Here is a 53977-nt window from a genome sequence, read left to right on the forward strand (position 1 = left end):
GAATGCCCGGCACTGCTGACGATCTGGCACGGCAATCAGGCCGTGCGCTATGTGCATGCCGCTGGGCAGCGCCGCGCTGGCCGGCACCACCTACCCGATCGACCGCGAACTGACCTGCCAGCTGCTGGGCTTCGACGCCGTCGGCGGCAACTCGTTGGACAACGTGTCCGATCGCGATTTCGCCATCGAGTTCTGCGCCGCCGCCAGTGTGGCCATGATGCACCTGTCGCGCTTCTCCGAAGAGCTGGTGCTGTGGACCAGCGCGCAGTTCCAGTTCATCGATCTGCCCGACCGCTTCTGCACTGGCAGCTCGATCATGCCGCAAAAGAAGAACCCGGACGTTCCGGAGCTGGTTCGCGGCAAGAGCGGCCGTGTGTTCGGCGCCCTGATGGGCCTGCTGACCCTGATGAAGGGCCAGCCCCTGGCCTACAACAAGGACAACCAGGAAGACAAGGAACCGCTGTTCGACGCCGCCGACACCCTGCGCGACTCGCTGCGCGCCTTCGCCGACATGATCCCGGCGATCAAGCCCAAGCACGCGATGATGCGCGAAGCGGCGCTGCGCGGTTTCTCCACCGCCACCGACCTGGCGGACTACCTGGTGCGCCGCGGCCTGCCATTCCGCGATTGCCACGAGATCGTCGGGCATGCCGTGAAGTACGGCGTGGAAACCGGCAAGGACCTGGCGGAAATGAGCCTGGAAGAACTGCGCAAGTTCAGCGACCAGATCGATCAGGACGTGTTTGCCGTGCTGACCCTGGAAGGCTCGGTCAACGCCCGCAACCACATCGGTGGTACGGCGCCAGCCCAGGTCAGGGCTGCGGTGGTTCGCGGCCAGGCGTTGTTGGCCAGCCGCTAACAGCTATCGCGGGCCAGCCTCGATCCCGCAGGAGCGAGGCTGGCCCGCGATCAGCGATCCGGAACCTTCCTACTTCTTGCTGGCGATCATCGCCAGGAATTGCGGCATCGCCGCATCCTTGTCCGCCGCGACCCGCTGCACATGGGGCATCTGCTCCAGGCGCGCCATCAAGGCCTTGGCCGCCGGCATCTCGGCCAGGTAGTCCACCCCGAACAGCTTCTGTCCCACCACGCGGGCCAGGCTGACGCTGTAGAAGAAATACAGATCCGCCACGCTCAGACTGCTGCCCGCCACATAGGGGGCGAACTTGCCGTGCCTGGCCAGCGAGGCGAACCCCAGCACCAGCTCGTTGCGGGACTTTTCCTTGATTGCCTCGGGTACTGTCGAGCCAAAGAATGCCTCGCCGTAACAGGCCCGCGCCGGAAGCTCGATGTATAGCTCGATCTCCTTGGCCAGTGCCAGCACCTGGGCACGCTCGAACGGATCGCTCGGCAGCAGCGCAGGCCCAGGCTGGGTTTCCAGGTATTCGAGAATCACGCTGGTTTCGTTGATGAAGCCCTGCTCCACCTCCAGCACCGGGATCTTGCCACGCGGGCTGACAGCCAGTGCTTCAGGGCTTTGCCCGGCGTAGAACGGCACCTCTTCGAAGGGCAGCCCTTTTTCCAGCAACGCCAGTTTCACCATGTTGTAGTAATTGCTGACGGGGAATCCATAAAGCTTGAGCATCATGCAGCCTCCAGGCCGGGTACGGGGTTGGCAGCCATTCTTATAGATCCTCTACCGCCCACTGGCCAGCAGCATCGGATAGCTGAATACGGGTAAACTGGCGACCTTTCCTTGAGGAACCTGCCATGAGCGAGCCAATCTCCAACACCGAAAAAGACGATAACGACGAAGAAGCGTTCGCCGAAAACACCTTGATCGAAGCGATCGAAAACCAGATCGAAAGCAACAACCCGCCTGCGGCCAAGGCCACGTTCAACAAGCTGACCCTGGTCGGCTATGAACGCGAAGAAATCCTCAATCTCATGGCCCATGTGCTGGCGGTGGAAATCGACGCGATCCTCGAAGAAGACCGCGCGTTCGACACCCAATGGTACGAAGCCGCGCTGCGTGCGCTGCCCGAGCTGCCACCCGAGAAGCAATGAGCCCGCCACGCCTCGCGCCGGCTGGCCGGCGCGACAGCGACCCTTGACTACACTGGTACGCGCCCTGCGGCTAAATACCGCCGCCCGGGGGCGTAAAAGTCCGCAGCGGACACTGGACAGGCTGCCCAACTGCAGTCACCTTAAGGACGCTGTCGTCTAATTCCTAGAAAGTCTGGAGTCCTTATGTCGTACACCCCTGAGTTGGTTGCCGAACTGGAAATCCTTGCACTCTTCAACCTGGACAACTCCCAGGAAGGTCTGAAAATCCATCAGACCGCTGCCCCCCAAGCCATCGCCGCCGCACGACGCCTGTTCGAAAAAGACCTCATTACCCAGCCAGACGGTGGTTACCTGACCAGCCTGGGCCGGGATGCCGCCGAGCACGCCCAGGGCCTGCTGATCATCCTGACGGTCAAAGAAGCCGCCTGAAGGCTTCCCCCCACGGTCCGCGGAATCCCCGCCCGTCGGATTCCGCGGGCAAGCCCCCACCGGACGTTGGAAATCTGACGTCAAGAATAAAAATCCGCTTAAAGCCCGCCCTCGACTGGCTGTAAACTCTCCCCACTTCAGACCTCCCACGTTCAAGCTTCGCGAGCCTGTTTGAATGACCCGCACCCATGAAATCCGCCCAGACCTGGACGAGGGAATCGACCGCAAGGTTCTCAACCAACTGCGCACACGTTTCCTGAAGCTCAACGAGGGGCGCCTGGGCCGGGCCATGGAAGGGCTGTCGCCACGCCAACAGCTGGTGCTTACCCTTCTGCCGCTGTTCTTTCACGTCAACCACCCGCTGTTGCCCGGCTATGTGTCAGGCGGAACCCCTGCCGGGGTGTCGAACTACGAGCCGGATACGCCGACGCTCAACGAAGCCCAGCGCCTGACCCGTTCGTTTTCCTACAAACCCCGCCCCAGCAGTGCCCCACGCCCGATCCATGGCCTGTTCCTGATGGGCAGCCTGGGCACCCTGGCCCAGGCCGACCAGAGCGACATGGACGTGTGGGTCTGCCACGCCCCAGACCTTGGGGAAAACGAACTCGCCGAACTGCGCAAGAAATGCCTGCTGCTCGAAGCCTGGGCCGCCAGCCAGGGCGCCGAGGCGCATTTCTTCCTGATCGACCCCAGCCGCTTTATCCGTGGCGATCGTGACACCCAGCTGAGCTCCGACGATTGCGGCACCACCCAGCATTACCTGCTGCTGGATGAGTTCTATCGCACCGCCATCTGGCTGGCCGGGCGCACACCCTTGTGGTGGCTGGTGCCGGTGTACGAGGAAGCCCGCTACCACCAGTACACCCACACGCTGCTGTCCAAGCGCTTCATCCCCGCCGACGAAAACCTCGACCTGGGCCACCTGGCCCATATCCCGCCGGGCGAATTCATCGGCGCCGGGCTCTGGCAGCTGTTCAAGGGCATCGAGTCGCCGTACAAGTCCGTGCTCAAGCTGCTGCTGACCGAGGTCTATGCCAGCGAACACCCACGGGTGGAGTGCTTGAGCCTGCGCTTCAAGCAGGCGGTGTTCGCCAATCGCCTGGACCTCGACGAGCTCGATCCCTACGTCGTGGTCTACCGGCGCATCGAGGAATACCTCAAGGCCCGGGGCGAGCCGGAGCGCCTGGAACTGGTACGCCGCAGCCTGTACCTGAAGGTCAACCGTAAGCTCACCAGCAACAACGGCGCGCGCAACCCAAGCTGGCAACGTTCGCTGCTCGAACGGCTGGCCCAGGAATGGGGCTGGGATCAGCGCCAACTGGCGCTGCTCGACAGCCGCAGCCAATGGAAAGTCCGCCAGGTCAGCACCGAACGCCGGGCGCTGGTCAACGAACTGAATTACAGCTACCGCTTCCTGACCCAGTTCGCCCGTACCGAGCAGACCCTCGGCCTGGCCAACAAGCGCGACCTGAATGTCCTCGGCCGCCGCCTGTACGCGGCCTTCGAGCGCAAGGCGGGCAAGATCGAATTCATTAACCCCGGCATCGCCCCGGACCTGGCCGAAGACACCCTGACCCTGGTGCAGTCACCCAACAAGAAGGAGCTGGGGCAAACCCACTGGGGCCTGTACAACGGCAACCTGAATGCCCTGGAGTGGGAACACTTCGCGCCGATCAAGCGCAGCCGCGAACTGCTGGAGCTGCTGACCTGGTGCCATCGCAATGGCGTGATCGACAGCAGCACGCGCCTGGCGCTGCATCCAGGCAGCAGCGACCTGAGCGAATTCGAGCTGTTCAATCTGCTGGGCAGCCTGCAACAGACCATCGCCCTGCCCCTGGGCTCCGTCAGCGAAGAACGCCTGCTGCATCCCAGCGCACCCAGCGAAGTACTGATCCTGGTGAATGTCGGCCGCGACCCGCTCAAGCATCACCGCGACCTGAACATCCTGATGACCACCGAGCGCACCGACTCCCTGAGTTACGCCGGAGTGCGGGAAAACCTGGTGCTGACCCTCGACCAGGTCACCCTCAACAGCTGGAACGAGGTGCTGGTGGGGCGTTACGACGGCACCCATGCGCTGCTCGACTGCCTGCGCGACTACCTCAACAACCTGCCGCAAGGCCCCGAGCAGCCACGGCTGCGGGTGCGCTGCTTCTGCCACAACCGCGCGCAGTTCATCGCCCAGCGGGTCGAAGAGCTGTTCGACACGGCGCAGAACCTGTTGCTCAGCCAGCTCAATCACCGCTACCTGATCCAGGTGCAGCAGCACTATCACGTGCTGGAACTGGTGCCGGGCCAGGTCAATCACGTGGCGCTGGCGAGCCTGCCGGCGCTGATCGATTACCTGGGCGAAGAACAAGCGAGCTACAGCCCGCTGCACCTGGACCCGATGGCCCTGGAAGATCAGGACCTGGCGCTGATCCTGCCGATGGGCCAACCCGAGTGCATCCAGGTGTTCTACCGCATAGTCGAAGACCAGGCCGAGCTGTACGTGCTGGATGAGTTCGACGCGCTCTGGCAGCAACGCCTGCCCTACCACGACGAACAGAGCCTGCTGGTGCCCCTGCAGCGCTTCCTGCAGTCGATCCTCTACCGGCGCGATACCCAGTTGCCGATGGACGCCTCCCAGGCCCTGGTTCCACTGGACATTTTGTATTACCAGGTATTGCCTTCAGGCAGCACCCGGGCCCGCCGGGTCGAATCGCGCCCGGCGCCGCAGACGCCGGCGGACAAACCTTTCTATGACGTACAGGGCATCATCGGCAAAGCCGCACCGGGGCAGGTGCAGGTCACCCTGTATTGCAATCAACGGGAGTTTTCCGAGCTGGAGCATGGCGACCAGCTGTTCGCCGCGGTGGCTCAAGAGATTGTCGGCCAGCGTCGCGACGCCGAACGCTATCGCTGCTATATCACCGACCTGGACCTGTCCGGCCTGCTCGGCGATCACCACGGCTCAAGCCACCTCTACCTGCGCTACAAGGCCGAACTGGAGCGCGCCTTGAACGACGCGCTCGAACAGGTCTAGCCGGTCAGGGACGCCGGCCAGTCAGAGGTGAAAGTCGCCCGCCGCTTCCGGCTGGTATTCCACTTCCAGCAGCGTCAGCTTCAGGGTCTTGCCGCCTGGCGCCGGCCAGTCGATGTACTGCCCGACCTGCAGGCCGAGCAAGGCGCTGCCCACCGGCGCCAGGATGGAGATCCGGCCTTCGTCGGCGTTGGCATCCTGCGGGTACACCAGGGTCAGGTGGTAGTCCTTGCCGCTGCCCTCTTCGCGGCAATGCACCCGCGAGTTCATGGTCACGACACCGGCCGGGACTTCATCGTGGCCCACCAGGGTTTCGGCGCGATCCAGCTCGGTCTGCAACGCGATGACGCCAGGCAGCGTGTCGTCCAGGCTGTCGATCAGGCGCTCCAGACGTTGCACGTCGAGCCGGGTGAGAATGATGGAAGGTGCGGTGCTCATGATCCAGGCAGACTCCTTTTTTCGGCACAAAAAAGCAAAACCCCGTCCAGATCAGACGGGGTTTTCACGGGCCTCGATAGGGCGAGGCATGGCTGGACACTATCACAGCATCCTGAATAAACAAACCGTACAAGTACGAACCTAGAGCCCCCCTGCCGCTACGGCCTGCTTGCGCTGCAGCGCCTGGGCGCAGATCGCACGCCGTCGCTCATCGTCTGCCGAGCGCCATTCGCGAATGTCTTCGACATGCCGGAAGCAGCCCTTGCAGAACTTTTCCTCGTCCAGCCGGCACAGGCTGATGCAGGGCGAAGCCACGGCCGGGCTGACATTGCTGTACAGCGGCTTGGGCGGCCGTGCGGGAGCCGTTGGCGTCACGACCTCAGAGCCCTTCGAATTCGAGCTTGATGTCGGCCTGTTCGAGGACGATGCGCTCGAGCATCTCGCCCAGCTGTTCTTCGCTCTTGTCGCACATCCAGCGCTCGCTTTCTTCGTCGTAGTCGAAGTGGAAGCCACCGGAACGCGCGGCCAGCCACAGCTGGCGCAGGGGCTCCTGGCGGCTGAAGATCACCTGGCTGCCGTTTTCGAACTTGACGGTGAGCACACCGCCGGAGCTCTCCAGATCGATATCCAGGTCACTCTCATCGAAAATGTCCTCCAGCATCTGCTGGGTGGCATCGACCAGGTCGTGGAAACGGGCTTCAGTCAAACTCATTGCGGGAACCTCGGAAAGTGTCAACTCACGCTCAAGCGCCGCAAGATACGGGCGCGTCCGGGCGAATGCAAAGGATACCGATCAAGGGCGCGAGCCACAGAGAAAATATCCCCGCGGCCGCCGCGCCCGGCGCCGAAGCCCGGGGCAAAGGCCCGCCAGGCGGGTATTCCGGCGCATAGGCAAGCTGCCGGGTGGCCGGTATACTCGGGCGCAATTAACGCATTCTCAAGGATTTCGCCATGAAGCGCCTGATCTCTTCCCTTGCTGCGCTCGTCGCGGTTGCCTGCCTTGTCACTGCCTGCGGTCAAAAAGGCCCGCTGTATCTTCCCGATGACAGCAAATCCGAAGACCAAGGTCATTCGCAGTCGCACAAGCACGACACCAACTAAGGGAACTCCATGGACGCTTTTAACTACCGCGACGGTCAGCTGTTCGCGGAAGGTGTAGCGTTGTCCGCCATTGCCGAGCGTTTTGGCACGCCGACCTACGTCTATTCCCGAGCCCATATCGAAGCGCAGTACCACGCGTACGCCGATGCCCTCGCCGGCATGCCGCACCTGGTCTGCTTCGCGGTAAAAGCCAACTCCAACCTGGGCGTGCTGAATGTCCTGGCGCGTCTGGGCGCCGGTTTCGACATCGTCTCCCGGGGCGAGCTGGAACGCGTCCTGGCAGCTGGCGGCGCGGCGGACAAGATCGTGTTCTCCGGTGTCGGCAAGACCCGCGACGACATGCGTCGCGCCCTTGAAGTCGGCGTGCACTGCTTCAACGTCGAGTCCAGCGACGAGCTGGAGCGCCTGCAGCAGGTTGCCGCCGAGCTGGGCGTTCGCGCGCCGGTCTCGCTGCGGGTCAACCCGGATGTCGACGCCGGTACCCACCCGTACATTTCCACCGGTCTGAAAGAAAACAAGTTCGGTATCGCCATCGCCGAGGCCGAAGATGTGTACATCCGCGCCGCGCAGTTGCCGAACCTGGAAGTGGTCGGCGTCGATTGCCATATCGGCTCGCAACTGACCACCCTGGCCCCCTTCATCGATGCCCTCGACCGCCTGCTGGACCTGGTCGACCGCCTGGGCGAGTGCGGGATCTACCTGCGCCACATCGACCTCGGTGGCGGCCTGGGCGTGCGTTATCGCGATGAAGAGCCGCCACTGGCCGCCGATTACGTCAAGGCCGTACGCGAACGCCTCGACGGCCGCGACCTGGCGCTGGTGTTCGAGCCCGGACGCTTCATCGTCGCCAATGCCGGGGTACTGCTGACCCAGGTCGAGTACCTCAAGCACACCGAACACAAGGACTTCGCCATCGTCGACGCGGCAATGAACGACCTGATCCGCCCGGCCCTGTACCAGGCCTGGATGGACATCAGCCCCGTACGCCCGCGCGACGGCGAAGCCCGTACCTACGACATCGTCGGCCCGATCTGCGAAACCGGCGACTTCCTGGCCAAGGAACGTCAGCTGGCGCTGGAAGAAGGTGACCTGCTGGCCATGCATTCGGCCGGCGCCTACGGTTTCGTCATGAGCTCCAACTACAACACCCGCGGTCGCGCTGCCGAAGTGCTGGTCGATGGTGAACAGGCCGTTGAAGTGCGTCGCCGCGAGACGGTAGCCGAGTTGTTCGCTGGCGAAAGCCTGTTGCCGGAGTAAGACCATGCTGCTGCGTTTTACCAAGATGCACGGCCTGGGTAACGACTTCATGGTCCTCGACCTGGTCAGCCAGCACGCGCACATCCTGCCCAAACATGCCAAGCAATGGGGCGACCGCAATACCGGCATCGGTTTCGACCAGTTGCTGATCGTCGAGGCCCCAAGCAATCCGGACGTGGATTTCCGCTATCGGATCTTCAATGCCGACGGTTCCGAAGTGGAGCAATGCGGCAACGGTGCCCGCTGCTTCGCCCGTTTCGTGCTGGACAAGCGCCTGACCACCAAGCGCCAGATCCGCGTCGAGACCAAGAGCGGCATCATCGAGCTGGATGTACGCAACGACGGTCAGATCGGTGTCGATATGGGCGCCCCGCGCCTGGTGCCCGAGCAGATTCCGTTCGTGGCGCCGGCCCAGGCCCTGAGTTATCAGGTCGAAGTCGACGGCCAGACCGTCGAGCTGGCCGCCGTGTCCATGGGCAACCCCCATGCCGTGCTGCGGGTCGGCGATATCAATAGCGCGCCGGTGCATGAGCTGGGGCCGAAGATCGAACATCACCCGCGCTTCCCGGCCCGGGTCAATGTCGGCTTTATCCAGGTCATCGACCGTCAGCGCGCGCAGCTGCGGGTCTGGGAACGTGGCGCCGGGGAAACCCAGGCCTGCGGTACCGGGGCCTGCGCCGCCGCAGTGGCCGCGATCAGCCAGGGGTGGATGGATTCACCGCTATTGATCGACCTGCCGGGCGGGCGCCTGTCCATCGAGTGGGCGGGCCCTGGCCAACCGGTGAAGATGACCGGCCCGGCAGTGCGCGTATACGAAGGACAGGTGCGTCTTTGAATGAGCGAAAACCATGACTGATCAGCCTCAGGTTCCAGCCGAAAAGCCCGACGACTCTCCTGCCGAAAGCCTGGAGGCCGCGGCGATCGCCGCGTACCTGGAGGCTCATCCGGACTTCTTCGTCGAGCATGAAGAACTGCTCCCGGCGTTGCGCATTCCCCATCAGCGCGGTGACACCATCTCGCTGGTGGAGCGACAGATGAAGATCCTGCGCGAGCGCAACATCGAGATGCGCCACCGGCTTTCGCAGCTGATGGACGTGGCCCGCGACAACGACCGGTTGTTCGAGAAGACCCGCCGCCTGATTCTCGCACTGATGGATGCCACCAGCCTGGAAGACGTGGTGATGAGCGTCGAAGACAGCCTGCGCCAGGATTTCCAGGTGCCTTTCGTCAGCCTGATCCTGTTCAACGACAGCGCCATGCCGGTCGGCCGCTGGGTCACCCCCGCCGAGGCCCAGACCGCCATCGGCGGCTTGCTGACCGAAGGCAAGAGCGTCAGCGGCAGCCTGCGCGAGCATGAGCTGGACTTCCTGTTCGGCGAAGAACAGCGCCGGCAGATCGGCTCGAGCGCCGTGGTCGCCATCGCTCATCAGGGCATCCACGGCGTGCTGGCCATCGCCAGTCGCGACCCGCAGCACTATAAGAGCTCGGTGGGGACCCTGTTCCTCAGCTATATCGCCGAAGTCATGGGCCGCGTGGTGCCGCGCTTCACTCACTCGCTACGCTCGGTTCGCTGACCATGGAACGACAACTGGACGCCTACTGCGCGCACCTGCGCAGTGAGCGCCAAGTGTCGCCCCATACCCTGCTGGCCTACCGCCGGGACCTCGACAAGGTCCTGGCCTTCTGCGCCAAGCAGCAGGTAGCCAGCTGGTCCGACCTGGACATTCAAGGCCTGCGCAGCATGATTGCCCGCCTGCACCAGCAGGGCCAATCCTCCCGCAGCCTGGCGCGCCTGCTCTCCGCCGTGCGTGGCCTGTATCACTACCTGAACCGCGAAGGCCTGTGCGACCACGACCCGGCCAACGGCCTGGCGCCGCCCAAGGGCGAACGCCGCCTGCCCAAGACCCTGGACACCGACCGCGCCCTGCAATTGCTCGACGGCGCGGTGGAGGACGATTTCCTGGCGCACCGCGATCAGGCGATCCTGGAGCTGTTCTACTCTTCCGGGCTGCGCCTGTCGGAGCTGACCAGCCTCAACCTCGAACAACTGGACCTGGCCGACGGCCTAGTCCAGGTCCACGGCAAAGGCAGCAAGACCCGGGTCCTGCCGATCGGCAAGAAGGCCCGCGAGGCGCTGCAGCTCTGGCTGCCGCTGCGGGCCCTGAGCAATCCGCCGGACGACGCGGTGTTCGTCAGCCAGCAGGGCCGACGCCTGGGGCCCCGGGCGATCCAGCTGCGGGTCAAGGCCGCCGGCGAGCGCGAGCTGGGACAGAACCTGCATCCGCACATGCTGCGTCACTCTTTCGCCAGCCACCTGCTGGAATCCTCCCAGGACCTGCGCGCCGTCCAGGAACTGCTGGGGCACTCGGACATCAAGACCACCCAGATCTATACCCACCTGGACTTCCAGCATCTGGCGGCGGTCTACGACAGCGCCCACCCACGGGCCAAACGCAACAAAGGCGGTGAGTAATGACGATCAAGCTGATCACCTTCGACCTCGACGACACGCTGTGGGATACCGCGCCCGTGATCGTCAGCGCCGAAGCCGTGCTGCGCCAGTGGCTGACCGACCACGCCCCGCGCCTGGGCGGCGTCCCGGTGGAGCATCTGTGGACCATCCGCGAGCGCGTGCTGAACGCCGAGCCGGGGCTCAAATACCGCATCAGCGCCCTGCGCCGCCGGGTGCTGTTTCATGCGCTGGAAGAGGCCGGCTACGACCAGGGCCAGGCCAATATGCTGGCCGACCAGAGTTTCGAAGTGTTCCTGCATGCGCGGCATCAACTGAAGATCTTTCCCGAGGTGCAACCGACCCTGGAAGCGCTGGCCAACCACTTCGCGCTGGGGGTGGTCACCAACGGCAACGCCGATGTGCGCCGCCTGGGGCTGGCGGACTACTTCAAGTTCGCCCTGTGCGCCGAGGACATCGGGATCGCCAAGCCCGATTCACGGTTGTTCCACGAAGCCCTGCAACGGGGCGAAGCCACGCCGGACACCGCCGTGCACATCGGCGATCACCCGGGCGACGACATCGCCGGGGCGCAGCAGGCGGGCCTGCGGGCCGTCTGGTACAACCCGGCCGGCAAGGCCTGGGAAGCCGAGCGACGGCCGGATGCGGAAATCCGCAGCCTGACCGAACTGCCGAAGTTGCTGGCGCGCTGGCACGGCGGCGCCTGAACTGACGCTATCGCGGGCAAGCTCGCTCCTGCAGGGCGGCAGCCCAGCGCCCTCCACTAACGAGCGCCCATGAAAAAGCCCGCAGCGACGGCGGGCTTTTTCAGCAAGCAAGTGACCCAGGCTCAGATAGGCCGGCTACCGTACTTGTTATCCGGCTTCTTGGGCGGATCGGCGACCACATTGGCCTCGACTTCCTGCACTTTACCGCCACGGGCCAGGAACTCCTCCATGGCGCGCGCCAGTGCATCACGCTCTTTGTTCTTGGCTTCGACGCTCGGCAGCTCGTCTACCGAGACGGCAGCCTTGGCCTTGCCTTTGGCGGTCGGGGCAGGAGCATCACTGCCATCGTCTTCCGCCACATCGTCGGCGGCCGCTTCAAGACCTTCTTCGGTTTCGTCTTCGTCGCCTACTTCGAGGTCGTCGTTTTCCAGATCATCGTCGCTCATGTTCTACCTCATGACTTGCGAAAAGCAGATTAGTTATAGCCCAGCTGAGCCGACTGTCGAAGGCCGCCGGAAAAAATCAACATCCACTGATAACCAGCGGCTTATGCCTTGTCACCGTGCAAGGTGGCAAGGACTTTGCGGGCACCGCCATGATCACGATGCTCGCCCAGATAAACACCTTGCCAGCTGCCTAACGCCAAGCGACCCGCCGATACTGGCAAGCTCAATTGACAGCCTAGCAAACTGGCCTTGAAGTGCGCCGGCAGATCATCGGGCCCTTCGTCGTCATGTTCATACCCGGCCTTGCCTTGTGGCACCAGGGTGTTGAAAAAACGCTCGAAGTCACGACGAACCGCAGGATCGGCATTCTCGTTGATGGTCAACGAGGCCGAGGTATGCTGCAGCCACAAATGCAACAGACCGACTCGACATGCCTTCAGTTCAGGCAGACCGGCGAGCAACTCGTCCGTTACCAGATGAAAGCCCCGGGGCCTGGCCCGCAGGGTAATCAGAGTCTGTTGCCACATACAGTTCTCCGCACATTCGGCGCGCATTCTAGCGCGCTCTGGAAAAAAACAAAGTGCCGAATATTCCTCCTGTGTTGTAAGTCATTGACCCGAAAAAAAAGCCGTCGCCAATCTGGCCGACAAGCTCTGGAAAAAACCTTTCAGCTGTCTGGCAATGACAAAACCCAGGCAAAAAAATGCCCGGCAAGCCGGGCATTTTCTTCGCGGACGATTACAGGTTGTAACCGCGCTCGTTGTGTAGCGCCAGGTCGAGGCCGACCGACTCTTCTTCCTCAGTGACACGCAGCCCGATAACCGCATCCAGCACTTTGAGCAGGATGAACGTCACGACCGCGGTGTAGATCACCGTGAAGCCCACACCTTTGCACTGGACCCACACTTGGGCGGCGATGTCGGTCACGGTGCCGAAGCCACCCAGCGATGGCGCGGCGAACACGCCAGTGAGGATCGCGCCGAGGATACCGCCGATACCGTGCACGCCGAAGGCATCCAGGGAGTCGTCGTAGCCCAGCTTGCGCTTCAGGGAGGTCGCGCAGAAGAAGCACACCACACCCGCTGCCAGGCCGATCACCAGGGCACCCATCGGGCCCACGGTGCCGGCGGCCGGAGTGATCGCCACCAGACCGGCGACCACACCCGAGGCGATACCCAGGGCACTTGGCTTACCGTGGGTCAGCCACTCGGCGAACATCCAGCCCAGGGCCGCGGCAGCGGTGGCGATCTGGGTCACCAGCATCGCCATGCCGGCTGTGCCGTTGGCCGCGGCGGCGGAACCGGCGTTGAAACCGAACCAGCCGACCCACAGCATGGCCGCGCCCATCAGGGTGTAACCCAGGTTGTGCGGAGCCATCGGAGTCGTCGGGAAGCCTTTGCGCTTACCCAGCACCAGGCAGGCCACCAGGCCGGCGACACCAGCGTTGATGTGCACCACGGTGCCACCCGCGAAGTCGAGCACCCCCCAGTCCCACATCAGGCCGCCGTTGCCGGACCAGACCATGTGCGCGATCGGCGCATAGACCAGGGTGAACCAGATGGCCATGAAGATCAGCATGGCGGAGAACTTCATCCGCTCGGCGAAAGCGCCGACGATCAGCGCCGGGGTAATGATGGCGAAGGTCATCTGGAAGGTGACGAACACCGCTTCGGGGAACAGCGCCGCCGGGCCGACCAGGCTCGCAGGCGTGACGCCGGCCAGGAAAGCCTTGCCCAGGCCACCGACGAAGGAATTGAAGTTGACGACGCCCTGCTCCATGCCGGTGGTGTCGAACGCGATGCTGTAGCCATAGATGACCCACAGGATGCTGATCAGACCGGTAATGGCGAAGCACTGCATCATCACGGAAAGAATGTTTTTCGAGCGCACCATGCCGCCGTAGAACAGCGCCAGGCCAGGAATGGTCATGAACAGCACCAGGGCCGTGGAGGTCAGCATCCAGGCCGTATCGCCAGAATTGAGGACTGGGGCTGCCACTTCGTCTGCCGCCATGGCCAGGCCAGGCATTACGAGGGACAAAAGGGCTCCTAGCCCTGCGATTTTACGCAGAGTCATATTGTTTTCTCCTGGGGCGTTGGGTTTGGGGCGGCTTAGATCGCGTCGGTATCGGTTTCGCCGGTACGGATGCGGATAGCCTGTTCCAGATTGACCACGAAGATCTTGCCGTCACCGATCTTGCCGGTGTTGGCAGCCTTGGTTATCGCCTCGATCACCCGATCAAGATCCTTGTCGTCGATGGCGACATCGATCTTCACCTTGGGCAGGAAGTCGACCACGTACTCCGCGCCGCGATACAGCTCGGTGTGCCCCTTCTGCCGGCCGAAGCCTTTGACCTCAGTAACGGTAATGCCCTGCACGCCGATCTCGGACAGCGACTCGCGCACGTCGTCCAACTTGAACGGCTTGATGATGGCAGTGACTAGCTTCATGAAACTCTCTCCCGAATTGGTGGACTTGCCCCAGGAAAACAAACCCGGCTCAAGTCTAAGCGCAGTGCCTGGCTTTGTAACGCATCGTCGGCCTTCCTCGGCCAGACCGACGCCAGCTAACCGCTCCTGACGAAATACTTCCCCGCTTCGTCTGCCGCACTGCATTCGTCACAGCGACTGGATCAGTGCATGGGTCATCAGCGACTAAGCAGAAACCTTGCCATCTCGTGAAAACCCACTGATTTCAACCCCTTGCCCACTGCGCCAAAAACCACTTCGCCATCATCACCGCGGATACGCACAACAACGGTGCGCCACTGCCTGGCGCGATGCGCGAAAAGCGTGCATCCCCGCCTGCCCGATTGACTATAGACAGTGCGTGATACACTGCCCGCCATTGTTTCCAGGACATTCCCCATGCTCGCGCCCAAAGACCTTCTCGACGCCCTGAGCGGCCATGCCGCCCGTCTGTTCAGCGGCGATACCCCCCTGCCCCGCGCCGAAATCGAAAGCCAGTTCAAGGCCCTGCTGCAAAGCGGCTTCAGCAAGCTGGACCTGGTCAGCCGGGAAGAATTCGACAGCCAGATGGTCGTGCTGGCCCGCACCCGGGCCCGCCTGGAAAGCCTGGAAGCGAAGGTCGCCGAACTGGAAGCCCGGCTCAATCCGGGCGAGCAGTAACCCGCCCTATCCATGGCTCGACCGGGCAATCCCTGCCATCGGTCGAGCCAGGCACTGCCAGCAAAGATTTTCCGCCCCGCCGGTTCATTTCTCCTCTGCGGCGCCGATAACATATCCAGCGCTTGCGACCCTGGCCGCCCGCCGGCCCGGCCATGTCCCGCAACATCGTCACGCCACGCGAACGCTTGCCCCGACTTATTTTCCGTTGTGCATCAGGTAGCCCTATGACCGCACCAAAACCCTTCAGCCACTTGGCTTTCTTCGTTCATAGCGCCGAGATGGTCAATCACTATCAGGCGGTCTGGAGCCTGCTGGGGGCCGATGCGTTCGATGTGGTGCTGCATGGCTCCCGCGAAGAGCGTACGCAAAGCCGCGAGCTTATCGAGGGCCTGGGCTACCGCTGCCATGGCAGCCTGGATGCGATCAACTCCGGCCACCGCTATGAGGTGGTGGTCTCCAACCACAGCATGTTCGACTACGGCTCGCAGCCGATAATCAAGGTGCTGGGCAACCGGCAGGTGCGTTTCATGTACGCCCTGGGCAAGGCCAAGCACAATTTTTCCGACTGGAACCAGCACTACGACCTGATCCTGTGCTTCGGCCCCTGGCAGGCCGAGCGCCTGCGCCAGTGCTGCGATGCCGTCACCTTCCAGATGGGCTACCCGCGCTACGACGCCTATTTCCGCGAACCCTCGCTGCAAGGCCAGCACCCGGCGGACCTGGCCCTGGACCCGGCGAAAAAAACCGTGCTGTGGCTGCCAACCTGGCTGGAGCTGTCGTCGATCAGCCGCTTCGCCGACGCCATGGCCGGGTTGTGCGAGCACTACAACGTGATCGTGAAGACCCATCCGCTGTCGGTCGAGACCGACCCCGAGGCGATGGCGCTGCTTGGGCAGTATCGGTTCACCGCAGTGATTACCCACGTCTACGACAACCTCGCACTGTTCCGTTGCGCCGACTATGTGGTGTCGGACTACGGCGGAACCGCCTTCGGCGCCCTGTACCTGGACAAGAACCTGCTGCTGTTGAACGTGCCGAATGCCGAGCAGGATGAGCTGACGGGCGAGGAGTCGCCCGATGTGCTGCTGCGCAACGACATCATCAATCTCGACGCCGAAGAGCGCTGGCAACTGGCCGAACTGCTGGATAACGAATACCTCTGGAAACAGCAGGCCGCGGTCCGCCAGCGCCTGCGCCGCCACTATTTCGCCCCCAGCTATGGTTTCTCCGCGGAACTGGCGGTACTGGCGCTGCGCAACATCGAAAACCTACTCAAGCAGGGGTGAAGCCATGGTGATCTGGCTGGTCGGCATGTCGGGAGCGGGCAAAACCACCATTGGCCGAGCCCTGTATGCCAGCCTGAAAGCGCAACGGCCGCAGACCGTATTCGTCGATGGCGACGAGATCCGCGCGCTGTTCCGCCACGACCAACGGGCAGACGCCTACAGCGTTGCCGGACGCCGGGTCAACGCCGAGCGGATCCAGGCCCTGTGCGGCTGGCTCGATAGCCAGGGCATCGATGTGGTCTGCTGCATCCTGTCGATGTTCCAGGACATCAGCGACGACAACCGGCAGCGCTTCTCCAGCTACCGGGAAGTGTTCGTCGACGTGCCGCTGAGCACCCTGATCAGCCGCGACAACAAGGGGCTCTACCAGTCCGCCCTGCGCGGCGAACAGAGCAACGTGGTGGGCGTGGACATCGAATACCCGCCGCCGCAACGCCCGGACCTGGTGCTGCATAACCGCCATGAGCCCGACGACATCCCGGGCTACGTGGAACGCATTCGCCGGCTGTGTGGATACCCATCGCCATGCTGAACTACGCCTACAGCGACGGGGACCTGCTGGAAAACCCGCAGACCTACCGCTACAGCAGCTTCCAGGGCGCAGCCTTCGTCGATGCCTGGCGCGCCTCACGCCTGGCCACGATCGCCAGGCTACCGGCACCGGCCCTCCCCGCCCTGCCGCCCCAAGGTCCGGCCCAAGCCGAAGACAGCACCGCGCTGCTGAGCCAGCTGTGCCTGGAAATGCGCGCGGGGGCTGGCGTGTCCGGCCCGCTGGCGAGCTATTGGCTGCCCCGCCTGCTGAAGAAATTCGAAGTGAGCAAACGCCTGTATGCCGGCTACGAAGCCGGTGCACCGCACCGCCCGCTGCCGCACAGCGACTATGGGTCGCTGCAGCCCTATCTGTTGCTGGCCGAATGCATGTTGCAGGGCTGGCAGGCCAGCGGCGCGGCCTACTACCTCAGTGGCCTGCTCAAGTTGACCGACACCCTGGTGTCGCAGCATGGGCGCCTCGAACCAGACCAGGGAGCCTACCTGGCCTGGCTGCTGACTCAGGAACAGCAGGTACTGGCCACCGTCGCCCAGGAGGCTGGCCTATGAATCGCGCCCGCTTGCTGATCCTCTGCGCCCGCACCGCGCGCTCGGCGGCCTACCTGCAAGGCCTGGCAGCCGCCGGTATCGAGCCTGAAGCGGTGATTGTCTACGGCCAGGGCGGCGGCCCGCTGCAAACCACCCGCGACTTGCAGGTACAGCCGCTGGCAGGACTGTTCTGCCCGGACCTGAGCCAGGACGTCGACACCTGCCTGGCCGCCCTCGGCTGGCCCCACGAGGTGTGCCCGGCCCAGGCGCTCGACGACCCGCAACTGCTGGCGTGCATTGCCAGTCAGGCACCGGACCTGCTGGTCTACTCCGGCTACGGCGGGCAACTGGTGCCCGCGGCCCTGCTGAACCGCTACCCGGTGCTGCATATCCACTCCGGCTGGCTGCCGGACTATCGCGGCAGCACCACGCTGTATTACCAGGTCATCGAACAGCGCCAATGCGCCGCCAGCGCCTTGCTGCTCGACGAACAGATCGACACCGGTCCGGTGCTGGCGCGCAAGGCCTACCCGCTGCCGCCGCCAGGCATGGACGTCGACTACCTGTATGACAACGCGATCCGTGCCAACCTACTGGTGGAAGTCCTGACCCGCTGGCGCCACGAAGGTGCCCAGGCCCTGCAACCCTTGCCCGCCGAGGCCGAACAGCCGCCCTATTTCATCATCCATCCGCTGCTCAAGCATCTGGCCCTGCTGGCGGTGGACAAGCACGAGGACGCGCCATGAGCCGGGCCGCCGAGCACTGCATCCGCTTCGGGACCAAATCCGAAACCCTGGAGCGCCTGCAACCGCGGGTCACCCGTTCGCAGATCCTGCCGCTGTACTTTTTCACCGCCCGGCAATGGCGGGACGACCCCGCGCAGGTGCTGGCGAACATCGCCGGGATGGAGCTCGGCGGCTCTTTCGTGATCGTGCGCAGCAGCGCGCAAAACGAAGATGGCTTCAACAGCTCCATGGCCGGCCAGTTCGCCAGTTGCCTGAACGTCAGCGTCACCGACCCTCGGGCCCTGAGCGTCGCCATCGAACAGGTGATCGCCTCCTTCGCCGAACACCACTGCGAGGACAACCAGGTCCTGATCCAGCCGATGCTGACCTCGATCCAGATGAGCGGCGTGGTGATGACCCACGACCTGGAGCATGGCGCTCCTTATTACGTGGTGAATTACGACGACGAGAGCGGGCTGACCGATACCATCACCGGCGGCCAGGGCATCCAGAAAACCGTGCTGGTCTACCGCGACACCCAGAGCGCCCAGCTGCGCTCCCCGCGCCTGCAGGCGGTGATCGATGCCTGCCGGGAGCTGGAGACCCTGTGCGGTAACGTGCCACTGGACATCGAGTTCGCCGTCGACCGCCACCAGCAGGTGTATGTGCTGCAAGTGCGGCGCATCACCCTGTGCAACACCTGGCACCCGGTCACCGAGCGCCGGGTGGCGCGCCAGCTCGAGCATATCCAGCAGTTCCTGGCCAGGCGCCTGGCGCCCCAGTCCGGCCTGCATGGCGACAGCACCCTGCTGGGGGTGATGCCCGACTGGAACCCGGCGGAAATCATCGGCACCACCCCGCGCCCGCTGGCGGCATCGCTGTATCGCCGCCTGGTGACGGATTCGACCTGGCGCGAAGCCCGCGCCTTGATGGGCTATCACCATCCCCGGCACCAGGCCCTGATGGTGATGCTCGGCCACCACCCGTACATCGACGTGCGCTGCAGCTTCAACTCGTTCCTGCCGGCGGGCCTTGCGCCCGAATTGGGCACGAAACTGGTCAACGCCTGGCTACAGCGCCTGCAAGCCCACCCGCAATGGCACGACAAGGTCGAATTCGAGGTGGTGCAGACCTGCCTGGACTTCACCTTCGATGCCGACTTTACCGAGCGTTACGGCGACAACTTCAACGCCGCCGAGCAGCGAACCTATCGCGCCGCCCTCGACCAGCTGACGCTGCGGGCGCTGAACGGCGACGGCGCCGGTGCGTTGCCGCCCTTGCTGGAACAGGTGCGCGCCCATGAGCGCCAGCAGCAGAACCGGCGCCTGGACGCCATGCCGGCCGACCTCGACAGCATCCACCGCCTGCTGCTGGACTGCCGTGAGCAGGGCACGCTGCCGTTCGCCATGCTCGCCCGGCATGCCTTCATCGCCGAAGCGCTGCTGCGCTCGGCCTGCCGCCGCGGCGCCCTGAGCACCGAGCGGCTGCTGGCCTGGAAGCAGTCGATTCACACCGTCACCACCGAACTGACACGCGAATACGCCCAGGTCTGCGCCGACGCCCGGACACTGCCGGCCTTCGTCGCCAAGTTCGGTCACCTGCGCCCCGGCACCTACGACATCACCTCGCTGCGTTATGACGAGCGCCACGATCTGTTCGCCGCCGCGAGCGTCGAGCTGAGCCCCGGCGACAGCCAGCAGGCCGAATTCCAGTTGCAGCCCGCGGAACGCCAGGCCCTGCAGCGGCTGCTCGACGAACAGGACTGGCCGCTGTCGACCGAACAGCTGCTGAGCTATGCCAGCCAGGCCATCCAGGCCCGGGAATACGCCAAGCTGGTGTTCACCCGGGACCTGTCCGATGCCCTGCAACTGCTGGTGAGCTGGGGCGCCGAGGTCGGCCTGGCCCGGGAAGACCTGTCCTTCCTCGATATCCACCCGCTGCTCGACAGCCTCACCGCGCCGCTGATGGACGACACCGACCGGGTCCTGCTGGAGTCGGCCAGCCAGGCGCGCCGCAGCTACGAACAAGGCATTTCGCTGAAACTCGGGCACCTGATCAGCGCGGTCGACGATGTGTTCGTCGCCCCGCTGCATCGCAGCCTGCCCAACTTCATCACCCGGCAGAACGTCGAAGCCGCCGGCATGGAGCTGCGCCAGGACACCCCGGCCTCGGCGCCGCTCAAGGGCAAGATCGTCTGCATCGAAAATGCCGACCCGGGCTACGACTGGGTGTTTACCCGGGGCATCGCCGGGCTGGTCACCCAATACGGCGGGGCCAACTCGCACATGGCCATCCGCTGCGCCGAGTTCGGCATTCCGGCAGCCATTGGTTGCGGCGAACAGCTGTTCAACCGCATCCTGCGCAGCCCGCGGATCGCCCTCAACTGCCGCGACAAGACCCTGAACCCGGTGCAGCCATGAAACGTCTCGGTATCACCCTGAGAACCTGCAACCCCCAGGCCTACCACGAACCGCGCGATGGCCTGGCCAGGGACTGGTACCGTTTTTTTGCCGAGCTCGGCTGCGGCCACCAATGGCTGCTGCTGCCCAACCTGGGCACGGACACCCTGGCCTATGCCCGTGACCAGGGCGTGCAAGGGGTGATCTTCAGCGGTGGCGACGACCTGGACAGCGACCCGCTGCGCGATCAGAGCGAAACGGCACTGCTGGCCCACTGCGTGGCCGAGCAACTGCCGGTGCTGGGAGTCTGTCGCGGGCTGCAACTGATCCACCGTTTTTTCGGCGGCCAGCTGGCCGAGGCCGACCGCAGCGTGCACGTCGCCCAGCGCCACCCGATCCACCTGCTGGCCGCCGACGAGTTGCCCTGGCTGCAGGGCCAGGGCGCTTCGCGCTCGGTCAATTCCTTCCACGGCAAACAGCTGCTCGACCCGTTGCCCGCCGTCCTGCGCCCCTGGGCCCTGGACGCCGCCGGCACCTGCGAAGCCCTGGTGCATACCCGCCTCAAGGTGGCCGGCATCATGTGGCACCCCGAACGCGAAGCAGCGCTGAGCGATGCCGATCGACAACTGTGCCAATGGCTATTTGAGTGACCTGACATGCAAGCCGTAATTCTCGCCGCCGGCCGCGGCTCCCGCCTGAAAGACCTGACCGCCGCGCAACCCAAGCCCCTGACCCGCCTGGCCGGCAGGCCGCTGCTCGAATGGCAGCTGCTGGCCCTGGAACAGGCCGGGGTCGACGCGGTGCATCTGGTCAGCGGCTACTGCAGCGAAGCCCTGGACGGCTACGGCCAGAGCCGGCTGTACAACCCCCACTGGGCCACCAGCAACATGGTGCGCAGCCTGATGCGCGCCGATGCCCTGCTGTCCAGCGGCCCGACCCTGGTGTGCTACGGCGACATCGTCTATCGCCCGGACATCGTCCGCGACCTGATGGCGTCCCCGGCGCCCCTGAGCATCACCTACGACCGCGATTGGTGGGAGCTGTGGTCCGCGCGCTTCGAGGCGCCCCTGAGCGATGCCGAAAGCTTCCGCCAACAGGACGGCCAACTGCTGGGCATCGGGGAGCGGGTCGCCCGCCGCGAGGAAATCGAAGGCCAGTACATGGGCCTGCTGAAATTCACCGCCGAGGGCTGGGGCCAGGTCAAGGCGCTGCTGGCCGGCCTGAGCGACCCGCAGATCGACAAGCTGGACATGACCAGCCTGCTGCGCGCCCTGCTCCAGGCCGGTACCGCCATCGCCACCGTGGGCATTCGCGGCGGCTGGGTGGAAGTCGACAATCAGTCGGACATCGCGCTGTACGAACAACGCATCGCCGAGCCGGGCTGGTCCCACGACTGGCGCTGACCGGCCCGTCGCAACATCCTGAGTCTATTTGCCGGCCCAGCGAAGCCCCGGCCGGGGCTAGGCTTGCACAACCGCAGGACGCGGTTTCCCAGCCTCAAGGAATGAGTCATGTCTCTGGCCATCGTCCACAGCCGTGCCCAGACCGGCGTGCAAGCGCCGGCCGTGGCGGTCGAAGTCCATCTGGCCAACGGCCTGCCGGCCCTGACCCTGGTGGGCCTGCCCGAAGCGGCGGTCAAGGAAAGCAAGGACCGGGTGCGCAGCGCCATTCTCAACGCCGGCTTCGACTTTCCGGCCCGGCGCATCACCCTCAACCTGGCCCCGGCCGACCTGCCCAAGGACGGCGGGCGCTTCGACCTGGCGATCGCCCTGGGCATTCTCGCCGCCAGCGTGCAGGTGCCGACCCTGGCCCTGGAGCAGGTCGAGTGCCTGGGCGAGCTGGCGCTGTCCGGCGCGGTACGCCCAGTGCGCGGCGTGCTGCCGGCGGCCCTGGCGGCGCGCCAGGCCGGGCGCACGCTGATGGTGCCGCGGGCCAATGCCGAGGAAGCCTGCCTGGCCTCGGGCTTGAAGGTGATCGCGGTAGAGCACCTGCTCGAAGCCGCCGCCCACTTCAACGGCACCACGCCAATCGAGCCCTATGCCTCGGACGGCCTGCTCGCCCGGAGCCAGCCCTACCCCGACCTGAATGAAGTGCAGGGCCAGATGGCCGCCAAGCGGGCCCTGCTGGTGGCCGCGGCCGGTGCCCACAACCTGCTGTTCAGTGGCCCGCCCGGCACCGGCAAGACCCTGCTGGCCAGCCGCCTGCCCGGCCTGTTGCCGCCGCTGGAGGAGCAGGAAGCCCTGGAAGTGGCCGCCATCCAGTCGGTCAGCAGCCACACGCCCCTGAGCCATTGGCCACAGCGGCCTTTTCGCCAGCCCCATCACTCGGCTTCCGGGCCGGCGCTGGTCGGTGGCGGCTCGAAACCGCAACCCGGGGAAATCACCCTCGCCCACCACGGTGTGCTGTTTCTCGATGAGCTGCCGGAGTTCGATCGCAAGGTCCTGGAGGTGCTGCGCGAGCCGCTGGAGTCCGGGCAGATCGTCATCGCCCGGGCCCGCGACCGGGTGCATTTCCCAGCGCGTTTTCAATTGGTGGCGGCGATGAACCCCTGCCCCTGTGGATATCTTGGCGAGCCCAGCGGCCGCTGTCGCTGCACCCCGGAGCAGGTCCAGCGTTATCGCAACAAACTCTCCGGGCCCTTGCTCGACCGCATCGACCTGCACCTGACCGTGGCCCGGGAAAGCACTGCGCTCAGCCCCAGCCCCCAGCCTGGGGATAACACGGCACAGGCCGCGGCCCTGGTGGCCCGCGCCAGGGAGCACCAGCAACGGCGCCAGGGTTGCGCCAATGCCTTTCTCGATCTGCCGGGCCTGCGCCGGCACTGCACGTTATCCACAGGCGACGAGCGCTGGCTGGAAACCGCCTGCGAACGCCTGAGCCTGTCCCTGCGCGCCGCCCACCGCCTGCTCAAGGTTGCGCGCACCCTGGCAGACCTGGAACAGGCCGGGCAGATCAGCCGCGAACACCTGGCCGAAGCCCTGCAGTACCGGCCGCCGGCCAGTTGAGGCGGGTCATTACTGGCTCAGGCCCATCTGCGGGCTCGGCCACAAGCAGAAAGCCGAGGCAGATCGAGCCGCCAGATATCGCTATTCCCCGAGTCATCCGTGGTGTTCAGGCAGAGGCCATCGTGTGGATCAGTCTCATGCCATGTGATCGCCAACGTCGTTGCAGCCAGGTACTGGGCTATGATCATTGGCGATTTATTGAGCGAGCGAGTTCACAAGTGCGCCCATTGCCACGGATTGGTGTTGGCCTCAGAGCCCCCCATTATCAAGAGTTTCTTAACAGCCATCCTCCCGTTGACTGGCTTGAAGTCCACACGGAGAACTACCTGGGGCCTGGCGGGAAAGACCTTCATATTCTTCGTCGTCTGGCGCAGCGCTATCCGATCAGCCTGCATGGGGTCGGATTGGGCATCGGTTCGGTCCATGGGTTTTCCAGCGCGCATGTAGAGCGAATACGGGTCTTGGCTGCAGATGTCAGTCCTTTCCTGATTTCCGAGCATCTGAGTTGGGGCGCAGTAGAGGGGCGCTGTCTGAACGACCTGCTGCCTTTGCCGCTGGTTGAAGCCTCGCTGGACCTGATCTGTGATCGGGTCGATCAGGTACAAGCCACTTTGGGCCAGCAGTTGTTGCTCGAAAACATCTCTACCAGTTTGCGTTACAACGGCGACACCCTGGGGGAGTCCCAGTTTCTCGCTGAGGTAGCGGCCCGCACGGGAAGTGCCGTGCTGCTCGATCTCAATAATCTTTACGTGAACCAATACAACCATGGGGAGTGCGCACACGCCGCCATGGAGAACCTGAGCAGGGGGACCGTTGGCGAGTTCCATCTGGCCGGCCACAGCCACGCTGAGGATTTGCTGATCGATGATCATGGCAGCCCGGTGCCAGAGCCGGTCTGGTCGCTTTATCGCCGTGCATTACGTCGGTTCGGCCCGGTACCGGTGCTGGTTGAGTGGGACACACGCTTGCCGCCCCTGAGCGAATTGATCGACCAGGTCGAGATCGCCCGGACGATTGCCAGGGAGGTGCTGGATGACGCTTGAAGAGTTGGCGGCGTTGCAGCTCAGCTTTACCGAGGCACTGGATTGCTCATCGTCATCGCCTGTGTTGCCGCAAGGCTGGCTGGAGACGGCAACAGCCAGCGATAGGCGGCGTTTCGCCCGCTATCGCAGTGGCCTCTGGCGGCACCAGGAGCAATCGCTGGCGCTGACCTATCCGGTCATCAAGGCGTTGGTTGGCGATGACTTCTTCCGCACCCTTGCTGGCGCTTATGGCCGGCGATACCCGTCCAGGCATCCAGACCTGGGGATGTTCGGCGAACGGCTGGCGACCTTCCTGGGTGAGTACCTGCCCGTAGCGTCATATCCCTATTTTGCCGCGGTGGCCTCCCTGGAATGGGCAATCCATTGCGCCTCCCGCGCTGGCGAAGCCACCGCACTGAATGCTCAGGCACTTTCTGCGTTGAGTGCTCAGGAGCTGGATGTCCAGCGGTTCACCCTGTCACCGGGCAGTGCGTTATTGACCAGCGAGTGGCCGGTCGTTGCGATATGGGCTGCTCATCGCCATGACGGCCAGCGCATGCCGCCTGTTAACCGCTGCGCCTGCACGGCACTGGTGTATCGAAAAGGCTGGAACGTAGAGGTACGCGAGATCGAATCCTGGGAAGGTGCTGCACTGGTCCGTTTGCTGGAAGGCGCCACCTTGGGTGAAGCCTTGCTGTCAGCTCAAGAACGCTACTCAACCTCGGAAGCCGCTACCCAGCTCGTCGACAGCGCCGCCTTGGTCGCTCGCTGGTTAAGTGACGCTCTGCTGGTCACCCTGCCCTAAGCCTTTCCAAGGCGCTTCTCATGCGAAGTTCACTGTACCTGCGGCCTCGTGCTGATGGGGGCGTAGCCCTCTGGCTGGACAGATTGAAGATTGGATCCAATTTTTTACATCCTGAAACATTTATAAGCTTATGCCAATTAGACATACCTACTCGATGAGCTACAAATAGAACGTGCTTCGTTGCCTCACCCTATAGCGATTGACTTCAGTAAAGATCTAACTGGCACACACCACCTGCGGATACGGGTAAGCGGTGTGGCATCACAGGAACGGATTCCAGCTGCACCACCTGGTGTGGCAGAAGTTAAAAAGGAGCGATAGATGCATCCGATCATCTGCTTTAGTGCCTTCGCGTGGCACGTACCAGGGTACCTTTCTCCATTTCCGCATGAGCGCAGGCTACGCCGCTACCTCGTTAAATCTCCCCCGAACTAGATCACTTCTCCGAGCAACCTGCCGGCACGATCTGCTGGTCAGGATCAACAGTGTTAGCCCCACTGTCAGCCCCAAAAAACAGTCACTCTGCTCAAGCGACTCGTTATACGCACTCGATATACATCCCCAGACTTACGGTGATGTAGACCGGTTCGTGCACGAATCGCCAATAAAAAAATAAATGACTGCATTAGTCTTTAACCGAGAACTTGCGTGATGAATCTGAAAGATATTCTAGTCGCCGCGGCATTAGCCTCTGTCAGCAGCACCACGATGGCTGACGTTGCTGCTGACAAAAAAGTGGAAACCGAGGTCTGTTATGGCGTGGCCAAGGCCGGCCATAACGATTGCTCGGACAGCAGCTGCCTTCACGACTGCTCGGAAATGAGCACAGTCGACAACGATCCACGGGAATGGGTCGCGGTCCCTAAAGGCACGTGCACGCAAATGGGGGGCGTCGTCAAAGCCCAGCCGGATGCCTGTCCGTTTGATGAGCCACCGGTCTCCTCGGCTGTCGACGTCGAAGCTGGCGAGAAGCTTTTCAACCAGGGCGATCATACTCGGGGCATTCCTGCCTGCTCTTCCTGCCATGGCGTGGCCGGCGCCTCGGAAAACGCCGAATATCCAAAATTGGCCGGACAATTCGCCAAGTACCTGGAGATACAACTGCGAGCGTTTCGTGACAACTCTCGCCCCTCTCCGGTCATGGTGGCGGCCGCCAAGTCTCTCAATGACCAGGACATTGCCAACCTGTCGCAATACCTGGTCCAGTCCTCCACAGTACAGGCCGCCGACACTGCACAGGGTCAACCAGGCGCTGTCGTAACCTCGACAACGGTCTCCAAGCAGGATGAGAAAGCGACTGTCACGACTAATTGAGTCGTCTCGCTTAGTTGAGCACTGTCACTTGAGCCACCTCTAGTTAATGAGGTAGCCAGGTACAGCAGCATTTAGCGAATCAATCAGTCCCATGCCAACCACAAGACAGGGGTGGCATGACCTGAAATTGCAACTTATAAATTGCAATTCGAACAAGTTCGCCCTTGAGAAAGTGCAAAGTAAATAGTTTCGAAGGCATGTTGACTTAAAGGCAATCTTTAGTACTTTCAATCTATGGGCACTGTCACATGAAAGGGATGACAAAAATGCCGAATAACATCATGGGTTGTGACACTGCTGCTATTCAATTAAACCCAGTGATCGCGAGTTCATTCAACGCGCATTACTACGAACCTATTCCATCGTCGAGATATCTATTCCGAAGTGATGAATTCTGGCGCGGCCTGGATCGCTGGAAAGACATTGACGCCGAGCTGTTTCTAAATCATCTATGGCAAGAAAAAAACGCCATCACCAGTGTTGCTGCACTGGGAGATCTGATTAAAAACAGGATCAGCACGGCATTTCTTCGGGATATTGAAGAAGGTCACCAACTGGCGCCCATGTCTATCAGGTTGACGCCCTATGTACTTTCATTGATTGATTGGGACAACCCTTTTCTCGATCCGCTACGGCGCCAATTTCTACCGCTTGCTTCGGAAAAGTTAGTTGACCATCCGATGTTGAAGCTCGATCCGATGGGGGAACAGAATGATTCACCGGCCCCCGGCCTGACCCACCGTTACCCCGACCGGGTCCTGTTTCTGGCGACCAATGTGTGTCCGGTTTATTGTCGGTATTGCACCCGCAGTTATGCGGTGGGACTCGACACCGATGTGGTTACGAAACAGAAAATCAATGCCCCGGGAGAGCGTTGGGAGCCCGCCTTTCGCTACATAGAGGCCAACTCAAGCGTTGAGGACGTGGTGATTTCCGGCGGGGATGCCTATCGGCTGAAGGCGCGGCAGATTACCGAGATCGGTGAGCGTCTGCTGGACATCCCTCATGTACGCCGCATGCGCTTCGCAACGAAGGGGTTGGCCGTATTGCCCATGAAAGTCCAGAGCGATCATGACTGGACCGATGCGATTTCTCGCCTGTCTGATCGGGCACGAAAGATGGGGAAATCCATCGCAATACATACACACTTCAACCATCCGAATGAAATAACAGCCATAACGGCCAAGGCGCTGGGCATTCTTTATGAGCGTGGCGTCGAAGTTAGAAATCAAGCAGTAATATTAAGGGGCGTTAATAACAGCAAACAGGCGATGCATCGACTGAACGAATGCCTGGCTTACTTGAATGTGCGTCCATACTATTGTTTTCAAGGGGATATGATTCAAGGCGTCGAGACGCTGAGAACAAGTATCTGCGACTCGATAGAACTGGAAAAAGCTACCCGTGGTTTGATCGCAGGGCATAACACTCCCCATTTCATCGTGGATCTGCCAGGCGGTGGGGGAAAGCGAGATATCCATAGCTACGACTATTACGACAAACAGCTGGGTGTCGCTGTCTACCGGGCTCCCGCGGTAAAGAAAGACAAACTTTTTCTTTACTGCGATCCGCTGCATGCGTTGTCCCCTGAGTCACAGGCGCTCTGGATTAATCCCGAGTCGCGAGTGCAATTGCTTGACGATGTATTGAAGTCCGCAAAATAAATGTTCAATCACCGTGAATGGAAGCATGAAAATGAATAAGACCGACAAGATCAACTGGATCCATCATGAGTTCTATACCCGCGCCATCGAGCAGTCCAAGTCGACTGGAAAGCCGATACTGATTTATTTCCATAGTAAGTCCTGCGGTGGTTGTAATCGCTTGGTGGATACGGTCTTTAACGACCCTCAACTTATCAGCGCCGTATCCGGATCGACGATTCCGGTGTGGGTCGAGGTGGAGAACCCCGAACCGAACCCTCGAGTTTCCGAGTTGGTCGGCAGCCATATCTTTATCATGTCGCCGGTCCTGCAACTCATTTCCAGCGATGGGGATATCTACCACAAGTTCCTGGGCGCACCGCTACACACGCGACTGGATCTGGGGTACTGCCGGGTACACCACGATATCGACGGCGACATCGATGCCAAGGAAGCGATTTCGCAGCTGTCCGTGGGCTTGGCCAAGCAGGCGATGGTTTCTTTCAACTACTCCACCGCCGAGTCGCTGCTGAGAAAGGCGCTGGACACCCACAGCCCTGATAGCGTGGCGGCAAAAGAAGCGGAATATTGGCTGCCCGTTGCCCAGACCCGTGGGCAGTATCCTGACGACAGCCTGCCTGAAGACGGGATCGCGCAGACGCCCATCGCCCGAGAAGTGCGACGTTTCTGTAACACCCTGGTTCAGGTACCGGACCACGAGTTGATGGTCGATTGGCCAGGTATCCCAGGTGACGGTGGATGGGTGCATTACACCGACTGCCTGCGCGAGCTGTGCCTGGGCGCTTATCAGATGCTGCTGGATGTCGCGACAGAGGCTGCACAGAAGCGAGCGGCACAGGGCCAAGGCTTGAGCCGTGCGCAAATGATCATTCGGGACTGGCAGGTGGCGTTCAGGGATCTGCAAGGAAGCCTGATCGGCCTCAAGGGGAGTGAATACGATCAGCAGCACCTTCATCAGAATTACACCCTCGGCAAACAGCGGACGATCCGCAACAACATCGTCCACTGCGTCATGGCAGAGTTCTGGGCCCATTCCCCTGCCATCCGTTCGACCCTGGAGGTCGCCCGGTCGAACATCGAAACACCGAAAAAGGTCAGCCCAGCGTTGGTCAACTGGGAAAAACACGGGCCCGCCCCCTATAACTTTGGCAGCATCCCGGCTCTGCTTACCCTCTGGGAAAAGCGCCACCAACAATTGGTGGAAGAGTTTTCGGGGATCACCGACGCGGAGCTCGAAGCCTCGCGCAACTGGTGGGAAGACTCCCCCGTCTCGGTGAAATTCCGCCTGTGCCGGTTGGGCTGGCACTTCCACGATCACGCCGCGGTTGTCGAAACCATTTGCCAGCGAATTGGCCATGAACGGACGGAAACCGAACTGCTTGCCAAGCTTCTGTTCAATGCGCTGGGCCGTGCTGAAGGTGAAATGGTCGGCTTGCCGCGGGAGGAACAGGAAAAGCTCTTTGCCAGTGCCGCGCGCCAATTGAAAGATCGCAGCGACGAGCTTTCCCGCGTCTATAAGGGCTACCTCGATAAGCCCTCTCGCGCCACGTTGAATGTTCAGCCTGAAGCAGCGGTTGTGTGAATGGACAATGCGGCGCGCTTTGCGCGCCGCTTCAAGGATTGGAGGCGGGATGAATATTCTACAGCAGATGTTTGGCGACCAGACCGAAGTGTTCCTTCGTGCTCATTGGCCAAAACACTCTTACGTTGCAGATGGAGAGATGAGCCGCTTCACCGAATTGGCGAAGTTGGAAGAGTTCAACGATATCAGAAAGCTGTTTCATGCCTTGCAAGGGCCCGTTGACCTGCTCTTCCCAGGAGGCAAACGCATCACCGTAGCCAAGTCCGCCGACGCCATTGCCCCATACAATGACGGTGCCGCGATGGTCTACATAAAAGACCTGGAAGCGCTGCCGGCCGTATCCTCGGCGTGCGATGAACTGGCGGAGGTACTTGGAATCCCAAGGCACTATGTCAGCTGTGAAGCATTCGCAGCGAACTATGGCGTTGAGGTTGCGGTGCACTTCGATCATGAAACGAACTTCATGATTCAAATCAAAGGTGAGAAAACCTGGAAGTTCGCTGAAAACATTTCGCTGCCGGATCCGATCTATCCTTTTTTCCCGAACAACCCGAACCGATTTTATAAAGAAGGCACTCATCCCTACACCGGTGAGAAATTGCCGGTGGCAATGCCACAAGACCATCAGGAGCGGCTGGTCAAGCCTGGGACCACGACCTTTATGCCCCGAGGCTATTGGCACAGTACGGTGGCCCATGAAGAGTCTTTTTCAATCGGCTTTGTCATCAATCCACCGACGATCGCCGACATCATCACTTATGCCCTGTTGGAGCGTTTGCACGGGATAGAGGATTTGCGGGCTCATCCTCTCGACACGCTCTCGAACAGCAGTCTTGAGCGCACGTTGAGCGATATCAGGAAGGGCCTGGATGAAGCTGGAAAGTTATCCAGGAGCCTTACACCGGAAGAACTCCTTCAACGATACAAACAATCGAGAAAGGGAAACATCCGTACATTGACCTCCTTATAACCTGTTTTCTCTAACGGAAATCATGCCATGCGTGCTGCACGAAGTCTGTTTTTGGGGATCACTGCGTTGATGCTGGTCAACGTGATCGATGGCCTGAAAGAAGTGTATTTTGGCATTTTGCTGCAGAGCCTTGACAGTGTTGTCGTGACATTCGTGTTGTTTGCCATTGCCTGGCCTGTTTTTTTTCTCGGTTATATAACTAGAAAGCGCTCAGAACACGCCATGCATCGGCTGACGGAAAAGGCGGTGCCCGTAAGGCGCTGTTTGTTGATGCTGAATATCAGTTCGGCTGCACTGTGGATATCTTTCTTATTGGCGTTGAAGTGGGTTGAGCCGGCAATTGTCAGCGCGTTGATTGGAGGGGTCGGAATCATTTCCACACTGGCGTTGAACAAGCTATTACGCCCGTCAGCAGTGATGATCTCAGCCGACTATATAGCAGCAGGCATCATTGCATTTGCCAGCCTCTATCTAGGATGGGCGTCAATGGATGGTCGTACCGCGGTAAAGGATGAACTGGGCGGATATCAAGTACTGCTGGGTTTCTCCATGATGTTCGTTTGCGGTGTTGCGATGGCTCTGACGAGCATACTTTCAAAGGTCGTAGCGGATCATGGTGTATCCAGTCGTTATCTTTACGCCCATCGGTTTTATATTTTGCTCGCCATTACAGGTCTCTATACCTGTTTCAACCCAAGCAAAGTGGCTGCCGTCGTCAATCACCTCGACGCCTTGATTCTGCTGGCTTTCGCGGGAGTGATCCTGCCCCTGCTCTTGCTGCAGGAAGGGATAAAGCGCTGCGAGCCCGTGACCACTGAATCGATTCTTGCGGCCGCGCCTTTGTTCACCGTCATCTTTCAAACAGTCGATTCGAGGTTGGCATTTTCAGTATTCAGTTTCGTAGGGATTGTGCTCATTTGCCTGGCCGCTACTTATAACGGTTATTCCCATCTTAGTCGTCTTTCGACTGAAGGAGTTAAAACATGAAATACGCAGTGATTGTCGATGCTTACTCCACTGGAGCGAGCCTGGCGGACGAATTCAAGCTTTATGGAATAACCTGTATTCACGTCCAGACTTCAGCCGAAATTCTCGAATATGACGTGGATAGCTTCAGGCCCCAGGATTTCCAGCATCGCTTTGTCGCTACGCAAGATCTCAAGACGCTTACGGATGTATTAGCAGGTTTTAAACCGGCCTTTATTATCCCCGGGTGCGAGTCCGGTGTTGAACTTGCCGATCGCCTCAGTGAGTTAATGGGCACTCCGGGCAACGGCACGGCACTGTCCGCCTGCCGCAGAGACAAGTGGCATATGGCGAATCGGCTGCACCATGTGGGTATCCCGGCCGCACGAGTGGCCTTGATCCATCACACGGGCGATGTCGAAAAGGCCATTGATGCGGTTGGCCAGTGGCCGGTGGTCATCAAACCGGTGAATAGCGCGGGCGCCGACGGCATTCATTTCTGCTTTGAGGCAACGGAAGTTCATCATGCCGTAGACAAAGAGTTGGGACGCCTCAATGAAATGGGGCTGATCAACGACACGCTGCTGGCGATGGAATACCTGGCCGGCCAACAATATCTGGTACAGGCCGTTTCGCACGCGGGCAAGCATTCCGTTTTCGAGATCTGGCGAGATAACCGCAAGCGAGTGCCGGGAGCCGGGGTGGTCAATGACCGCGAGGTGCTGATCGATCTGCTTTCGGAAGAGGCTGCCCCTATCATCGCTTACGTCCATCAATGCCTGGATGCGTTCGGTATCGACATTGGCCCCTCGTTCCTGGAAGTGATGGTGACAGACAAGGGGCCGAAGTTGATTGAGTGGGCAGCCAGGATGATGGGAACCCAGGAACTCTCGGCGATGACTCGGGTGCGGGGGGTTAACGCGGTCAACCTTTGCGCTGCGTGCTATGCAGACCCCGACACCTTTCATTCGATGCTGGACAAGGTCAACCGGTCGAATGCGACATGCGAAGTCATCGGCATGATCAACAGTGTTTCAGGCAAGGTCACCCACCGTCGCTGGCTGGATGAACTCAGCGCAAGGCCGAGTTTTTTCAAGATGATCAGGGCCCCTGAAATCGGTGACCGTGTTGCTCCAACCATCGGTATTTCTACGAATTACGGCTTTATCTACCTCGTTCATGAAGACCCTGCCGTCACCTATGGCGACTATCTTTGGATACGGGAAAAAGAGGCCGAGCAAACCGGTTTCTTTGACGTGAAGCTCAGCAAGGAACCCATCGAACAAGCCTGCTGATTCGAGAAAGGCCAGACAGGGCACCCTGCTGGCCTTCCATACGAATACAGCGCTTCTTTGTTGCGGCGATCTTCCTCTTGATCGGGACGGACCAATACCTATGAAATTGTATGTAGATCATCAATGCACTTCGCCGTTTGCCATGTCGGCTTTTGTCGCGCTCCGGGAGTGCCAGGTCGATTTTGAAATGCACTACCTGGATCTCTCTCAAGGCGAGCATCACCGGCCGCCATTTACCGGGATTTCGCTGACCCACCGTGTTCCCACGTTGGTCGATGGCGCGTTTTCGCTGGCTGAATCATCTGCTATCGCTGAATACCTGAACGATCTCTCGGGGGGCACAAAGCTGTTCCCGGCCGATCTCCGCGCCCGCGCCCAGGCCCGGCAAATCCAGGCCTGGTTGCGGAGCGATTTCTTCAACCTGCGCAATGCCAGGCCAACTGAAACCATCTTTATCGAACCGATCAAGAAACCGCTTGGTTCTTTGGCGATGGCCGATGCCCAACGGCTGGTAGAGACGCTGTCGCACAGTCTCCAGGACGGCCGGAAGTTTCTTTTTGGGGAGTGGTGCATTGCCGACGTTGATGCGGCAGGCATGTTGAACAGGCTGATCTACAGTGGAGAACCGGTCCCTGACGCATTGAAGCATTACGCCCTCCGGGCTTGGGACCGTGACTCTGTGCGTGAATGGCTGGATATCGACCGCAGGAGTGCAAAAAGCCCTAGCAAGGACTGAGCCCGGGTAGTGCGCTTTACTGAAACGACCCTGAGAGGCTTTCTCGACTTGGTACAGGTGACAGTCGCGGCCCAGCGAAACACCGCTTCGCGACTGCCACCGGCGCAGCCCAATCAACAAGGTCAAGCGTCTTGCCTGACAGGTCCTTCAGATCACTCATCGATGTAAGGGTTGGAAATGGAACTATTCAATACGCTTGGTAAAGCGGTAATGCCCTTTGTCCCGGTCATGGAAAAAAGCGTAGGCCTCTACGCCTGCGGGCCTACGGTTTATCACTACGCGCACATTGGCAATATGCGCACCTATGTTTTTGAAGATGTGCTGGCTAAAACCCTTCGTCACCTGGGGTTTGCCGTACAACACGTCATGAACATCACAGATGTTGGGCATCTGCAGTCCGATGCCGATTCCGGCGATGACAAACTGATGCTGGGTGCCGTTCGTGAGAACAAAACGCCCTGGGAAGTCGCGCGCTTCTACGAAGAAGAGTTCTTCAGACACTGCGCGATGTTGAACATGACAAGGCCTGATGTCGTCTGCAGAGCGACGCAGCATATTCCCGAAATCATCGCCATGATCGAGCGTCTGCTCGATAAGGGGGCAGCCTACGTCAGCGCAGGGAATGTCTACTTCAGCGTAGAGAAATTCCCCAATTACCATGAGCTTGGCCAACTAGTACTTGAAGAACAGCGCGCTACCGATCGCGTGAGTCATGACCCCTTGAAGCTGTCGCAGTCGGACTTCGCATTGTGGTTCTCGACCTCGAAGTTCCCTGACCAGATCATGAAATGGGAGTCCCCCTGGGGGCTTGGATTTCCCGGTTGGCATATCGAATGCTCGGCCATGGCGAGCAAGTATCTCGGTGAAAGAATCGATATCCATTGTGGCGGCATCGATCACATCAAGGTTCATCACTCTAACGAAGTCGCTCAATCGGAGTGCTGCTTTGGGCACCGCTGGGTCAACTACTGGTTTCACTGTGAGTTCCTCACTGTCGATGCCGAGAAAATGTCCAAGTCCAAAGGGGAGTTTCTCACCGTCGACTCGCTGGTCGAGAAAGGCTACGACCCACGCGCGTTCAGACTGTTGGTCTTAGGTTCGCACTATCGCAGTTCGTTGACTTTCTCGTGGGAGGCGCTGGATGACGTCGCTACCGCACTGCGAAAAGCTCGGCGGCGAATCATCAGCATCCAGGAAAACACTGTTGACCATGGCAAGGCATTTTCTGAACTTCATGCGGCGTCATACCGAAGGTTTTTCTCTGCGCTCGAAAAAGACCTGCACACGCCCAGTGCCATTGCAGAGTTATGGTGGGTTATCAAGTCCAATGAACTGAGTGACTCAGAGCGCATCGACTTGCTGCGGCGTTTTGACGATGTGTTGGGCGTTGGCTTATTCGACAAGGAATCAACCCGTCTGACGCTCGAGCAAGCCGACTTGATTGAGGCGCGCAGTGTTGCTCGTGTCGCAAAGAACTGGGCAGAGTCCGATCGGATCAGGGACTTGCTGTTGGCACAGGGTGTCAGTGTTAACGACCTGAAAGCCTGATGTGCCTCAATAGCGACTAGAAAGGAGCACTACCTTGGATATCGAGCGTATCAGGCAACAGTTTCCCGTTTTTTCGATACCCACTCTAAAGGACAGCGTATTTTTCGACGGCGCTGCCGGCACCCAAATGTGCAAAAGCGCCCTTGATGCCAGTGTCAGGTCCGCCATTGAACACAATGCGAATCTGGGTGGGCATTTCTCGACATCGACTCTTGCACGACAAGAGATCGACCGGGCGCGCTGTGCGGCGGCCGCGTTAGTCAATGCCAACTGTGCAGAGGAGATTGTGTTCGGTCATAACATGACGACCCTCACCTTTCATTTATCGCGTTGCCTGGGGCGAAGCCTGCGCAAGGGTGACGAGATTGTCCTGACCCGGTCTGATCATGAGGCCAACATTTCCCCCTGGCTTGAATTGGCAAAGGACCTGGAGTTAAGCGTTCGCTGGCTGCCTTTCGATTCGCAGACCTATGGCTTCGATATTTCCGAAATAGAATCGAGTATTACAGAGCGCACCAAGATAGTTGCCTTGAGCTACGCGAACAACATAACGGGCACCATCAACGATGTGGCCCTGGTCGCTGCCTTGGCCAGGCGCAAAGGCGCAATTGTCTACATTGATGCGGTTCAGTTCGCCCCTCATGGGGTGATCGACGTGCAGGCCTTGGGTTGTGACTTTCTGGTGTGCTCCTCGCACAAGCTCTATGGACCTCACCACGGAATTCTATGGGGTCGCCTGGAGGTGCTTGAGGCACTCATCCCCTACAAACCTCGCCCTACCTCCGACAGCCCTCCCTATAAATTGGAAACAGGGACCAAAAGCCGGGAGGCTATCGCGGGGATCCTGGGGGCGATCGACCATTTGGCCTGGATCGGTCGTGAGTTTGGTGGCGCCAGCGAGCAGTCCGACAAACGACAGCAGATCGTTGCCGGTACACGAACCGTTGTCGAACATGAACAAGGGTTGGTGCAGCAAGTCCTCGACGGATTGAAGGGCTTCGAAGGCATCAGGATTTATGGTTACTGCGAGCCGTCCGAGTTGAGTCGTAGAGTCCCGACCCTGTCCTTCACTCTAGAATCAACACCGAGTGAAGTTGTCTCCCAGCATATGGCCGAACAAGGCATTCGCCTTTGGCATGGTAATAACTTCAGTACGGAAACCATTGGCGCACTGGGCCTTGACCAGAATGATGGCGTGGTCAGGATCAGCCTTGCCCAGTACAGCTCACAGGACGATGTTCAGCGTTTCCTTTCGGCGCTGGACAGATTCAGTTGCCCCGCATCACACAGGCCACACCGCCGGTGATGCCATCGGTGTGGCCATCACCTGACTCGGTGCCTCCCGGCACTGAGTCAAGTTCGCCTCGGTTTCAAACCTCTGTGCTATCCGCCCTTCCAACCTGGCCGAAACCCTGCGGTTCCGGCCGCCGGCCAACCGAGGCGGGTCATTGCTGGCTCAGGTCCACCAGCGGGATCGGTCGTACCTCGCTCGGTCGGCCGTCCTGGATCTGGCGGATAGCGGCCAGGGTCTTATCCACAGCCGCCTTGTCGGCCAGCAGGCTGTAGCGAATCTGGAACTGCCGCTGTTCCTTGGCGCCGATGGTCGGCACCCGGTTCAGCGGGCGCTGGTAGCGGCGGTTATAGGAGAAGCTGGTGCCCGGCTCCAGGCCGGTGACGTAACCCTGGTCCTGGGTGTCGGTATTTTTCCACAGGGAGAACACCGGCAACTGCCGGGTATTGAAGCCCACCGCCACACCGAGGTTGCCGGCCTTGTTGTGCAACGCCGTCAGGGTGTCGCCGTTGGCATCGGCATAGGGCACCAGGTTGTAGACGGTCTCGTCGTAGTCCCGGGTCGGAGCGCGATAGGTCTGCCAGGTCGCAAGATCGGCCTTGGCCTTGTCATTGAAGGGCGACACCTGCTGCACCGCCGCCGCGAACTTCGCCCCGGCTTCGAGGAAGGGCGTGCTGAAGTTGCTGTGATACAGCGCCTGGTATTCCTTCGGATAATCGCCGTTGTTGGTCAGGGTGTCGTTGAGGGCGAAAGCCGTGCTGCCCGGCTCGGTCACCAGCTCGGTGGCCACCGAGAAATCGACCTTCTTGAACGCCTGTTCCTTGAGCTCGCCCCGCAGGCTGATGGCGTACGGCGGCTGCTCGTCGATATGCAGGGTGACCTTGCTCGCCGGAATGTTCGCCGCGCGGCCGTGCAGGGTCAGCAATTCGCCGTTATCCAGGCCCGGGTGCCCGACCCACTCGTAGCCGCAGCGGGTCACCAGTTCGTTGAACCCTTCCAGCCAGCCCAGGCCGCCACGGCCGTTGAGTTCGATAAAGGCCGGGTTGACCACCTCCTTGACCGGCGAGTCCCAGCCCAGCCGCACATCCCCCACGGAGGCCTGCAGCACATTCATGCCGCGGGTCGGCACCACCGAGAGCTTCATCGCCCCGTTGTCGATGTCGACGATGCTCACGCCCTCCTGGCGCCCACCATGCAGGGTACGCAGGCTGACCGAAAAGGGCTTGGCGGTTTTCGCCCCCAGCTGCGCGCTGGTGATATGAAAATCCTGGGCCGCCTTGTCGGTGTCGAGCAGAACGTAATCCCAGGCCATGGCCTGGGAAGCGGCGGTAGATGCACAGAGAGCGACCAGCAGTCGGAGCGGTGTCATGGGCTTAGCCTTTATTGGAGTTGTGCGGTTTTTATAGCGCGGATGAAACGTTTCAGCCAGCCTGCAGACAAACACTCCTGCCAACCCCTGAGCGCGCGGTTTGTCTGCTTCTCCGTCAAACCACTGCACACGCCCGCCAACCCATGACACACTCGCCGGCGCTCCACCAATGTCACGTTGACGACGACATCATTATGACATTAAGGTCGCCAGCTAATTGAGGGAGCAATACAGACATCCTGTCTGTCATTTTTTTGCGCAAATGAGCATATGGAGTCTGGATGCGCGGGGCACTATTACGCAGCGGTAAAAGCGGGTCATTCACAGCCCTGGGCGAAACAGGTCAGCCGGTCTACCGGGCAGCCCTGCAACTGCGCGAAGCCATTCGCCGCAAGAACCCCGACATGGTCGACCACCTGGCCATTCCGCAAAGCGACGAGCTGGGCAACCAGATCGACTGGTACAGCGGCATGCCCGGCGATGTCATCCCCTGGAGCAGCGCCACCGAAGAGGAGCGCGCTCCTGCCCGCGTCCAGCTCGCAGCCCTGAAAACCGCGCTCGAAGAGCTGAGCCAGCGTTTCCTCGGCAGCGATCCCGCCGAGCAGCAAGGCGACAAGGCCGTCTTCGGCAAGCTGCTCAAGCGCGTTATCCATTTCCCCGACGAAAACTTCGTCTACCTGGTGAACGGCAAGCCGGTGCTGACCTTCTGGGGTTTCGAGCACGCCGACGCCGATCGCAATCGCGACCCGCTGCACAGCCTGCAAGCACCCGCTCCGGCTGCACCGATTAGCCCCGTGCCCCCGCCCCTGGCCGCCGTGGCTGCCGTAGCGCCCGTAGTCGCCCGTCCCTGGTGGCGGCGCTGGTGGTGGCTGCTGCCGTTGCTCCTGCTGCTTCTACTCCTGCTTCTGCTCGGCCTGCGCGGCTGCATCCCGGGCGTGCCGCTGGTGACATTACCGGTGCTCGGCACGCAGCCCGCAGAACCTGTGGTCGAGGCGCCCCTGGACACCACTGCCCTGCCTACGGTCAACGGCGTGGTCGCGCCCGGCACGACCGTGGTCGGCAGCGGCGCCAGCCTGGGCACCACCGAGGTGCCGGTCACCGGTGAGACGCACGAGGCCGCGACGCCGGCCGACATCAAGGTCGATCCAGAGGCCCCGTCGAACGCGCAAACGCCGAACGACCCGGCGCAGGACCCCGCCGCCACGTCACCGGAAAACCCGTCGGCCACTCCTGAAACGCCGGCCGAGACACCAGCCCAGACGCCAACCCAGCCCCCGGCGCTGACGCCTCCAGGGCCGGCCTTGAGCATCCCGGCCAACAGCGCCGACGGCGTGGCCGACTTCCTCAACGGCCAGTACCGCGCGGGCGCCGGCATCCAGGATCGGCGCACCGGCAAGCCGCTGCGCCTGGAATACCAGTTCAAGGACGGCAAGGGCCAGGTCACCGTGCGCCGCGCCAATGGCGTCAACTGCACCGGCCCGGTCACCGCGGCCATGAATAAAGGCAGCCTGTCCATCGACAGCCAGGGCCAGGCCGTCTGTGGCGACGGCAGCACCTACGACATGCCAAAGGTCGATTGTCGGCCAGGCGCGACCAGCGTCGCGGACTGCACCGGCGGTTATGGAAATGACAAATTCCCCTTGTCCATACGGCAGACGGGCGAATAAGACTGGAAACCCCTGACATGTTGCCTGAAGTCACCCAATTCGAAGATACCGTCACCCTCGTCAGTGACACCGGCATCCAGTTCATGGACTTTGCCCTGCGCCTCGATCCGCGCAAGGAGCCGGCCGGCGAGTTCGCCCCGATGATCAGCGGGCTGGTCTGCCGCCTGCTGTACAACGAAGCGAAGGATTTCTACTTCTACGAACCCGAACCGGAAAAGATCGAAAAGACCAAGCCGGTGTTCAGCGTCGACATGAAAAGCAGCCTCGAGCTGCTGGACGGTGTCTGGCTGCCGATCCCGTTCTTCCGCTTCATGCCGCCGCACCGTTTCGACGAAGGCCCGAACAACTGGTCGCGGATGCGCCTGGTCAAGCTGCCGGCCCCGGACATCGACGGCAACACCCACCGCCTGACCCTGGCCTTCGACAGCCGGGTCATGCCCAAGCGCGAAGGCACCGCCTACCTGGCGCCGAACGAGGAAGACATCAGCTCCGGCGTGTCCTTCAGGCTCGCCGGCCAGGCCCGGGAGCTGCGCTGGTTCCTGGCCCAGCCGTGGGTCAACGAATGGCTGCTGGAAGTGTTCAACGAGGGCAATACCCATCGCTCCCGTGAAGAGCTGGATATCGACATCCGCGCCAACCACCACCTGGCCCACTACCTGAACGTGCTCAGCCTGCTGGACAAGCCGACGGCGGCGCAGCAGTCCGACAAACCGCCGAAGGTCGAGATCCCCGAACTCAAGGTGGTCGCCAACGACAGCAACGGCCTGGTCAAGCCGATTCCGGTGGACCTGGTGCTGGACGTCGGCAACTCGCGCACCTGCGGGATCCTGATCGAGAACCACGGCCAGGCCGGGTCCGGGCTCAAGCAGAACTATGTGCTGGAACTGCGCGACCTGATCACCCCCGAACACACCTACAACCAGCCGTTCGAAAGCCGCGTGGAGTTCTCCCAGGCCTACTTCGGCAAGGACCACTGTTCGGTCAAGAGCGGCCGGCACGATGCGTTCCAGTGGGCGACCATCGCCCGCGTCGGCAGCGAGGCCGGGCGCCTGGCCAGCCGCCGCCGGGGCACCGAGGGTTCCACCGGGCTCTCCAGCCCGAAACGCTACCTGTGGGACGAGAACGCCTACGGCCACGGCTGGCGCTTCAACTGCTCCTACGTCAAGACCGACAACGAGCCCTACGCCACCGCGGCACCGTTCTCGCACCTGATCAACGAAACCGGCGAGGCGCTCTACGCCCTCGACGAAGACGACCGCCTGCCGGTGTTCATGCCGCGCTATTCGCGCAGCTCGCTGATGACCTTCATGCTGGCCGAGGTACTGGCCCAGGCGCTGTCGCAGATCAACAGCCCGGCCCAGCGCTCGCGCCAGGGCCACACCCGGGTGCCGCGCCAGCTCAACAGCGTGACCCTGACCGTGCCGCCGGGCATGCCCCAGGCCGAACGCAGCATCCTCAACGAGCGCATGCTGCAAGCCATCGGCCTGGTGTGGAAAAGCCTGGGCTGGCACGCCGGCGAAGAAGACCCGTACCAGGATGAAAGCCACAAGGCACGCACGCCGATCCCGAGCATCCGCGTGGAATGGGACGAGGCCTCCTGTGGCCAGTTGGTGTACCTGTACACCGAGGTCAACGAGAACTTCGCCGGTCACCCCGAAGAGTTCTTCAACACCATCGCCCGCCCGGACAAGACCGATCGCGAGCGCATCACCCTGGCGACCATCGACATCGGCGGCGGCACCACCGACCTGGTGATCACCGATTACCGTCTCGACCGCGCCGGCAACATGGGCAGCGGCAGCAACGTGCACATCGTGCCCGAGCAGCGTTTTCGCGATGGCTTCAAGGTGGCCGGCGACGACATCCTGCTCGACGTGATCCAGGACTTCATCCTGCCCAGCTTCGAGAAGGCCCTGCGCAGCGCCGGCGTGCATGCCCCCGACTCGTTGATGTCGCGCCTGTGCGGCGGCGAGACGGTCAGCGTCCAGGACGAGATCCTGCGCCAGCAACTCAACCTGCAGGTTTTCGTCCCCCTGGGCCTGGCGCTGCTCAAGGCCTACGAGCACTACGACCCGCAGGACCAGGCGGACGTGGTCATCCACAGCTATCGCGACCTGCTGGGCGACAACGCCATCGGCCAGACCGTGCTCGACTACGTCAACAGCGCGGTGCGGCGCGAGGTCGGCGGGCACAGCACCTTCGACCTGTACCAGGCGTCGCTCGGCTTCGACCTGCAGCGCCTGCACGGCGCCTTCCTCAACGACCAGATCAACATCAGCAAAATCCTCGGCGCGCTCTGCGAGGTGGTGGCCCACTACCCGTGCGACGTGTTGCTGCTGACGGGCCGGCCATCGCGCCTGCCCGGCGTCCTGGCCTATATCCGCAAGGTCCTGCCGCTGCCACCGGGGCGGATCCTGGCGCTGCAGAACTACCGCACCGGCGGCTGGTACCCGTTCCACAAGAACGGCCGCATCGACGACCCGAAAAGCACCGCCTCGGTCGGCGCCATGCTCTGCCTGTTGTGCGCCAACCACAGCATGCCGAACTTCTATTTCCGCTCCTCGGCACTCAAGCCGTACTCGACGGTCAAACACATCGGCATCATCGACCAGGCCAACGTGATCAAGGATGCCGACGTGCTGTATCGCGACATCCAGTCCGAGGACAACAAGATCAAGCTGCCGGTGATCGGCACCGGGGACGAGGCCGACACGCCGCAGCTGGAAATGCGCGGCGACCTGCGCCTGGGCTTCCGCCAGTTGGCCGCCGAACGCTGGGCCGCATCACCGCTCTACACCCTGAGCTTCACCCCCGCCGGCCGCGATAAGTTCTCCCGGGCCATCGGCGAGAACGGCGACGCGCCGCTGCTCAAGGTGCGCTTCGAGGTCAAGGGTCCGGACAAGCACACGCGCAAGCACGGGCTGGTCAGCGACCGGCTCTCGGTCAGCGGCATCGAATCCAACAGCAACAACGTCAGCTTCAACCCGCGCAGCGACCTCAAGCTGGAGCTCAACACTCTGCTTGATGCCAGCCTGAGCGAGACCAAGTACTGGCTCGACAGTGGAAGTGTGAAACGCAAATGAACGACCTGACCCCGGAACAGACTCAGCTCTCCACCCGTTGGGCCGCGGTTTATGAAGGTGCCGGTCAGGCGCTGGAATGGATCGGCCAGACCCGTGGCAATGCTCCTCGGCTGGACGGCGAAGCCGATAACCTGAACCTGCGTTTACACCGCGCGCGCAACCTGGCGCACAGCCTCGGGCGCGTCGCGTGCACACCGATGACCATCGGCTTCTTCGGCCTGTCCCAGGCCGGCAAGTCGTACCTGATCTCAGCCCTGGCGGCGGGCCGCAATGGCAAGCTGGAAACCGATTTCGGCGGCAAGCGCCTGGACTTCATCGAGCACATCAACCCGGTGGGTGGCGGCAAGGAAGCCACCGGCCTGGTCACGCGCTTCAGCCGCCGGGCCAAGCCCAGCGACGACCCGCAGTTTCCGGTGGAGCTCAAACTGTTCAACGAGATCGAACTGGCGAAGATCCTCGCCAATTCCTGGTTCAAGGACTTCGACCTGGAGCGGATCTCCTACGAGATCGACGAAGAACGCATCCAGCGCGTGCTCAAGCCGTTCGAAGGGCGGGAAACCGGCCCTGTGCAGCCCGGGGTCAACGCCGACGACCTGGTGTCGTTGTGGGACTACCTGCGGGACAACTTCCGCAACTCGGTGAAAAAACTCGAGCACCTGTACTGGCCCAAGGCCCTGCAACTGGCGCCGCGCCTGAACTTCCAGGAACGCGCCGAGCTGTTCTCGATTCTCTGGGGCGAGCAACGGGAACTGGTCCGCGCCTATCAGCAACTGGCCGGGGCGCTGCACACCCTGGGCCTGCCGGAAACCGTGTTCGCCCCGCTGCACGCCCTGGTGCGTTTTGAAAACGACGCCTACAGCCAGCGCGACAGCATCATGAACGTCGATATCCTCGAACGCTTCGGCAGCCCGCAAGACCTGCCCATCGAGGTCCGCCCACGGCTGGCCGGAAGCCTGCGCAACAGCCAGGGCATCCCGGTGGCGCAGCTGGCGGCGTTGACCGCGGAAATGACCTTCCGCCTGATCGAGCCGCCCAGCGACGAGATCGTCGATCAGGTCGACCTGCTGGACTTCCCCGGCTACCGCGGGCGCAAGAAACTCCATGACATCGCCAGCTCCAGCGACCCGGAGTCCAGCACCAAGGACAACTCCGTTTCCCAACTGATCCTGCGGGGCAAGGTCGCCTATCTGTTCGAGCGCTACACCGATAACCAGGAAATGAACGCCCTGGTGGTCTGCACCAGCTCGACCAAGCAGAGCGACGTCAACGACGTGGGGCCGGTACTGACCCGCTGGATCGAAAAGACCCAGGGCGGCGACGCCGCGACCCGGGCCAAGCGCGAAACCGGATTGATCTGGGCGCTGACCATGCTCGACCTGCGGGTCGGCTCCTCGCTCAAACTGACCCCGGCGCAGTACGACGAAAGCTGGGACGGGATGGTCAAGCTGACCATGCTCGAACGCTTCGGCAGCCTGCCGTGGATGAACGACTGGGCCGGGACCCCGTTCCAGAACACCTTCCTGGTGCGCAAACCGCGCATGGACGCGGCCTTCATCAAGCAAGACGGCTCAGGGGCGGAAACCGGGATCAACCCGGATTATCAGGCGCGCCTCATTGAGTTGGGGCAAAGCTTCGCCAGCAACGCCCTGGTGCGCAAACACATCAAGGAACCGAGCCAGGCCTGGCAGGCCATGCTCAAGACCGACGACGGCGGCATCAGCCATTTCAGCGGCAGCTTCGCCGGCGTCGCCAATACCGCGTTCAAGCTGCAACGGATTCGTGAGCAACTGGACGAGTGCATCGAGAGCCTGACCGTCCACGGCCTGAGCACCTGGTACCACGCCGATGGCGACGGCGCCGCGGCAGCCAAGAAGGCCCAGGCGCAGATGATCCTCAGCCAGCTGGGACGGCGCCCGGCCGTGCTCGGCGAGCTGATCGACCACCTGGGCGTGCCCAGCGAAGAGATCCGCGACCTCTACCTCAGCGGCGTCTACGAAAACGACGAAGCCGAAACCGCCAGCGACGAACCCGCCGCCCCGGCCGCGAGCCCGAGTCTGTATGGCGACGAAGGCGGTTTCGATTTCGGCGACCTGGGCGACGACCTGGGCCCGGACAGCAGCCCGGCCAGCCCCGCGGCGGCCACCCAGGCGCCGGAAGCGCAAGGCAACGAACATCGCTTCGCCAAGGCGGCCTTCACCGCGTGGATTGCCCACCTGCGCGACCTGCCGAGCCGCCAGAGCCTGCTGACGCTGCTGGGGCTGGAAAAACCGCTGGTCGAAGCGGTGGTCGACGAGCTGGTCACCGCCGGCTATCGCCAGGACCTGCCCGGCCAACTGAGCCGGGCCGTGCTCAAGCGGGCCCAGAGCAGCGCCCGCCGCGACCAGCTGGTGGAGCGGCAGGTGCTGGAAGTGCAGCGGGTGCTGCGCGACTTCGTGTCCTGGTTCGGCTACATCCAGAAGCCGGTCGGCGAGCGGCCCAACAGCCGCGCGGGCGCCAAGGCGCCGCTGTTCTCCTTCTACACCGACGTGGGCCCGGGCCAGTTGCCCGTGCTACCGGCGCAACCGGCGAACCAGGCGCAGCTGTTCCTGGGCGACTGGCTCTCGGGCCTGGCCTACATCACCCTGGACAACGCCGGACATGGCGCCGGCCGCGAAATCACCCCCGAACAGAACGAAAAGCTGGGCCGCGTGCTCACAGCCTTCACAGCGAGATAAGCAATGCCCATTCGAGTCGACCTGCTCGCGTTAGAACCCAATGCACCTGGCCAGGCCCGCCTGACAGTGAAGAAATGGCAAGGCAGCGCGCAGAACCTGGAGTTCTCGATCCAGCGCAACCAGGATGCCTTCTACCTGCAGCACGGCCAGCAGTGGAGCAACAGTCCGTACTGGTTCCAGGTCTCCCGCTTCGACCAGGATGCCAGCGGCGAAGCCCTGCAGACCCTGGTCGGTCCGGAGGTGGTCGACCCGTTGCTGGAAGGCAGCGCCAACTCCAACTTCCAGATCGAGCTGCGCGAGCAAGGCCCGGGCCTCAGCGACAAGGGCGTGGTGCGCCCGGGCGCCGGCCTGTTGCCATCCACCGCGGGCGGCCAGACCCGTTCGACCTACGACGCCGGTCACCTGGCGGCAACCGCGGCGGCCGCCCCGGAGATTCCTCAACTGCCGGAACTGCCTCTGCCCGAACCGGAGCCTGAGCCGGAACCCGAGCCCAACTTCGTCATCAGCGAAACCGAACCCCTGGCGCCCCCTCTGCCGGCGAGGAAGAACAACAAGCCGTTCTGGATCTGGCCATTGCTGCTGATCCTGGCGCTGCTGATCGCCGCCGCGGCCTGGTTCTGGCTCAAGAAGCCGGAGGCCCCCGCGCCGGTTGCCAGCGCGCCGGCGCCCACCGCCGACGCCGCGGCCTGCACCCTGGAAAGTATGAACAGCCAGCCCGAGCTGGCGTTCGTCCAGGCCTGCATCAAGGCCGCGCCAGCCAGCGCCCAGTTGCTGGAGATCATCAACCTGGCCAAGGCCAACAAGCACTGCGGCGTAGCCCAGCGCCTGTACGCCAACCGCGCCCAGGCTGGCGACCTGCAGATCGCCAGCGCCTACGCCCACGAGTACGACCCCAAGTACCACCAGGCCAGCAGCTGCTTCGCCGAGCCCGACAAGGCCACGGCCGCCTACTGGTACGAAACCATCCTCAGCCATGAACCGGACAACGCGGAAGCCAAGCAGCGCTTCGAGGAGTTGCAGAAGTGAGTCGCGCATCCCTGAACCGCTTCCTGCTCGGCGGCGCCGCGCTCCTGGCGCTAGGCATCAGCTCCCTGTCCCAGGGCGCCGACCAGCCGCTGATCCAGGCCGGCAAGAAGACCCTGTTCCAACGCGTGCTGACCACCCCGGGCTGTCACCTCAGCCCGTCGGCGGGCGGCGCGGCCGGCGAGGCGCAACCGACCTTCTCCCGCTTCTATGTGTACGAACGGGCCCAGGCCGGTAACGCCGAATGGCTGAAAGTCGGCCCCGACAGCTACGGCAAGACCGTCGGCTGGCTGCCGGCCAGCTGCACCACCGACTGGAAAATGCAGCTGACCCTGGCCTTCACCAACCCGGCCAACCGCGACCGCCTGCTGTTCTTCAAGGACCGCGCCACCGTCGAAGGCATCCTCGATGCGCCGGACCCGGTGAGCAAGGTCGCGCCGCTGCGCGCCAAGCTCAAGCAGGGTGCCCAGGCCCCCGGCGTGCTGGCGCAGGAGCCGGAGTACTTCGTCGACCTGCAAAAGCAGTTCTACCTGCTGCCGATTCTCAGCGGCGAAGAAGTGATGACCGAAAGCGGCTTCCGCACGCGCCTGCTGAACGTGGCCTCGGTCAGCAAGGACGAGGACCCGAACGCCAAGGGCAGCAATGCCGCGGGCGCCAACGGCGGCACCGGTGGCGACGTCAATGGCAGCAGCCAGCTGAAGGAATTCAGCGCCGCGGTGGTGTTCGTCATCGACTCGACCATCTCCATGGACCCCTACATCGACCGCACCCGCGAGGCGATCCGCAAGGTCTACCAGCAGATCGAGTCGCAGAACCTGGGCAAGCAGGTCAAGTTCGGCCTGGTCGCCTTCCGCTCCAGCACCAAGGCCGTACCGGGCCTGGAGTACGTCACCAAGATGTACGCCGACCCCAACCAGGTCAAAGACAGCGCCGACTTCCTGGCCAAGGTCGCGGACCTGAAACAGGCCAAGGTGTCCAGCAGCAGCTTCGACGAAGACGCCTATGCCGGCGTCATGCACAGCATCGACAAGGTCGACTGGAGCCAGTTCGGCGCGCGCTATGTGGTGCTGATCACCGACGCCGGCGCCATCGAAGGCGACGACAAGCTGTCGAACACCGGGCTCAGCGCCACCCAGGTGCGCCTCGAAGCGGCCAAGCCCGGCGTCGCCATCTACACCCTGCACCTCAAGACCCCGGCGGGAGAGAAGGACCACAGCAAGGCCCAGGCGCAGTATCAGAACCTCTCGACCTACCCGGGCACCAACACCTCGCTGTACTACCCGGTCGACGCCGGCGACGTCCAGGCCTTCGGCCGCAAGGTCGACGCCCTGGCCGCCGCCATCACCTCCCAGGTGAAAGCCGCGTACATGGGTGAAGACGCCATTGGCAGCGCCCTCAACGCCAAGCAGGACCCGGCCGAGAAGAAAATGCTCGAGGATGCCGCCCTGATCGGCCACGCCATGCAGCTGGCCTACCTCGGCGAGAAGACCAACAGCAAGGCGCCGCCGGTGTTCAAGGCGTGGATCACCGACCGCGACCTGATCAAGCAGAACATCCCCACCACCGATGTGCGGGTGCTGCTGACCAAGGCCCAGCTCAGCGACCTCAGTGACGTGATGAAAAAGATCCTCGACGCCGCCAACGAAGGCCTGATCTCACCGACCGAAATGTTCGAGCGCCTGCGCTCGGTGGCCGCCACCATGGGCGCCGACCCCAACCAGCTGAAGCAGAAGGGCAACGCCAAGCTCGCCGAGATGGGCGTGCTCGGCGAGTACCTGGAAGACCTGCCGTACCAGAGCGAGGTGTTGAACCTGGATGAGGAAACCTGGAAGAGCTGGGATGGCCTGGCCCAGGAAAAATTCATCCGCACGCTGAACACCAAGCTGCGTCACTACCAGCGTTACAACGCCGACGTCGACCGTTGGGTGGCCCTGGCCAAGGACAGCGATGCCCGGGACAACGTGTACCCGGTGCCCCTGGAAATGATGCCTTAACGAGACGCCCATGCTGGATATCAAGAACCTGCTGGTGCGCCGGGGCGAAGGCGCGCAGGCGCACCAGGTGCGCCTGCCGGAGCTGCGTATCGGTGCCGGCCAGATCCTGGCCATCACCGGTGAAAGCGGCTGCGGCAAAAGCACCCTGCTCGAAGCCATCGGCCTGCTGCTGCGCCCCGTGGAGCTGCAGCGCTTCAGCCTGGAGCCGGCGAACTCGCCGGCCGCGGCGCCGCTGGACATCGGCCGCTTGCTCGCCGCCGACGACCAGCCGGCCCTGGCGGCGGTGCGCTCGCGGCACCTGGGGTTCATCCTGCAGAGCGGCGGCCTGCTGCCCTTCCTCAGCGTCCGCGACAATATCCGCCTGCCCCGTCGCCTGCTCGGCATGCCGCTGCACAGCGAGCACGTCGACCGGGCCATCGCCGCCCTGCGCCTGGAAGCGCTGCTGGACAAACGCCCCCAGGCCCTGTCCATCGGCGAGCGGCAACGGGTCGCCTGTGTCCGGGCCATCGCCCATGAGCCGCAGCTGTTGCTGGCCGACGAACCCACGGCGGCGCTCGATCCCCACAGCGCCAGGCGCCTGTTCGAGTTGCTGTTGAGCCTGGTCGCGAACCTGGGGCTGAGCGCCCTGGTGGTGTCCCATGACTGGGCCTTGCTCAAGGACTTCGGCTTGTCGCGGCTGGCCGCCACCAGCCGCCAGGGAGAAACGTCGTTTGAACCTTTGGATTGATCGCCTGCGCCTGCTCGGCAAGCTGGCCATGGAAGACCTCTGGCACGACCGCAAGGTGTCGCTGTGCATCGCCGCCTCGCTGGTGGCGGTGATCGCTCCGCTGTTGCTGCTGTTCGGCCTCAAGCACGGGGTGGTCAGCCAGTTGCAGGGCGAGCTGCTGCGCGATCCGCGTAACCTTGAAGTGAAGATGCTCAGCAGCGGCAACTACAACGACGCCTGGATCGAACGCCTGCGCCAGCAGCCGCAGACCGGCTTCGCCCTCGGCCAGACCCGGTCGCTCAACACCCAGGCCGACCTGTTTATCGGCCTGCAGCGTTTCGTCGAAAACGCCGAGATCATCCCCACCGACGTCGGCGACCCCCAGCTGAACCTGCCGCAGATCAACCCCAGCGGCCATCAGGTGGTCCTCAGCGCGCAGGCCGCACAACGCCTGCAGGCCAAGGTCGGCGACAGCGTGCGCCTGCGCGCCGAACGGCGCCTGGACGGCAACCGGGAACGCGGGGAAGTGACCCTGAGCGTGATCGCGATCCTCGACAGCGCGCGCTTCGGGCGCGCCGCCGGGTTTGTCGCGCCGGCCCTGCTGCTGAACCTGGAGCGCTTTCGCGACGGCTATCAGGTCAGCGAATTCGGGGTCGACAGCGGCAAGCCCCTGGGCGACCTGCAACCGCTATACGCCCGGGCCCGCCTCTATGCCCGGGACATCGACCAGGTGGCGGCGCTGGAGCGCTGGCTGAACCAGCAACACATCGAAACCTCCAGCCGCCTGGCCGACATCGACAACGTCAAGGCCATCAACCATGTGCTGGGGCTGATCTTCGGGGTCATCGCCCTGGCGGCGCTGATCGGTTGCGTGGCCTCGATGGTCGGGGCCTTCCTGGCCAACATCGACCGCAAGCGCAAGAGCCTCGCGGTATTGCGCCTGCTGGGGTTCGCGCGCCCGGCGGTGGCTGGGTTCGTGGTGCTGCAGGCGTTGTTCCTGAGCCTGGCCGGCTACCTCGGCGGGCTGGGGTTCTACTGGGTCGGCAGCCAGCTGTTCGACCGCCTGCTCGGCAGCAGCCAGGCCACCGGCACCTTTGTTTGTCACATCACGATCTGGCACGGCCTGGCGGCCCTGCTCATCACCTTTCTGGTTGCCGCGCTGGTTGCCGTCATCGGCGCCGCGCGAGCCATCAGCATCCAACCTGCGGAGAGTCTGCGTGAGCTATAAACGTTTCGGCTGGCTGTTGCCCCTGAGCCTGGGCTACCTGCTCGACGCCTCGGCCGCGGGCTGGGAAGAGAAGTTCTACAACCCGATGCCCCAGGACAACGACGTGGTCCTGCCCATGCCCTGCGAAGGCTCGATGGTATTTCGCAAAGTGTTCATTCCGGTGGCCGGGCCGCTGGACGATTACCCGACCAACATCGGCCAGGACGGTTCGGAGTACGGCTACGTCGAGCAGACCCGGCCGACCTTCATCGCCGGCAGCTTCACCGGGGCCAAGAGCGACAAGTCCCGCTACTACCTGCTGGCCAAGTACGAGATGAGCCAGCTGCAATACGCCGCCCTGACCGAAGACACCTGCCCGACCGCCTCGACCAAGATGCGCCTGCCGCAAGTGGCGATCAGTTGGGTCCAGGCCGTGGAGGCAGCGGACAAATACAACCTGTGGCTGCGCAAGAACGCCGCCGACAAGCTGCCCAAGGAAGACGGCGCGCTGGGCTTCCTGCGGCTGCCGACCGAGGTGGAGTGGGAATTCGCTGCCCGGGGCGGGATCGAGGTCGGCACCGCCGAATTCCGTGACACCCGTTACCCGATGCCGGAAGGCCTGAACGCCTACGAGTGGTTTGCCGGCGCTCAATCGGCCAACGGCAAGCTGCAACTGAGCGGCCTGCAGAAACCCAACCCGCTGGGCCTGCACGACATGCTCGGCAACGCCGACGAGATGATGTTCGAGCCCTTCCGCCTGAACAAGCTCGACCGCCAGCACGGCCAGGCCGGCGGCTATGTGGTGCGCGGCGGCAACTACCTGACGTCCCAGGCCGACCTGCGGACCTCGCTGCGCAAAGAGGAGCCGTACTACAACAGCGACGGCCAGGTGAAGAACAAGACCACTGGCCTGCGCCTGGCCCTGGTGTCACCGACCCTGACCTCCCGCGAACGGGTGGCCAGCATCGAAAGCAGCTGGAAGAAACTCGGCAACGGCGCCCCGGCCAACTCCCCTTCGACCCCCGGCACCGCCCAGGCCCTGGGCACCCTGGCCTCGGGCGTCGAGGACAAGGCGCTCAAGGAGAAGCTCCAGGCCCTGGAAAACCAGCTGCGCGCCAGCAACCAGCAGCAGGAAGAAACCCGCGACCAGGCGATCCGCGCCAGCCTCAACCTCGGCGCCTTCCTGTGCACCAAAATGCTCGATGACGGCCAGTACGTGGACTTCCTGCAGAAGAACTACGCCCTCAACTGCGAATCGGCCGAGAAAGACGCCACCTGCGACATGCGCAAGGGCAAGCTCGACGAGCAGAAGGACCGCCTGCACAAACTCAGCCGCTACTACGCCAGCAGCCTGGTGGAGTCGGCCTCGCTGTACGGCCAGCCGCTGATCGAGCCGCAGGTGCCGGTGATGGAAGAAATCATCTCGCGCAACAAGCAGTTGCAAGACCTCAAGCCGTACCTGCGCACCCACTGGGCCAACCAGAAGACCTTCCTGCAAAAGCAGAAGATCGACACCGAGGCCTGGCTGAAAAGCTGCAAGTCCGTGACCCAATAGCACTACCAGCACCGCTATAAAAAATGCCCATATCGTCTACCAGGAGCACCCCCATGTCGCGCAGCCTTCGGACTCGCTTCAAGCTACAGATCGCTTTCATCCTCGCCGGCAGCCTGCTGCTGAGCGGCTGCGCCAACACCGGCAGCTCCATGCTGGACAACGATGCAGGCCCCGATCCGCGCCTGACCCAGGGCAATGACGCGCAGTTCTTCAGCAAGTCCGGCTACCAGGCCTGCGCCGTCGGTGCTGGCATCGGCATCCTCAGCTGCGCCCTGTCCAACAGCAACAACAAGGCGGTGTGCGCCGTCGCCGCGGGCATCGCCGCCTGTGGCGTGGCCATGGGCGCCAACTACTACCTGGACCAGCGTCGCAGCGAGTACGCCGACACCAGCACCCGCCTGCAGAAAATGAACGCCGACGTGCAGCAGGACACCCAGAACGTCATCGCCCGGACCGCGACCGCCCAACAGGTGATCAAGGACGACCAGGCGCGCATCGCCCAGATCAAGCGCGACATGGCCAACAAGAAGCTGGACAAGGCCAGGGCGCAAACCCAGATCGCCGAGATCGACCAGAACATCGCCCGCCTGCGCAAGGACCTGACAAACATGCGCAACAAGGCGACCGAGTACGCCAAGGTCGCCGACATGGAACGCGCCCAGGGCTCCAGCGCGGAAATCAAGCAGGTGGACATGAGCATCATGAAGATGAACGCAAAAGTCGCTTCGCTGCAGAAAGAAGTGGACGCCCTGTACAGCCAGCGTTCGGCAATCACCCTGGGTTGAGATCATGAGCATGAACACGGCAAGACACTGGGCGACGCTCGCCCTGGCCCTGACCCTGGGCGGCTGCGCCAGCAACCCGGGCGAGTGCGACGCGACCAACCGCGATGCCAGCCTGCTGACCAAGATGAACTGCGACTACTCCGGTGGCTACAGCGAACAGGTCAAGCAGAAGGAACAGGCCCTGACCGCCTCCCGTCAGGAAAACGCCATGTTCCGCCAGGTATACGACAATATCGCCGCCCAGCAGGCCAGCACCCGCAAGGACCTGGCCAGCCAGCAGCAGGCCCAGGCTTCGCTGAACCAATCCCTGGGGCAGTTGCTCAAATCGCTCAAGGCCCGGCATGGCAACGAGAGCCAGGTACAGAAACAGATTGCCGGGCTCGAACAGCAACTCAAGGCCTCCCAGGCCAAGACCGCCAGCAACACCCCGGCGGCCCTGGCCGCCAAGCAGGCAGAACTCAAGGCCCTGCAGAAGAAGGTCAACCAGCTGCAGTTCAGCCTGGGTTACGAGTAACCCGCTCTTTCTTCAACCTTGCAGGCATCTTTCGGGATGCCTGCGCCCTTTTCAGGAATCGTCTGCATGCAACGGGTCATCCGGGATGGTCAGTTCACCGTCGACAAGGCCGATGCGCTGTCGGCCAAGGTCGCGCTGATCCAGAAACACTTCCCGCCCACTATCGCCAGCCTCTATGCCATTCCCCGCCAAGGCAGCGGCGACGTGCTGGAATGGTGGACCGAGCTGGGCGGCCAGCCCACGCCCTATGCCGCACTGAACGAGGACCAGCAACGGCGTTTGCTGGATCTCTACCAGCAGCGCCAGGAAGCCCTGGGCCGACTCGCAGACGAGTTGCAAAACCGCAACCAGCCCGACGCCGCCAGCCTGCGCACGCTGATCGGCCCGCCGGAGCTGGAGGATCTCTACAGCCTCAACGGCGAGCCGCTGGTGGTTCGCTGGGGCCTGCGCCCACCGAAACCCGTGCCACCGCCGGTCATGGTGCCGCCGGTGGCGGTAGCGCCGAGCCGCAACTGGTGGAAACTCGCCGCGACGCTGCTGGCCCTGCTGCTATTGCTGCTCCTGCTGTGGGCGGCCTACTGGTTTTTCTGCCCGAAAAGCCATCCCGTGGTGCCGGAGCCGGTGGCGCCCGCGCCCGTCGAGACTCCCGCCAAGGCAGCGGAACCGGTCG

At 62.5% G+C, this 53977-nt stretch carries 48 protein-coding genes and 2 pseudogenes; 41 read left to right on the forward strand and 9 right to left on the reverse strand.

All coding sequences use genetic code 11. From position 1 onward, the window contains the following. Positions 1–55 precede the first annotated feature (55 nt). Positions 56–859: pseudogene (gene argH / locus ACQKQA_RS16040) on the forward strand (argininosuccinate lyase); the annotation flags it as partial. Positions 860–928: 69 nt separating this feature from the next. On the opposite strand, the gene ACQKQA_RS16045 reads toward argH, so the two are convergent. Continuing rightward, entirely contained in the window at positions 929–1585 is a 657-nt protein-coding gene (locus ACQKQA_RS16045; protein ID WP_427559403.1) for a glutathione S-transferase family protein, read from the reverse strand. Between the two features lie 125 nt (positions 1586–1710). Between ACQKQA_RS16045 and ACQKQA_RS16050 the strand changes: the two genes are divergently transcribed. From ACQKQA_RS16050 to ACQKQA_RS16060, 3 genes are all read left to right on the forward strand, one after another. Further along, positions 1711–2007: a hypothetical protein gene (locus ACQKQA_RS16050; RefSeq protein WP_427559298.1), complete on the forward strand. Its 297-nt coding sequence runs from the start codon at positions 1711–1713 to the stop codon at positions 2005–2007. Between the two features lie 183 nt (positions 2008–2190). Beyond that, on the forward strand, positions 2191–2436 hold the full coding sequence (locus ACQKQA_RS16055; protein WP_427559301.1) for a TIGR02647 family protein: 246 nt from the start codon (positions 2191–2193) through the stop codon (positions 2434–2436). A 175-nt stretch (positions 2437–2611) separates the two neighbouring features. Next, positions 2612–5461 (forward strand): class I adenylate cyclase, encoded by a 2850-nt coding sequence (locus ACQKQA_RS16060; RefSeq protein ID WP_427559303.1) that lies wholly within the window; start codon positions 2612–2614, stop codon positions 5459–5461. A gap of 21 nt (positions 5462–5482) precedes the next feature. Here ACQKQA_RS16060 and rnk read toward each other — a convergent pair whose 3' ends face one another. From rnk to cyaY, 3 genes are all read right to left on the reverse strand, one after another. Further along, positions 5483–5896, reverse strand: coding sequence for a nucleoside diphosphate kinase regulator (rnk, locus tag ACQKQA_RS16065; protein ID WP_092297989.1), 414 nt, complete (start codon positions 5894–5896; stop codon positions 5483–5485). A gap of 141 nt (positions 5897–6037) precedes the next feature. Further along, positions 6038–6271, reverse strand: a complete 234-nt coding sequence (locus ACQKQA_RS16070) for a DUF1289 domain-containing protein (protein WP_427559306.1) — start codon at positions 6269–6271, stop codon at positions 6038–6040. A 4-nt stretch (positions 6272–6275) separates the two neighbouring features. Beyond that, complete coding sequence (gene cyaY, locus ACQKQA_RS16075; RefSeq protein ID WP_427559308.1) at positions 6276–6608, reverse strand: iron donor protein CyaY; 333 nt, start codon at positions 6606–6608, stop codon at positions 6276–6278. A gap of 239 nt (positions 6609–6847) precedes the next feature. On the opposite strand from cyaY, the gene lptM reads away from it, so the two are divergent. Genes lptM through ACQKQA_RS16105 form a run of 6 tightly spaced genes read left to right on the forward strand, consistent with a single transcriptional unit; the run spans position 6848 to position 11431 of the window. Next, positions 6848–6997, forward strand: coding sequence for an LPS translocon maturation chaperone LptM (lptM, locus tag ACQKQA_RS16080; RefSeq protein ID WP_427559311.1), 150 nt, complete (start codon positions 6848–6850; stop codon positions 6995–6997). Positions 6998–7006: 9 nt separating this feature from the next. Beyond that, positions 7007–8254 (forward strand): diaminopimelate decarboxylase, encoded by a 1248-nt coding sequence (lysA, locus tag ACQKQA_RS16085; protein WP_427559314.1) that lies wholly within the window; start codon positions 7007–7009, stop codon positions 8252–8254. A 4-nt stretch (positions 8255–8258) separates the two neighbouring features. Continuing rightward, positions 8259–9089: a diaminopimelate epimerase gene (dapF, locus tag ACQKQA_RS16090; protein ID WP_427559316.1), complete on the forward strand. Its 831-nt coding sequence runs from the start codon at positions 8259–8261 to the stop codon at positions 9087–9089. A gap of 13 nt (positions 9090–9102) precedes the next feature. Next, a complete protein-coding gene (locus tag ACQKQA_RS16095; protein WP_427559319.1) occupies positions 9103–9828 on the forward strand; it encodes a DUF484 family protein in 726 nt (241 codons plus the stop codon). A 2-nt stretch (positions 9829–9830) separates the two neighbouring features. Continuing rightward, the gene (xerC, locus tag ACQKQA_RS16100) at positions 9831–10727 is read left to right on the forward strand and encodes a tyrosine recombinase XerC (protein WP_427559321.1); all 897 of its coding nucleotides are present in this window, start codon (positions 9831–9833) and stop codon (positions 10725–10727) included. Then, positions 10727–11431, forward strand: a complete 705-nt coding sequence (locus tag ACQKQA_RS16105; RefSeq protein WP_427559324.1) for an HAD family hydrolase — start codon at positions 10727–10729, stop codon at positions 11429–11431. Before xerC ends, ACQKQA_RS16105 begins: the two co-directional genes overlap by 1 nt. A gap of 122 nt (positions 11432–11553) precedes the next feature. Here ACQKQA_RS16105 and sutA read toward each other — a convergent pair whose 3' ends face one another. From sutA to glnK, 4 genes are all read right to left on the reverse strand, one after another. After that, positions 11554–11877: a transcriptional regulator SutA gene (sutA, locus tag ACQKQA_RS16110; protein ID WP_427559327.1), complete on the reverse strand. Its 324-nt coding sequence runs from the start codon at positions 11875–11877 to the stop codon at positions 11554–11556. 101 nt (positions 11878–11978) lie between these two features. After that, complete coding sequence (locus ACQKQA_RS16115; RefSeq protein WP_427559330.1) at positions 11979–12404, reverse strand: secondary thiamine-phosphate synthase enzyme YjbQ; 426 nt, start codon at positions 12402–12404, stop codon at positions 11979–11981. A 211-nt stretch (positions 12405–12615) separates the two neighbouring features. Beyond that, positions 12616–13953 carry an ammonium transporter gene (locus tag ACQKQA_RS16120; protein ID WP_427559332.1) on the reverse strand — a complete coding sequence of 446 codons (1338 nt, stop codon included), beginning with the start codon at positions 13951–13953 and terminating at the stop codon, positions 12616–12618. Positions 13954–13988: 35 nt separating this feature from the next. Then, positions 13989–14327 (reverse strand): P-II family nitrogen regulator, encoded by a 339-nt coding sequence (gene glnK / locus ACQKQA_RS16125; RefSeq protein WP_002555808.1) that lies wholly within the window; start codon positions 14325–14327, stop codon positions 13989–13991. Positions 14328–14744: 417 nt separating this feature from the next. On the opposite strand from glnK, the gene ACQKQA_RS16130 reads away from it, so the two are divergent. The 20 genes from ACQKQA_RS16130 (at position 14745) to ACQKQA_RS16225 (ending at position 36705) form a co-directional block, all read left to right on the forward strand. Continuing rightward, a complete protein-coding gene (locus tag ACQKQA_RS16130) occupies positions 14745–15005 on the forward strand; it encodes an accessory factor UbiK family protein (RefSeq protein WP_427559334.1) in 261 nt (86 codons plus the stop codon). A 224-nt stretch (positions 15006–15229) separates the two neighbouring features. Continuing rightward, positions 15230–16291 (forward strand): CDP-glycerol glycerophosphotransferase family protein, encoded by a 1062-nt coding sequence (locus ACQKQA_RS16135; RefSeq protein ID WP_427559336.1) that lies wholly within the window; start codon positions 15230–15232, stop codon positions 16289–16291. Between the two features lie 4 nt (positions 16292–16295). Next, entirely contained in the window at positions 16296–16823 is a 528-nt protein-coding gene (locus ACQKQA_RS16140) for an adenylyl-sulfate kinase (protein WP_427559339.1), read from the forward strand. Beyond that, positions 16817–17389, forward strand: a complete 573-nt coding sequence (locus tag ACQKQA_RS16145) for a hypothetical protein (RefSeq protein ID WP_427559341.1) — start codon at positions 16817–16819, stop codon at positions 17387–17389. The genes ACQKQA_RS16140 and ACQKQA_RS16145 overlap by 7 nt, the downstream gene beginning before the upstream one ends. Continuing rightward, complete coding sequence (locus ACQKQA_RS16150) at positions 17386–18114, forward strand: formyltransferase family protein (RefSeq protein ID WP_427559343.1); 729 nt, start codon at positions 17386–17388, stop codon at positions 18112–18114. Before ACQKQA_RS16145 ends, ACQKQA_RS16150 begins: the two co-directional genes overlap by 4 nt. Beyond that, positions 18111–20513, forward strand: coding sequence for a PEP/pyruvate-binding domain-containing protein (locus ACQKQA_RS16155; RefSeq protein ID WP_427559345.1), 2403 nt, complete (start codon positions 18111–18113; stop codon positions 20511–20513). Before ACQKQA_RS16150 ends, ACQKQA_RS16155 begins: the two co-directional genes overlap by 4 nt. Then, complete coding sequence (locus ACQKQA_RS16160; RefSeq protein ID WP_427559348.1) at positions 20510–21142, forward strand: gamma-glutamyl-gamma-aminobutyrate hydrolase family protein; 633 nt, start codon at positions 20510–20512, stop codon at positions 21140–21142. The genes ACQKQA_RS16155 and ACQKQA_RS16160 overlap by 4 nt, the downstream gene beginning before the upstream one ends. A 6-nt stretch (positions 21143–21148) precedes the next feature. Further along, entirely contained in the window at positions 21149–21895 is a 747-nt protein-coding gene (locus ACQKQA_RS16165) for a phosphocholine cytidylyltransferase family protein (RefSeq protein WP_427559350.1), read from the forward strand. Between the two features lie 108 nt (positions 21896–22003). Further along, positions 22004–23497 carry a YifB family Mg chelatase-like AAA ATPase gene (locus ACQKQA_RS16170; RefSeq protein ID WP_427559352.1) on the forward strand — a complete coding sequence of 498 codons (1494 nt, stop codon included), beginning with the start codon at positions 22004–22006 and terminating at the stop codon, positions 23495–23497. A 137-nt stretch (positions 23498–23634) separates the two neighbouring features. Continuing rightward, positions 23635–24540, forward strand: a complete 906-nt coding sequence (locus ACQKQA_RS16175; RefSeq protein WP_427559354.1) for a DUF692 domain-containing protein — start codon at positions 23635–23637, stop codon at positions 24538–24540. After that, positions 24530–25324: a putative DNA-binding domain-containing protein gene (locus ACQKQA_RS16180; protein WP_427559356.1), complete on the forward strand. Its 795-nt coding sequence runs from the start codon at positions 24530–24532 to the stop codon at positions 25322–25324. Before ACQKQA_RS16175 ends, ACQKQA_RS16180 begins: the two co-directional genes overlap by 11 nt. A gap of 651 nt (positions 25325–25975) precedes the next feature. Beyond that, positions 25976–26638: a DUF2282 domain-containing protein gene (locus ACQKQA_RS16185; RefSeq protein ID WP_427559358.1), complete on the forward strand. Its 663-nt coding sequence runs from the start codon at positions 25976–25978 to the stop codon at positions 26636–26638. Positions 26639–26904: 266 nt separating this feature from the next. After that, positions 26905–28302, forward strand: a complete 1398-nt coding sequence (locus tag ACQKQA_RS16190) for a KamA family radical SAM protein (protein ID WP_427559360.1) — start codon at positions 26905–26907, stop codon at positions 28300–28302. Positions 28303–28333: 31 nt separating this feature from the next. Then, positions 28334–29884 carry a thioredoxin family protein gene (locus ACQKQA_RS16195; RefSeq protein WP_427559361.1) on the forward strand — a complete coding sequence of 517 codons (1551 nt, stop codon included), beginning with the start codon at positions 28334–28336 and terminating at the stop codon, positions 29882–29884. Between the two features lie 49 nt (positions 29885–29933). Further along, positions 29934–30854: a JmjC domain-containing protein gene (locus ACQKQA_RS16200; protein ID WP_427559363.1), complete on the forward strand. Its 921-nt coding sequence runs from the start codon at positions 29934–29936 to the stop codon at positions 30852–30854. 27 nt (positions 30855–30881) lie between these two features. Then, entirely contained in the window at positions 30882–31841 is a 960-nt protein-coding gene (locus ACQKQA_RS16205) for a hypothetical protein (RefSeq protein WP_427559365.1), read from the forward strand. Then, a complete protein-coding gene (locus ACQKQA_RS16210) occupies positions 31838–33115 on the forward strand; it encodes an ATP-grasp domain-containing protein (RefSeq protein ID WP_427559367.1) in 1278 nt (425 codons plus the stop codon). The genes ACQKQA_RS16205 and ACQKQA_RS16210 overlap by 4 nt, the downstream gene beginning before the upstream one ends. A 100-nt stretch (positions 33116–33215) precedes the next feature. Then, positions 33216–33851: a glutathione transferase gene (gene yfcF, locus ACQKQA_RS16215; protein ID WP_427559369.1), complete on the forward strand. Its 636-nt coding sequence runs from the start codon at positions 33216–33218 to the stop codon at positions 33849–33851. Between the two features lie 177 nt (positions 33852–34028). Further along, on the forward strand, positions 34029–35399 hold the full coding sequence (gene cysS, locus ACQKQA_RS16220) for a cysteine--tRNA ligase (RefSeq protein WP_427559371.1): 1371 nt from the start codon (positions 34029–34031) through the stop codon (positions 35397–35399). Positions 35400–35433: 34 nt separating this feature from the next. Continuing rightward, positions 35434–36705: a cysteine desulfurase-like protein gene (locus ACQKQA_RS16225; protein ID WP_427559373.1), complete on the forward strand. Its 1272-nt coding sequence runs from the start codon at positions 35434–35436 to the stop codon at positions 36703–36705. Positions 36706–36844: 139 nt separating this feature from the next. Here ACQKQA_RS16225 and ACQKQA_RS16230 read toward each other — a convergent pair whose 3' ends face one another. Next, a complete protein-coding gene (locus tag ACQKQA_RS16230) occupies positions 36845–38059 on the reverse strand; it encodes an aldose 1-epimerase family protein (RefSeq protein ID WP_427559375.1) in 1215 nt (404 codons plus the stop codon). A gap of 281 nt (positions 38060–38340) precedes the next feature. Here ACQKQA_RS16230 and ACQKQA_RS16235 point away from each other — a divergent pair, with 281 nt between their 5' ends. The 11 genes and pseudogenes from ACQKQA_RS16235 to ACQKQA_RS16285 form a co-directional block, all read left to right on the forward strand. Continuing rightward, on the forward strand, positions 38341–39726 hold the full coding sequence (locus tag ACQKQA_RS16235; protein ID WP_427559377.1) for an SrfA family protein: 1386 nt from the start codon (positions 38341–38343) through the stop codon (positions 39724–39726). A gap of 17 nt (positions 39727–39743) precedes the next feature. Next, the gene (locus tag ACQKQA_RS16240) at positions 39744–42809 is read left to right on the forward strand and encodes a virulence factor SrfB (protein WP_427559380.1); all 3066 of its coding nucleotides are present in this window, start codon (positions 39744–39746) and stop codon (positions 42807–42809) included. Further along, positions 42806–45523 (forward strand): putative virulence factor, encoded by a 2718-nt coding sequence (locus ACQKQA_RS16245; RefSeq protein WP_427559383.1) that lies wholly within the window; start codon positions 42806–42808, stop codon positions 45521–45523. The genes ACQKQA_RS16240 and ACQKQA_RS16245 overlap by 4 nt, the downstream gene beginning before the upstream one ends. A 3-nt stretch (positions 45524–45526) precedes the next feature. Next, positions 45527–46549: a hypothetical protein gene (locus tag ACQKQA_RS16250; RefSeq protein ID WP_427559385.1), complete on the forward strand. Its 1023-nt coding sequence runs from the start codon at positions 45527–45529 to the stop codon at positions 46547–46549. A 23-nt stretch (positions 46550–46572) separates the two neighbouring features. Beyond that, on the forward strand, positions 46573–48540 hold the full coding sequence (locus ACQKQA_RS16255; RefSeq protein WP_427559406.1) for a vWA domain-containing protein: 1968 nt from the start codon (positions 46573–46575) through the stop codon (positions 48538–48540). Between the two features lie 10 nt (positions 48541–48550). Continuing rightward, a complete protein-coding gene (locus tag ACQKQA_RS16260; RefSeq protein WP_427559388.1) occupies positions 48551–49267 on the forward strand; it encodes an ABC transporter ATP-binding protein in 717 nt (238 codons plus the stop codon). Beyond that, complete coding sequence (locus tag ACQKQA_RS16265) at positions 49251–50474, forward strand: ABC transporter permease (RefSeq protein WP_427559391.1); 1224 nt, start codon at positions 49251–49253, stop codon at positions 50472–50474. The genes ACQKQA_RS16260 and ACQKQA_RS16265 overlap by 17 nt, the downstream gene beginning before the upstream one ends. Then, positions 50464–52008 (forward strand): SUMF1/EgtB/PvdO family nonheme iron enzyme, encoded by a 1545-nt coding sequence (locus tag ACQKQA_RS16270; protein WP_427559394.1) that lies wholly within the window; start codon positions 50464–50466, stop codon positions 52006–52008. The genes ACQKQA_RS16265 and ACQKQA_RS16270 overlap by 11 nt, the downstream gene beginning before the upstream one ends. Positions 52009–52061: 53 nt before the next feature. Continuing rightward, complete coding sequence (locus ACQKQA_RS16275) at positions 52062–52793, forward strand: hypothetical protein (RefSeq protein WP_427559397.1); 732 nt, start codon at positions 52062–52064, stop codon at positions 52791–52793. Positions 52794–52803: 10 nt separating this feature from the next. Then, on the forward strand, positions 52804–53307 hold the full coding sequence (locus tag ACQKQA_RS16280; RefSeq protein WP_427559400.1) for a hypothetical protein: 504 nt from the start codon (positions 52804–52806) through the stop codon (positions 53305–53307). 66 nt (positions 53308–53373) lie between these two features. Continuing rightward, positions 53374–53977 (forward strand): annotated as a pseudogene (locus ACQKQA_RS16285) (hypothetical protein); the annotation flags it as partial.

Origin of the sequence: Pseudomonas sp. NPDC089530 (assembly GCF_050280705.1) — a bacterium.
GTDB lineage: Bacteria > Pseudomonadota > Gammaproteobacteria > Pseudomonadales > Pseudomonadaceae > Aquipseudomonas.

Coding starts and splice junctions, on each gene's coding strand:
- ACQKQA_RS16045 (WP_427559403.1), bottom strand. CDS start 1,585: ATGCTCAAGCTTTATGGATTCCCCGTCAGCAATTACTACAACATGGTG.
- ACQKQA_RS16050 (WP_427559298.1), top strand. CDS start 1,711: ATGAGCGAGCCAATCTCCAACACCGAAAAAGACGATAACGACGAAGAA.
- ACQKQA_RS16055 (WP_427559301.1), top strand. CDS start 2,191: ATGTCGTACACCCCTGAGTTGGTTGCCGAACTGGAAATCCTTGCACTC.
- ACQKQA_RS16060 (WP_427559303.1), top strand. CDS start 2,612: ATGACCCGCACCCATGAAATCCGCCCAGACCTGGACGAGGGAATCGAC.
- rnk (WP_092297989.1), bottom strand. CDS start 5,896: ATGAGCACCGCACCTTCCATCATTCTCACCCGGCTCGACGTGCAACGT.
- cyaY (WP_427559308.1), bottom strand. CDS start 6,608: ATGAGTTTGACTGAAGCCCGTTTCCACGACCTGGTCGATGCCACCCAG.
- lptM (WP_427559311.1), top strand. CDS start 6,848: ATGAAGCGCCTGATCTCTTCCCTTGCTGCGCTCGTCGCGGTTGCCTGC.
- lysA (WP_427559314.1), top strand. CDS start 7,007: ATGGACGCTTTTAACTACCGCGACGGTCAGCTGTTCGCGGAAGGTGTA.
- dapF (WP_427559316.1), top strand. CDS start 8,259: ATGCTGCTGCGTTTTACCAAGATGCACGGCCTGGGTAACGACTTCATG.
- ACQKQA_RS16095 (WP_427559319.1), top strand. CDS start 9,103: ATGACTGATCAGCCTCAGGTTCCAGCCGAAAAGCCCGACGACTCTCCT.
- xerC (WP_427559321.1), top strand. CDS start 9,831: ATGGAACGACAACTGGACGCCTACTGCGCGCACCTGCGCAGTGAGCGC.
- ACQKQA_RS16105 (WP_427559324.1), top strand. CDS start 10,727: ATGACGATCAAGCTGATCACCTTCGACCTCGACGACACGCTGTGGGAT.
- sutA (WP_427559327.1), bottom strand. CDS start 11,877: ATGAGCGACGATGATCTGGAAAACGACGACCTCGAAGTAGGCGACGAA.
- ACQKQA_RS16115 (WP_427559330.1), bottom strand. CDS start 12,404: ATGTGGCAACAGACTCTGATTACCCTGCGGGCCAGGCCCCGGGGCTTT.
- ACQKQA_RS16120 (WP_427559332.1), bottom strand. CDS start 13,953: ATGACTCTGCGTAAAATCGCAGGGCTAGGAGCCCTTTTGTCCCTCGTA.
- glnK (WP_002555808.1), bottom strand. CDS start 14,327: ATGAAGCTAGTCACTGCCATCATCAAGCCGTTCAAGTTGGACGACGTG.
- ACQKQA_RS16130 (WP_427559334.1), top strand. CDS start 14,745: ATGCTCGCGCCCAAAGACCTTCTCGACGCCCTGAGCGGCCATGCCGCC.
- ACQKQA_RS16135 (WP_427559336.1), top strand. CDS start 15,230: ATGACCGCACCAAAACCCTTCAGCCACTTGGCTTTCTTCGTTCATAGC.
- ACQKQA_RS16140 (WP_427559339.1), top strand. CDS start 16,296: ATGGTGATCTGGCTGGTCGGCATGTCGGGAGCGGGCAAAACCACCATT.
- ACQKQA_RS16145 (WP_427559341.1), top strand. CDS start 16,817: ATGCTGAACTACGCCTACAGCGACGGGGACCTGCTGGAAAACCCGCAG.
- ACQKQA_RS16150 (WP_427559343.1), top strand. CDS start 17,386: ATGAATCGCGCCCGCTTGCTGATCCTCTGCGCCCGCACCGCGCGCTCG.
- ACQKQA_RS16155 (WP_427559345.1), top strand. CDS start 18,111: ATGAGCCGGGCCGCCGAGCACTGCATCCGCTTCGGGACCAAATCCGAA.
- ACQKQA_RS16160 (WP_427559348.1), top strand. CDS start 20,510: ATGAAACGTCTCGGTATCACCCTGAGAACCTGCAACCCCCAGGCCTAC.
- ACQKQA_RS16165 (WP_427559350.1), top strand. CDS start 21,149: ATGCAAGCCGTAATTCTCGCCGCCGGCCGCGGCTCCCGCCTGAAAGAC.
- ACQKQA_RS16170 (WP_427559352.1), top strand. CDS start 22,004: ATGTCTCTGGCCATCGTCCACAGCCGTGCCCAGACCGGCGTGCAAGCG.
- ACQKQA_RS16175 (WP_427559354.1), top strand. CDS start 23,635: ATGCCATGTGATCGCCAACGTCGTTGCAGCCAGGTACTGGGCTATGAT.
- ACQKQA_RS16180 (WP_427559356.1), top strand. CDS start 24,530: ATGACGCTTGAAGAGTTGGCGGCGTTGCAGCTCAGCTTTACCGAGGCA.
- ACQKQA_RS16185 (WP_427559358.1), top strand. CDS start 25,976: ATGAATCTGAAAGATATTCTAGTCGCCGCGGCATTAGCCTCTGTCAGC.
- ACQKQA_RS16190 (WP_427559360.1), top strand. CDS start 26,905: ATGCCGAATAACATCATGGGTTGTGACACTGCTGCTATTCAATTAAAC.
- ACQKQA_RS16195 (WP_427559361.1), top strand. CDS start 28,334: ATGAATAAGACCGACAAGATCAACTGGATCCATCATGAGTTCTATACC.
- ACQKQA_RS16200 (WP_427559363.1), top strand. CDS start 29,934: ATGAATATTCTACAGCAGATGTTTGGCGACCAGACCGAAGTGTTCCTT.
- ACQKQA_RS16205 (WP_427559365.1), top strand. CDS start 30,882: ATGCGTGCTGCACGAAGTCTGTTTTTGGGGATCACTGCGTTGATGCTG.
- ACQKQA_RS16210 (WP_427559367.1), top strand. CDS start 31,838: ATGAAATACGCAGTGATTGTCGATGCTTACTCCACTGGAGCGAGCCTG.
- yfcF (WP_427559369.1), top strand. CDS start 33,216: ATGAAATTGTATGTAGATCATCAATGCACTTCGCCGTTTGCCATGTCG.
- cysS (WP_427559371.1), top strand. CDS start 34,029: ATGGAACTATTCAATACGCTTGGTAAAGCGGTAATGCCCTTTGTCCCG.
- ACQKQA_RS16230 (WP_427559375.1), bottom strand. CDS start 38,059: ATGACACCGCTCCGACTGCTGGTCGCTCTCTGTGCATCTACCGCCGCT.
- ACQKQA_RS16235 (WP_427559377.1), top strand. CDS start 38,341: ATGCGCGGGGCACTATTACGCAGCGGTAAAAGCGGGTCATTCACAGCC.
- ACQKQA_RS16240 (WP_427559380.1), top strand. CDS start 39,744: ATGTTGCCTGAAGTCACCCAATTCGAAGATACCGTCACCCTCGTCAGT.
- ACQKQA_RS16245 (WP_427559383.1), top strand. CDS start 42,806: ATGAACGACCTGACCCCGGAACAGACTCAGCTCTCCACCCGTTGGGCC.
- ACQKQA_RS16250 (WP_427559385.1), top strand. CDS start 45,527: ATGCCCATTCGAGTCGACCTGCTCGCGTTAGAACCCAATGCACCTGGC.
- ACQKQA_RS16260 (WP_427559388.1), top strand. CDS start 48,551: ATGCTGGATATCAAGAACCTGCTGGTGCGCCGGGGCGAAGGCGCGCAG.
- ACQKQA_RS16275 (WP_427559397.1), top strand. CDS start 52,062: ATGTCGCGCAGCCTTCGGACTCGCTTCAAGCTACAGATCGCTTTCATC.
- ACQKQA_RS16280 (WP_427559400.1), top strand. CDS start 52,804: ATGAACACGGCAAGACACTGGGCGACGCTCGCCCTGGCCCTGACCCTG.